The sequence below is a fragment of the Micromonospora sp. U56 genome (assembly GCF_018070095.1).
GTDB lineage: Bacteria > Actinomycetota > Actinomycetes > Mycobacteriales > Micromonosporaceae > Micromonospora > Micromonospora purpureochromogenes.
In genome coordinates this window covers 1-56329 of record NZ_JAGPYL010000019.1, presented here as the reverse complement: position 1 = coordinate 56329, position 56329 = coordinate 1, and the positions used below count along the sequence as shown (strand labels likewise).

The 56329-nt window shown below is 70.7% G+C and carries 47 protein-coding genes and 6 pseudogenes; 25 read left to right on the top strand and 28 right to left on the bottom strand.

The annotated features are described in order from the left end of the window. Nucleotides 1-64: 64 nt before the first annotated feature. Nucleotides 65-346 carry a hypothetical protein gene (locus KBX37_RS09935; protein ID WP_210775599.1) on the bottom strand — a complete coding sequence of 94 codons (282 nt, stop codon included), beginning with the start codon at nt 344-346 and terminating at the stop codon, nt 65-67. After that, nucleotides 340-2508: an MMPL family transporter gene (locus KBX37_RS09930; RefSeq protein WP_210775598.1), complete on the bottom strand. Its 2169-nt coding sequence runs from the start codon at nt 2506-2508 to the stop codon at nt 340-342. Before KBX37_RS09930 ends, KBX37_RS09935 begins: the two co-directional genes overlap by 7 nt. 271 nt (nt 2509-2779) lie before the next feature. Here KBX37_RS09930 and KBX37_RS09925 point away from each other — a divergent pair, with 271 nt between their 5' ends. After that, a complete protein-coding gene (locus tag KBX37_RS09925; RefSeq protein ID WP_210775597.1) occupies nt 2780-3385 on the top strand; it encodes a TetR/AcrR family transcriptional regulator in 606 nt (201 codons plus the stop codon). Between the two features lie 191 nt (nt 3386-3576). Here the strand turns inward: KBX37_RS09925 and KBX37_RS35595 are convergent. From KBX37_RS35595 to KBX37_RS09900, 6 genes and pseudogenes are all read right to left on the bottom strand, one after another. Next, nucleotides 3577-3762: pseudogene (locus tag KBX37_RS35595) on the bottom strand (DUF6596 domain-containing protein); the annotation flags it as partial. Nucleotides 3763-3774: 12 nt separating this feature from the next. Further along, a complete protein-coding gene (locus KBX37_RS09920) occupies nt 3775-5028 on the bottom strand; it encodes an MFS transporter (RefSeq protein ID WP_210775596.1) in 1254 nt (417 codons plus the stop codon). A 240-nt stretch (nt 5029-5268) separates the two neighbouring features. Continuing rightward, nucleotides 5269-5940 carry a class I SAM-dependent methyltransferase gene (locus KBX37_RS09915; protein ID WP_210775595.1) on the bottom strand — a complete coding sequence of 224 codons (672 nt, stop codon included), beginning with the start codon at nt 5938-5940 and terminating at the stop codon, nt 5269-5271. Between the two features lie 287 nt (nt 5941-6227). After that, nucleotides 6228-7613 carry a rhodanese-like domain-containing protein gene (locus KBX37_RS09910; RefSeq protein ID WP_210775594.1) on the bottom strand — a complete coding sequence of 462 codons (1386 nt, stop codon included), beginning with the start codon at nt 7611-7613 and terminating at the stop codon, nt 6228-6230. A 133-nt stretch (nt 7614-7746) separates the two neighbouring features. Next, nucleotides 7747-8100 carry a rhodanese-like domain-containing protein gene (locus tag KBX37_RS09905; RefSeq protein ID WP_210775616.1) on the bottom strand — a complete coding sequence of 118 codons (354 nt, stop codon included), beginning with the start codon at nt 8098-8100 and terminating at the stop codon, nt 7747-7749. A 14-nt stretch (nt 8101-8114) separates the two neighbouring features. Further along, on the bottom strand, nt 8115-8429 hold the full coding sequence (locus KBX37_RS09900) for a rhodanese-like domain-containing protein (RefSeq protein ID WP_210775593.1): 315 nt from the start codon (nt 8427-8429) through the stop codon (nt 8115-8117). A gap of 166 nt (nt 8430-8595) precedes the next feature. Here KBX37_RS09900 and trxA point away from each other — a divergent pair, with 166 nt between their 5' ends. Then, on the top strand, nt 8596-8964 hold the full coding sequence (gene trxA / locus KBX37_RS09895; RefSeq protein ID WP_210775615.1) for a thioredoxin: 369 nt from the start codon (nt 8596-8598) through the stop codon (nt 8962-8964). Between the two features lie 48 nt (nt 8965-9012). On the opposite strand, the gene KBX37_RS09890 is transcribed toward trxA, so the two are convergent. Together KBX37_RS09890 and KBX37_RS09885 are read right to left on the bottom strand one after the other, a co-directional pair. Further along, nucleotides 9013-9405: a DUF302 domain-containing protein gene (locus KBX37_RS09890; protein ID WP_210775592.1), complete on the bottom strand. Its 393-nt coding sequence runs from the start codon at nt 9403-9405 to the stop codon at nt 9013-9015. A gap of 79 nt (nt 9406-9484) precedes the next feature. Beyond that, nucleotides 9485-10687 carry an FAD/NAD(P)-binding oxidoreductase gene (locus KBX37_RS09885; protein WP_210775591.1) on the bottom strand — a complete coding sequence of 401 codons (1203 nt, stop codon included), beginning with the start codon at nt 10685-10687 and terminating at the stop codon, nt 9485-9487. Nucleotides 10688-10842: 155 nt separating this feature from the next. On the opposite strand from KBX37_RS09885, the gene KBX37_RS09880 reads away from it, so the two are divergent. Then, on the top strand, nt 10843-11112 hold the full coding sequence (locus KBX37_RS09880; protein WP_210775590.1) for a metal-sensitive transcriptional regulator: 270 nt from the start codon (nt 10843-10845) through the stop codon (nt 11110-11112). 122 nt (nt 11113-11234) lie between these two features. Further along, on the top strand, nt 11235-12635 hold the full coding sequence (locus tag KBX37_RS09875) for a rhodanese-like domain-containing protein (protein ID WP_210775589.1): 1401 nt from the start codon (nt 11235-11237) through the stop codon (nt 12633-12635). Between the two features lie 75 nt (nt 12636-12710). Here the strand turns inward: KBX37_RS09875 and KBX37_RS35930 are convergent. Together KBX37_RS35930 and KBX37_RS09865 are read right to left on the bottom strand one after the other, a co-directional pair. After that, a pseudogene (locus tag KBX37_RS35930) lies at nt 12711-12890 on the bottom strand (glycogen debranching N-terminal domain-containing protein); the annotation flags it as partial. A gap of 366 nt (nt 12891-13256) precedes the next feature. Then, entirely contained in the window at nt 13257-13556 is a 300-nt protein-coding gene (locus KBX37_RS09865; RefSeq protein ID WP_247657511.1) for a metal-sensitive transcriptional regulator, read from the bottom strand. A gap of 81 nt (nt 13557-13637) precedes the next feature. Here KBX37_RS09865 and KBX37_RS09860 point away from each other — a divergent pair, with 81 nt between their 5' ends. The 3 genes from KBX37_RS09860 to KBX37_RS09850 all read left to right on the top strand — a co-directional run bounded on the left by KBX37_RS09860 (nt 13638) and on the right by KBX37_RS09850 (nt 14890). After that, nucleotides 13638-13961, top strand: a complete 324-nt coding sequence (locus KBX37_RS09860) for a rhodanese-like domain-containing protein (protein ID WP_210775587.1) — start codon at nt 13638-13640, stop codon at nt 13959-13961. A gap of 195 nt (nt 13962-14156) precedes the next feature. Next, a complete protein-coding gene (locus KBX37_RS09855) occupies nt 14157-14549 on the top strand; it encodes a YidH family protein (RefSeq protein ID WP_210775586.1) in 393 nt (130 codons plus the stop codon). Then, the gene (locus KBX37_RS09850; RefSeq protein ID WP_210775585.1) at nt 14546-14890 is read left to right on the top strand and encodes a DUF202 domain-containing protein; all 345 of its coding nucleotides are present in this window, start codon (nt 14546-14548) and stop codon (nt 14888-14890) included. The genes KBX37_RS09855 and KBX37_RS09850 overlap by 4 nt, the downstream gene beginning before the upstream one ends. A gap of 2 nt (nt 14891-14892) precedes the next feature. Here KBX37_RS09850 and KBX37_RS09845 read toward each other — a convergent pair whose 3' ends face one another. Continuing rightward, the gene (locus tag KBX37_RS09845) at nt 14893-15624 is read right to left on the bottom strand and encodes a GntR family transcriptional regulator (RefSeq protein ID WP_307849021.1); all 732 of its coding nucleotides are present in this window, start codon (nt 15622-15624) and stop codon (nt 14893-14895) included. A 251-nt stretch (nt 15625-15875) separates the two neighbouring features. Between KBX37_RS09845 and KBX37_RS09840 the strand changes: the two genes are divergently transcribed. From KBX37_RS09840 to KBX37_RS35925, 5 genes and pseudogenes are all read left to right on the top strand, one after another. Then, complete coding sequence (locus KBX37_RS09840) at nt 15876-17210, top strand: MBL fold metallo-hydrolase (RefSeq protein ID WP_210775584.1); 1335 nt, start codon at nt 15876-15878, stop codon at nt 17208-17210. 78 nt (nt 17211-17288) lie between these two features. Further along, nucleotides 17289-17879, top strand: a complete 591-nt coding sequence (locus tag KBX37_RS09835; protein ID WP_210775583.1) for a rhodanese-like domain-containing protein — start codon at nt 17289-17291, stop codon at nt 17877-17879. Further along, nucleotides 17876-19645 (top strand): SulP family inorganic anion transporter, encoded by a 1770-nt coding sequence (locus tag KBX37_RS09830; protein WP_210775582.1) that lies wholly within the window; start codon nt 17876-17878, stop codon nt 19643-19645. The genes KBX37_RS09835 and KBX37_RS09830 overlap by 4 nt, the downstream gene beginning before the upstream one ends. A gap of 2 nt (nt 19646-19647) precedes the next feature. After that, the gene (locus KBX37_RS34355; protein ID WP_307849020.1) at nt 19648-20076 is read left to right on the top strand and encodes a carbonic anhydrase; all 429 of its coding nucleotides are present in this window, start codon (nt 19648-19650) and stop codon (nt 20074-20076) included. 694 nt (nt 20077-20770) lie between these two features. Further along, nucleotides 20771-20911: pseudogene (locus KBX37_RS35925) on the top strand (MBL fold metallo-hydrolase); the annotation flags it as partial. Nucleotides 20912-20953: 42 nt separating this feature from the next. On the opposite strand, the gene KBX37_RS09820 reads toward KBX37_RS35925, so the two are convergent. Next, on the bottom strand, nt 20954-23194 hold the full coding sequence (locus KBX37_RS09820; protein WP_307849019.1) for a hypothetical protein: 2241 nt from the start codon (nt 23192-23194) through the stop codon (nt 20954-20956). A gap of 355 nt (nt 23195-23549) precedes the next feature. Here KBX37_RS09820 and KBX37_RS09815 point away from each other — a divergent pair, with 355 nt between their 5' ends. The 4 genes from KBX37_RS09815 to fdhF all read left to right on the top strand — a co-directional run bounded on the left by KBX37_RS09815 (nt 23550) and on the right by fdhF (nt 30263). Beyond that, complete coding sequence (locus tag KBX37_RS09815) at nt 23550-23699, top strand: hypothetical protein (RefSeq protein ID WP_210775581.1); 150 nt, start codon at nt 23550-23552, stop codon at nt 23697-23699. 707 nt (nt 23700-24406) lie between these two features. Beyond that, on the top strand, nt 24407-25522 hold the full coding sequence (locus tag KBX37_RS09810) for an FUSC family protein (RefSeq protein ID WP_307849018.1): 1116 nt from the start codon (nt 24407-24409) through the stop codon (nt 25520-25522). 325 nt (nt 25523-25847) lie between these two features. Then, nucleotides 25848-27584: an NAD(P)H-dependent oxidoreductase subunit E gene (locus KBX37_RS09805; protein ID WP_307849017.1), complete on the top strand. Its 1737-nt coding sequence runs from the start codon at nt 25848-25850 to the stop codon at nt 27582-27584. Continuing rightward, nucleotides 27585-30263, top strand: coding sequence for a formate dehydrogenase subunit alpha (gene fdhF / locus KBX37_RS09800; protein WP_210775580.1), 2679 nt, complete (start codon nt 27585-27587; stop codon nt 30261-30263). Nucleotides 30264-30522: 259 nt separating this feature from the next. Here the strand turns inward: fdhF and KBX37_RS09795 are convergent, their stop codons facing one another. Then, complete coding sequence (locus tag KBX37_RS09795) at nt 30523-30882, bottom strand: hypothetical protein (RefSeq protein WP_210775579.1); 360 nt, start codon at nt 30880-30882, stop codon at nt 30523-30525. 891 nt (nt 30883-31773) lie between these two features. Here KBX37_RS09795 and KBX37_RS34350 point away from each other — a divergent pair. Further along, nucleotides 31774-31827: pseudogene (locus tag KBX37_RS34350) on the top strand (hypothetical protein); the annotation flags it as partial. A gap of 372 nt (nt 31828-32199) precedes the next feature. Continuing rightward, the gene (locus KBX37_RS09785) at nt 32200-33246 is read left to right on the top strand and encodes an NAD(P)-dependent alcohol dehydrogenase (protein ID WP_210775578.1); all 1047 of its coding nucleotides are present in this window, start codon (nt 32200-32202) and stop codon (nt 33244-33246) included. A 33-nt stretch (nt 33247-33279) separates the two neighbouring features. Here KBX37_RS09785 and KBX37_RS09780 read toward each other — a convergent pair whose 3' ends face one another. After that, a complete protein-coding gene (locus tag KBX37_RS09780; protein ID WP_374103713.1) occupies nt 33280-34317 on the bottom strand; it encodes a nitroreductase family protein in 1038 nt (345 codons plus the stop codon). A 158-nt stretch (nt 34318-34475) separates the two neighbouring features. Between KBX37_RS09780 and KBX37_RS09775 the strand changes: the two are divergent. Both KBX37_RS09775 and KBX37_RS34345 read left to right on the top strand, forming a co-directional pair. Further along, nucleotides 34476-36376: pseudogene (locus KBX37_RS09775) on the top strand (heavy metal translocating P-type ATPase); the annotation flags it as partial. A 45-nt stretch (nt 36377-36421) separates the two neighbouring features. Further along, nucleotides 36422-36817, top strand: coding sequence for a hemerythrin domain-containing protein (locus tag KBX37_RS34345; RefSeq protein WP_374103714.1), 396 nt, complete (start codon nt 36422-36424; stop codon nt 36815-36817). Nucleotides 36818-37115: 298 nt separating this feature from the next. On the opposite strand, the gene KBX37_RS09770 is transcribed toward KBX37_RS34345, so the two are convergent. The 5 genes from KBX37_RS09770 to KBX37_RS09750 are packed head-to-tail and all read right to left on the bottom strand — an operon-like array spanning nt 37116 to nt 42958. Beyond that, a complete protein-coding gene (locus KBX37_RS09770; protein WP_210775576.1) occupies nt 37116-38663 on the bottom strand; it encodes a bifunctional 3-(3-hydroxy-phenyl)propionate/3-hydroxycinnamic acid hydroxylase in 1548 nt (515 codons plus the stop codon). Continuing rightward, complete coding sequence (locus KBX37_RS09765; protein ID WP_210775575.1) at nt 38660-39016, bottom strand: DoxX family protein; 357 nt, start codon at nt 39014-39016, stop codon at nt 38660-38662. Before KBX37_RS09765 ends, KBX37_RS09770 begins: the two co-directional genes overlap by 4 nt. Further along, on the bottom strand, nt 39013-40893 hold the full coding sequence (locus tag KBX37_RS09760; protein ID WP_210775574.1) for an acyl-CoA synthetase: 1881 nt from the start codon (nt 40891-40893) through the stop codon (nt 39013-39015). The genes KBX37_RS09765 and KBX37_RS09760 overlap by 4 nt, the downstream gene beginning before the upstream one ends. Then, nucleotides 40890-41828, bottom strand: a complete 939-nt coding sequence (locus KBX37_RS09755; RefSeq protein WP_210775573.1) for a fumarylacetoacetate hydrolase family protein — start codon at nt 41826-41828, stop codon at nt 40890-40892. Before KBX37_RS09755 ends, KBX37_RS09760 begins: the two co-directional genes overlap by 4 nt. Continuing rightward, nucleotides 41825-42958: a VOC family protein gene (locus tag KBX37_RS09750; protein ID WP_210775572.1), complete on the bottom strand. Its 1134-nt coding sequence runs from the start codon at nt 42956-42958 to the stop codon at nt 41825-41827. Before KBX37_RS09750 ends, KBX37_RS09755 begins: the two co-directional genes overlap by 4 nt. Before the next feature lie 143 nt (nt 42959-43101). On the opposite strand from KBX37_RS09750, the gene KBX37_RS09745 reads away from it, so the two are divergent. Then, nucleotides 43102-43746 (top strand): TetR/AcrR family transcriptional regulator, encoded by a 645-nt coding sequence (locus KBX37_RS09745; RefSeq protein ID WP_210775571.1) that lies wholly within the window; start codon nt 43102-43104, stop codon nt 43744-43746. 35 nt (nt 43747-43781) lie between these two features. Here the strand turns inward: KBX37_RS09745 and KBX37_RS09740 are convergent, their stop codons facing one another. The 5 genes and pseudogenes from KBX37_RS09740 to KBX37_RS09725 all read right to left on the bottom strand — a co-directional run bounded on the left by KBX37_RS09740 (nt 43782) and on the right by KBX37_RS09725 (nt 47462). Continuing rightward, nucleotides 43782-44294 (bottom strand): DUF402 domain-containing protein, encoded by a 513-nt coding sequence (locus KBX37_RS09740; protein WP_210775570.1) that lies wholly within the window; start codon nt 44292-44294, stop codon nt 43782-43784. Between the two features lie 118 nt (nt 44295-44412). Then, complete coding sequence (locus KBX37_RS09735; protein WP_210775569.1) at nt 44413-44853, bottom strand: VOC family protein; 441 nt, start codon at nt 44851-44853, stop codon at nt 44413-44415. A gap of 153 nt (nt 44854-45006) precedes the next feature. Then, a pseudogene (locus KBX37_RS35920) lies at nt 45007-45246 on the bottom strand (DUF5984 family protein); the annotation flags it as partial. Nucleotides 45247-45255: 9 nt separating this feature from the next. Next, nucleotides 45256-46455, bottom strand: a complete 1200-nt coding sequence (locus KBX37_RS09730) for an SMI1/KNR4 family protein (RefSeq protein ID WP_210775568.1) — start codon at nt 46453-46455, stop codon at nt 45256-45258. A 554-nt stretch (nt 46456-47009) separates the two neighbouring features. Further along, nucleotides 47010-47462, bottom strand: coding sequence for a hypothetical protein (locus tag KBX37_RS09725; RefSeq protein ID WP_210775567.1), 453 nt, complete (start codon nt 47460-47462; stop codon nt 47010-47012). Between the two features lie 386 nt (nt 47463-47848). Between KBX37_RS09725 and KBX37_RS09720 the strand changes: the two genes are divergently transcribed. Beyond that, nucleotides 47849-49177 (top strand): RICIN domain-containing protein, encoded by a 1329-nt coding sequence (locus KBX37_RS09720; protein WP_210775566.1) that lies wholly within the window; start codon nt 47849-47851, stop codon nt 49175-49177. Nucleotides 49178-49235: 58 nt separating this feature from the next. On the opposite strand, the gene glpK (KBX37_RS09715) is transcribed toward KBX37_RS09720, so the two are convergent. After that, nucleotides 49236-50759 (bottom strand): glycerol kinase GlpK, encoded by a 1524-nt coding sequence (gene glpK, locus KBX37_RS09715; protein ID WP_210775565.1) that lies wholly within the window; start codon nt 50757-50759, stop codon nt 49236-49238. A 40-nt stretch (nt 50760-50799) separates the two neighbouring features. Further along, a complete protein-coding gene (locus tag KBX37_RS09710) occupies nt 50800-51567 on the bottom strand; it encodes an IclR family transcriptional regulator (RefSeq protein ID WP_210775564.1) in 768 nt (255 codons plus the stop codon). A gap of 194 nt (nt 51568-51761) precedes the next feature. Here KBX37_RS09710 and KBX37_RS09705 point away from each other — a divergent pair, with 194 nt between their 5' ends. The 3 genes from KBX37_RS09705 to KBX37_RS09695 all read left to right on the top strand — a co-directional run bounded on the left by KBX37_RS09705 (nt 51762) and on the right by KBX37_RS09695 (nt 55963). Next, a complete protein-coding gene (locus KBX37_RS09705; protein ID WP_210775563.1) occupies nt 51762-52595 on the top strand; it encodes an MIP/aquaporin family protein in 834 nt (277 codons plus the stop codon). 46 nt (nt 52596-52641) lie between these two features. After that, on the top strand, nt 52642-54156 hold the full coding sequence (glpK, locus tag KBX37_RS09700; RefSeq protein WP_210775562.1) for a glycerol kinase GlpK: 1515 nt from the start codon (nt 52642-52644) through the stop codon (nt 54154-54156). 82 nt (nt 54157-54238) lie between these two features. Next, nucleotides 54239-55963 carry a glycerol-3-phosphate dehydrogenase/oxidase gene (locus KBX37_RS09695; RefSeq protein ID WP_210775561.1) on the top strand — a complete coding sequence of 575 codons (1725 nt, stop codon included), beginning with the start codon at nt 54239-54241 and terminating at the stop codon, nt 55961-55963. Nucleotides 55964-56329 lie beyond the last annotated feature (366 nt).

Here is a 56329-nt window from a genome sequence, read left to right as displayed (position 1 = left end):
CCGAGCGGGCCCGGCCGCAACGCGGCCGGGCCCGGCAGGGGCTGCGCAGGTCGTGCCGCTGCCGTCAGGAAGTGGAACCCGACCCATCGGTAATGGGAAGAATCGCCGGCTGGCCCGCCCGCTCGTGCGAACCGCGTAACCCGCTCGGGTCGCAGATGACGCGGACCGTGAACGCCCTGTTCTTCACCGCCGAGGGCAGGTGCATCGGAATTCCGGGGACGTCCAGCTCGATGGTGTAGCGACCGTCGACGCGGTACTCGTACCGCACCTCGCGCTCGCCCCCGGCTGGTGAACCACTACCGGTCGCGGGGGACGGCGACCTCGTCGTGCTGACCCGGATCACCACCGGCGTGCACCCTTCTCCGCGACCGACGCCTGCGATGCCGTGGGAGTGACGGCCTCAGGTCCGGGCTCGGCCGGCTCCGCTGCCGAGGACTCCGCAGCACCGGCGGCCCGCCGACGTTTCCGGCCCGGCATCCACCAGGCGGCCCGGCCGAGGATGACGAGCAACGCCGGGGTCAGCACGAGCATGGCGACGAGGGCGTACATCGCGATCGCGGTTGCCAGCCCGAACCCGAACAGGTTAACCGTCCGCTGGTCGTTGAGGACGAAGCTGGCGAAGACGACGACCATCACCGACGCCGCCGCGAGGATCACCCGCGAGGTGGCGCCGATGCCGTTGACGACGGAACGCCGCGCGTCGCCGGTCCGCTTGTACTCCTCGTGCACCCGGCTGAGCAGGAACACCGCATAGTCGGTGGAGAGGCCGAAGAGAACAGCGAAGAGCATCACTGGGGCGAACGACTCGACCGGGCCGGGCTGGGCGCCGATGAGTTCGGCGGGCCACCAGCCCCACTGGAAGACCGCCACCACCGGGCCGTACGCGGCGCCGACGGCGAGCAGGTTCATCACCACCGCGACGAGCGGGACCAGCAGGGAGCGGAACTCGACCAGCAGGACCAGGAAGGCCAGACCGACCACGAGCAGCATGAACCAGATCATCCGCCCGTCGAGCTTGTCGGCCAGGTCGATGCTCGTCGCCGTCGCCCCGCCGACGTGGGTCTCGGCCCCCTCCGCGGCTCCCGGCAGCACGTCGCTGCGCAACCGGTGCACCAGTTGCTCGGTGGACTCGTCGTCCGGCGAGCCGGTGGGCACCACGGTCAACACCGCGGTCCGACCCTGGGGGTCGATGCGCGGCGGCGATACCTGCGCTACGCCGTCGGTCGCCACCACGTCGGCGCGCAGGTCGCCACTGGCCTGCTGGACCTGCTGCGGTGAGGTGCCAGAGGGGTAGCCGACCGTCACCAGCAGCGGGCCCGTCATGCCCGCACCGAAGTCCTCGGCCACCAGGTCGTACGCCTTTCGCTGAGTGGACTCCGTCGGCTGGGAGCCACCGTCGCCGGTGCCGAGCCGCAGGGAGGCCAGCGGGAGAGCGAGCACGACGAGGAGCGCGGCGGCCAGCGGCACCGCCAGCCAACGCCAGCGCTGCACCCCGCGCGCCCAGCGGTGCCAGCCGCCTTCCCGGCCGCCGCCGTGGTCGAAGCGGATCCGCCGGACCCGCAACCGGTCCAGCCTGCTGCCGAAGATCCCGAGCAGGGCGGGCAGCAGTGTCACCGCCGCGAGCAGCGTGGCCGCCACGGTGACGGCGCTGGCCAGCCCGAGAGCGGAGACGAACGGGATGCCGATCAGGTAGAGGCTGAGGATCGCGACGATCACCGTGGCCCCGGCCACGAGGACGGCACGCCCGGCCGTCTTCATCGCCCGCTCGATGGACTCGGCCGGATCGTGGCCCTGGGCGAGCCCTTCCCGGTGGCGGGTGACGACCAGCAGTGCATAGTCGATGCCCACGCCGAGCCCGATCATGGCTGCGACCACCGGACCGGAGGTGCCGATCGTCACCCAGTTGGTGAGCAGTTCGATCACCGCCAGGCCGAGGCCCAGCGCCATCAGTGCCGTGACGATCGGCACCACCATGGCGAAGAGCGACCCGAACGCGACCAGCAGGACGACGACTGCGGCAATGAGCCCGTAGACCTCGCTACCCGAGGGGCCGGACTCCGTCTGCACCGCCGGGCCGCCGTACTCGACCTCCAAACCCATGTCCCGCAGCGGGTCGAACGACGCCTGCGCCTGCTCCACCGCGCCCTCCGGGATGTCCTTGGCGCGTTCGGTGAACCGCACGGTGGCGATCGCGGTGCGGCCGTCGTCGGAGACCAGGCGCTGGCCGGGACCGTACGGGGACTGCGCGGCGGCAACGTCGGGATCCGCGCGCACCTCCGACAGCGTGGCGTCGACCGCGCCCCGGACCTCGGGCGAGGTCACGCCGTCGTCGCTGTGGATGACGACCTGCATGCCGTCCCCCGACATGTCGGGGAACCGCTCCCGCAGCGTGTCGTACGCCGCCTGCGAATCGGTGTTCGAGAGGGTGAGGTCGTTCGTGAACGAACCGCCGTACTGATGGCCGGCTGCCACGGCGCCGAGCAGCAGTACGGCCCAGGTGATCACCACCAGCCATCGGTGTCGTACCGAGAACCGACCGAGTGCAGCAAGCAAGGCTGAACCTCCTGAACGGGACGGGGTGCGGGCACAAGCCCACATCCCCGAGGGGATTGATGTCCGGAACGAGACACGTGTCTAGACAAACGATACACACGTGTTCAAGCAGCAGTCCTGCCCGCCGGGGCCGTGGGGGATCAGGGGATGCGCCTGGCGTAGATTTGTGGTCAGTTGACCGTCACGGCGTGCTCCGGACCGCGCGACCGGCTTGGAGGAGAGCGACATGGCCGTACGCCCACCCGGCTTCGGCCGCGTCGGTGCCGACCTGCGCGAACGGGCCCGCGACCGGCTGCTGGACACCGCGCTGCGGCTGTTCGTCGAACGCGGCTACGTGGGCGTACGGGTGGAGGACATCGCAAAGGCGGCCGGCGTCTCCCGCGCCACCTTCTACAAGCACTTCTCTGAGCGCGAGGAGATCCTCGCCGAACTCTTCGCCCGACTGCTGGGCCGGGAGCCGGTGGCCGCGCCACCGGGGCCGCCCGCCGACGCGCTACCTCGCATCCGAGGTCTCCTCGCCGACGCGGCGACCCGCATGGTGGCCAACGAACAGCTCGCCAGATTCGTCTACACCCTGCCCATCCGGCATGCCAGCCTGCTGGGCCAGGGAGCCCGCCCGCCCGTCCTAGGGGTGGTGGAACGCATGATCGAGGAGGGTGCGGCGGCTCGCGTCGTCCGCACCGACATCCCGCCGGCGCTGATCACCGCACACATCGCGCGGACCTTCGAGGCCGCCATGCGCGACTGGGCTGAGGGTCGGGCGGCGGACGTCGCGTCGCACCTAACGCTCCTGCTCGACCTGGCGTTCCAGGGCGTCGAGGCGGCGCGGTAGCGAAGGCGCGTTCCGTCGGACGGGCACGCCCGACAGAGCCGGCCGGCATCCCCGACGCTGACGCCTGCCCGACCGGCAGGTCCCTCTGGAGGTCCACCGCGGGTCCGCCAGCCGGCTGCTCTAGCGCGCTTCGCGGAGTCGGAATCTCCACTGATAGTGGCTGATGTGGCGTAGCAGCCGATCGCTGCGCTGATGCCGCCGCGGTTCCACCGGGAGCGGTCCTGGTGGCGGAGCAGGACGAGTCGACCAGGGGGTCGAACCGGCCGGCGGTAGGGCCTGTGCAGCCGGATCAACGCCAGCAGTCCGGCGACCTCTGGCTCGCCCGGCCCAGCTGCGCCAAGAGGCTCGCCGTCGGCCTTGTCTTCTGATCCGCACACTGGGCGGTCCGGTCAGCGCCGAGCCGCCTGCGGGTGGGTCTCGTACATCCGCACCCAAGCGAGGAGGCCGGAGGCGGCGGTGAGCGCGGCGACGACCCAGATCGCGGCGCGGATGCCGGCGAGGTCGGCGACGGCTCCGGCGAGCAGGGCGCCGACGGCGAAGCCGCCGTCGCGCCACAGCCGGTAGACGCCGACGGCGCGGGCCCGCCAGGCGGGGTGGGCGACGTCGCCGACCGCGGCGAGCAGGGTGGGGTAGACGGCGGCGGTGCCGGCACCGAGCAGCATCGCAGCGGCGGCCCAGCCGGCGAAGCCGTCGGCGAGAGCGATCCAGGCCAGTGCAACGGCCTGGGCGAGCATCCCGGCGACGATGAACGGTTTACGGCCGTAGCGGTCGGATGCCTGTCCGGTGACGAGCTGCCCGAGCCCCCACACGGCGGGGTAGAGAGCGGCGAGGATGCCGATCCGGGTCAGGGGCAGTCCGGAGGTGGCGAACAGCAGCGGGAACAGGCCCCAGGCGAGGCCGTCGTTGAGGTTGTTGACCATGCCTGCCTGGCTGGCCGAGGAGAGCGCCGGTTCGCGCCAGGATGCCAGCGCGGCGACGCGGCCGGTGGACAGCCCGTAATGATGCTCGGCGTTGCCGGTGGTGTGGGTCGTGGCTTCCAGTCGGGCGTGACCGCGGGTCTCGCGTACGAAGGCCAGGGACAGGCCGAGGCCGAGGCCGGCGTAGGCGAGGGCGAGCAGGAATGGCGCTGGCCGCAGCCCGTGTTCGGCGGCGAGCCATCCGGTGACCAGGGCGGTCGTGGCCACGGCGAGGTAGCCGGCGGCCTCGTTGAGACCCATGGCCAGTCCTCGCCGGGCGGGGCCGGCGAGGTCGATCTTCATGATGACGGTGGTGGACCAGGCTAGGCCCTGGCTGATTCCGAGCAGGACGTTCGCGGCGACGACCCAGCCCCAGGACGGCGCCCAGATGATCATCAGGGGTACGGGGATGCCGGCGAGCCAGCCGGCGATCAGGACCGGTTTGCGGCCGTAGCGGTCGGACAGGGTGCCGGCGAAGAAGTTGGTGACGGCTTTGGTGGCGCCGAAGGCGAGGATGTAGGTCAGCGCCGCGGTGTAGGCGGCGAGGTGGAATTCCTGCTCGGCGAGCAGGGGCAGGACGGTGCGTTCGGAGCCGAGCAGCCCGCCGACGAGGGCGTTGACCGCGACGAGCAGGGTGAACTGCGCGGCGTTGGCCCGCAGACCCAGCCGAAGTACCGAGGTGCTCATACGTCCTCCTGAGCTAGTCGCCACGTCGCCGCCGGCGCCGAGCGCAGCGCCCGTAGGTCCCGCGGCGCGTCGACCGCAAGGGCTCGGCCGTCACCGATGTCGAGCAGGTGGGCGGCTTTGCCTAGCCCGTCGTCGACCGTCGGCATCAGCTGCGCTTCGATACCCCCGCGAACCATGGGGTTGTCCGACGGTGACGGTGGGGTGATCCCTGCATGCCTGTGGAGCAGAGGGAACCCCTGCTCACTGCGGGGCTTCCCGTCGGCGCAGGGTGATCCTCCATAAGCGGCGGGGTAGGCCGCCCTCCTCGAACTCGGTCACATCGAGCAGTGTGCAGCCCAGCGTGAGACGGTCGACCAGGGCGCGGTTGAAGAAGTGGACGATGAAGCCGCCGTTCTCGTACATGTCGTCGCCATGGGCGGTTCCGGCACCGTAGTGGGCGTCGCCCGTGTGCCGGACGGTGTAGACGTGCAGCCCGCCGGGGCGTAGCACACGCGCTACCTCTGCGGTGAGGTGGTCGAGCTCTGGCGTGGTCAGGGCCATGTTGAACAGCATGTGACTGTAGACCGCATCAACGCTGGTGTCCGGCACGGGCAACGTCTGGCGGACGTCGTGCGCCGTGGTCGTCAGCTGTGTCCCGTGACCTGACGCCGTCGCGGCTTGGTCCAGTTCGGCCAGGGCGTCGGAGGCGTAGTCCAGTGCCGTGACATTGAATCCAGCCCGTAGGAGAGCGAGGGTGTCTCGTCCCTGTCCTGCACCGAGTTCGAGCACGTCGGTCAATCCTTCGTGCCTGAAGAGGTCGATCGCGTAGACACCCGACGCGCTGGGATCCGTGCCGTACATCTGCGGGTTGGCCACGAAGGTGCTCTGCCAGTGCTCCAGCTGCCGGTCCAGCAGGTCCTTGCCCCTCGTCATCGGTGTTCCTCTCCTGGGGGCTCTATTCGCCGGGCGTCGGCAGGGTCTGGAAGCGGGCCCGGCCGGGCACTGTGCGGCGGTGGGGTCGGTTGTAACGCCATAAGCGGTATTGCGGGATCCGGAGGCTGGTGAGCCGACGCTGGACGCTGGTTACTTGTCGTCGCGACGAGATCGCTGCGAACAGCGATTTCAGTAAGCGCCCCGGTGGTCGCCACGGGCGACGCAGGGGGCGGGTGACCGCGGGCCCAGCCTGCGGTCACCCGCTGCTGCGATATCCCCCGCTTAGCTCAGGCAGCGGCGGTGTCGAGCATCGTCTGCCAGGCGCCGTAGCCGCCGAGCAGGTCGGAGACGTCCGGCCGGCCGGCGTTGCGGAGCAGGCTCGCCGCGACCGAGGAGCGGTACCCGCCCGCGCAGTGCACGACGACGGGCCGATCGGCTGGCACCTCGTCGAGGCGGCGGGGCAGCTCGGCCAGCGGGATGTGCAGGGAGCCGTCGACGGCGCCCTGCTCACGCTCGCCGACGTTGCGGACGTCGAGCACGACCGGTGCCTTGGGCCGGTCCAGCGCGTCGCGCAGTTCCGTGGCGGTCAGCCGGCTCGCGCGGCTCATGTCCGCGGCCATCTCGAGGAACGCGCCTTCGGGCTCGCGGAGGTAGCCGACGACGTGGTCGAAGCCGATCCGGGCGAGGCGCACGACGATCTCCTCCTCCCGGTCCTGCGGGGCGACCACGAGGACCTTGCGGTCCGGCGCGATCACGCTGCCGGCGGTCTCGGCGAACCGGCCGTCGGCGGGGATGTTGATGGACCCCCGCACGTGGGCCGTGCCGAACTCCTGCGGGTCGCGGGCGTCCACCACGACCGCGCCCTCGGCACGGGCTTCGGCGAACTCCGCGGCGTTGAGCGGCCGCGGCGCCCTGGTGTGGTCGAACAGCTCGCGGGCCTTGCGGTTGAGTACCGCGTCGAAGGCGAAGTAGCCGGGCGCGGAAGGCTGCCCGCCGGTGACCAGGGCGAGGAACTGCTCCTCGCTCATCGGCGCGCAGGCGTAGTTGGTGCGGCGTTGCTCGCCGATGGTGGACTGCCGCTCGGTGGAGAGGTTCTTGCCGCAGGCCGAGCCCGCCCCGTGGGCCGGGAAGACGCGGACCTCGTCGGGCAGGCCCATGAGCTTGCGCTGCACGCTGTCGTAGAGCATTCGGCCCAGTTCGTCGGCGGTGACGCCGAGCGAGGCGAGCAGGTCCGGCCGGCCGACGTCGCCGATGAAGAGGGCGTCGCCGGTCATCACGCCGTACGGCACGGTGTCGTCGGCGTGCCCATATACGAGGATGCTGATGGACTCCGGAGTGTGGCCCGGCGTTTCCATGATCTCCAGGGTTACGTCACCGAGGCTGATCCGCTCGCCGTCGTGGAGCTTGCGGCTCGGGTACTCGGTCTCGGCCCGGTGGCCGTAGCCGATCCACGCGCCGGTGGCCGCCGCGACCTCGAGGTGCCCGGCGAGGAAGTCCGCGTGGAAGTGGGTGTTGATGACGCCCTCGATGGTGAGGCCGTGGGCCCGCGCGTCGGTCAGGTACTCGTCGATGTCCCGGCGGGGGTCGACGAGCACGGCCCGCCCGGTGCTCTCGTCGGCGATCAGGTACGACGCCTGGGACAGGCAGTCCAGGTAGTACTGGGTGAACAGCATGGTGTTGCACTCCTTTGCAGTGATGGCCAGCGATGTAATCACGATAGCTCATACCCCGGGGGGTATCCACCAGGCCGAAGGTCCCGGATCCTCGGGACCTTCGCAGCGGGCTGCGGCCCGCCAGGCGAGGCCCTCAGGTCAGGCGTCCGGGCCGCCCACCCTTGGCCTGGAGTGCCATTCCGGCCTGGCCCCAGGCCCGCATCCCGCCGGTCAGGTTGTAGATCTCGTTGTGGCCGTGGGCGAGCAGCGCGGCTGCCTGCCGCGAGCGCGCCCCCGACCGGCACACGGTGATCACCGGGCGGTCGGCCGGCACCTCCCTGACACGGCCAGCGAGCTGGCCGAGCGGGATGTGCCGGGCCCGGGGCGCGTGGCCGGCGCGCCACTCGGCTGGCTCCCGAACGTCGAGCAGCAGCCCGCCCCCGGCGACCAGCGCCGCCGCCTCCTCCGGCCCGACGGAGGCGTAGGACTTTCGGAAGACCTTCTTCAGCAGTCGCCCGAGCTTCACGCGTTCGCGCCCTTCACGACGGCGCGACCGCTACGCGCCCACGCGCCGGTGCCGCCGGCGACCGACCGGGCGTCGATGCCGCCGCGGGCCAGGAACTGCGCCGCGGCCAGGCTGCGGTTGCCGCTGGCGCAGATGACGTAGACCGGGCGGTTGCGGGGAAGGTCCCCGACCACCGCGGGCAACTGCGCCAGCGGCACCGAGCGGGCACCGGGCACGTGACCCTCGACGTACTCGAACGGTTCCCGGACGTCCACCACCGCAGCACCGTCGGCGTGCGCGGCGGCGAAGTCTGTCAGGTTCACCTCCCGCATCTCATCCTCCGATCCTTATACCCAGGGGGGTATAGGTGACCATAGCGCGCCTGGGTCGATCCGGCATCCGTGTGGCATGGGTGTGAGCGATACGACCAGGGGAAATAAATACCCAGGGGGGTATGTTGACCTGGGCGAGAGCATTCCCGAGATGCGGAGGTTGGACATGGCGAGCGTGGCGCTGACCGGTGCGGACTTCGAGGAGACCGTGACCCGGAACGGGATTGTGCTGGTCGACTTCTGGGCGAGCTGGTGCGGCCCCTGCCGCAGCTTCGCGCCGGTCTTCGAACAGACCAGCGAGAAGCACCAGGACATTGTGTTCGGCAAGGTGGACACCGAGGCGGAGCACAACCTCGCCGCGGCAGCCCAGGTCCGGTCCATCCCGACGCTGATGGCCTTCCGGGACGGCATACTGGTCTTCTCCCAGCCGGGTGCGCTGCCGGCCCGCGCGCTGGAGCAGGTGATCCAGGCGGTTCGTGACCTCGACATGGACGAGGTACGGGCCAAGATCTCCGGGCAGGCCGTCAGCCGCTGACGGAGCGACGGCGCAGGGGGTGCGGGCGAGCGCACCCCCTGCCGCATCTCATCCCGAGAGCGCGTTCAGCGCCGCGCGCAGTCGCCGGGTCGCCTCGTCAGCGACCGCCCGCAGTTCGGCCGCGTCGCTGAGCTGCACCATCACCTGCGGATCGAGCGCCTGCACCAGGGTGGCGTCCGGACCGTCGGCGCGGACCACGACGTTGCACGGCAGGAGCAGGCCGATGTTTCGGTCGGCCTCCATGGCGCGGTGCGCCAGGGGCGGGTTGCAGGCGCCCAGGATGACGTACTCCTCCATGTCGACCCCGAGCTTCTCGCGCAGCGTTGACCGCATGTCGATCTCGGTCAGCACCCCGAAGCCCTGGTCCTTCAGCGTGGCCCGGACCCGTTCGACGGTCGGGGTGAACCCGGCGGGCAGCCGGATGGTCATCGCGTAGCTCATGCTCTGCTCTCCCTCACTTGAGATGGTGCCGGCCGCGAACGACCGGCGTGGGTGATTTGGCAAAGCCGTGCCGGGCCAGTCAGGCACGGCCGCGCAGCATGCCGTGCCAGTACAGCGCCGGAAGCCCGTAGCGCTTGAGCAGCCACATGTCGTAGCGCGGCTTCATCGTGTCGATGAACGGGAAGCTGGGCTTCGGCTTGAGCCGGTAGTCGAACTCGGCCAGCAGCATCCGGTTGTGGGCGGTGACCAGCGGGCAGGAGGTGTAGCCGTCGTAGCGGGCCGGCAGCGGCTTGCTCCGGCGCGCGGCGAGCATGTTGGCCACCACCACCGGCGCCTGCTTGCGAATGGCAGCTCCGGTCTTGGAGGTGGGCAGGCTCGCCACGTCACCGAGCGCGAAGACGTCCGGCCAGCGGGTGCCCTGGAGGGTGTACTGGTCGACCGCCAGGTAGCCGAAAGGGCTGGCGGGATCGGCGAGGGCGCTGTCCTTGAGCCAGTCCGGCGCGCTCTGTGGCGGTACGGCGTGCAGCAGGTCGTAGTCGATCGTCTCCTTGGTGCCGGACTTGTTGTCGAGGATGACCGCGCGCCGGCTGTCGCCGTCGACCTCGACCAGCTGGGACTCGTACCGGACCTCGATGCCGTAGTCCGCGACGATCCTTTCCAGTGCCTTCGCCCAGTCCGGCTGGCTGAATATGGTCGGTGTGGGCAGCACCATGATGATCCGGGTCGTGTCCAGCAGCCCCTGGCGGCGCCACCAGTCTGCGGCCAGGTAGGCGATCTTCTGGGGGGCGCCGCCGCACTTGATCGGCCCGGTTGGCATGGTGAAGATCGCCGTGCCGCCGCGCACCTTCCGGATGAACTCCCAGGTGCGTGGTGCGAGGTCGTACCGGTAGTTGCTCGACACCCCGTTCCGCCCGAGCGATTCGGCCAGGCCGGGCACGGCGTCGAAGTCGAGCTGCAGCCCGGGGGCCATGACGAGCTGGTCGTAGGCGACCGTGTCGCCGCTGGCGAGCGTGACGGTCCGGTTGTCCGGGTCGACGCCAGCCGCCCGGTCCCGGATCCAGGTCACGCCCTTGGCGATGAGCTTGCCTTGCGGCCGTACGGTTTCGCCCGCCTTGACGAGGCCGCTTCCCACCAGGGTCCACAGCGGCTGGTAGTAGTGGTGCTCGGACGGCTCGACCAGGGCGATGTCGGTGACGCCCTGGCGACGTAGCCGCGCGGCCACGCTGATACCGGCGGTGCCACCGCCGACGATGACCACCTGATGATGCCGGACCGTAGTCATGGAACCTCCCAGGTAATAGAACGGCGACCGCCGGGCGTACGGCGCCGAGGGGCGAGGAATGCGCCGGCGACCTTCTGGGTTAATGATACCCGCGGGGGTATCCCACCTGGCAATAATTACCCCCGGGGGTATGATGGAGTGCGAGAGGTGGCGCGATGAATCTTCGACCTGAAATGACCAGTGAGGCCTTGACCCGGCTCAAGCGGGCGCGGGGACAGCTGAACGCGGTCATCGAGATGATGGAAAGTGGTCAGGACTGCCGCGAGGCGCTGACCCAGCTCGCGGCGGCGTCCAAGGCGATCGACCGGGCCGGGTACAAGATCATAGCCTCGGGCATGCGGTACTGCGAGGCCGTGCGCGAGCGCGGCGAGGTGCCGGAGATGTCCGAGGAGGAGCTGGAGAAGCTTTTCCTGGCCCTCGCCTGATCGGGCGACCCGCCCGTGCCGCCCATCGGCGGGGCGGGCGGGTAACCGTTCCAAATTAGCGGGGCAGCATTCTGCCTCCCATATACCCCGCCGGGTATATAGTCTTTGAAGGGAGTACGACAGTGACGCTTGAGGTGTCCGTTATCGCGACGTCGTCCCTCGGCGACCGGAGCTACCTGGCTTCGGACGGCACGGTGGCGATCGTGGTCGACCCGCAGCGCGACATCGACAGGGTCATGTACCTCGCCGGCGAGAAGGGCGTACGGATCACGCACGTGGTCGAGACGCACATCCACAACGACTACGTCTCCGGCGGGCTCGAGCTTGCCCGTGTGACCGGTGCTCACTACCTGGTGGCCGCGGCCGACGAGGTCGGGTTCGACCGGATGCCGGTTTCCGACGGTGACCAGGTTCCGGTCTCGGACTCACTGCGGCTGCGGGTGATCGCGACGCCGGGTCACACCTTCCACCACCTGTCGTACGTCCTCGACGAGTCGACCGAGGGCGGTTGGTGGCCCGCCGGTGTCTTCACCGGCGGCTCGCTGCTCTTCGGCACGACGGGGCGTACCGACCTGCTCGGCAAGGAGCACGCGCACGAACTCGCCCACCACCAGCACGCCTCCGCGAAGCGGCTGGCCGACCTGCTGCCCGACGGGGCCGAGGTGTGGCCGACCCACGGATTCGGCAGCTTCTGTTCGGCCAGCCAGTCGGACGCGCCCGAGTCGACGATCGGCCGTGAGAAGGCGGCCAACCCTGCCCTCAGGCTGGCCGCGGACGAGTTCGTGAGCGAGACCCTCGCCGGCCTCGACGCATACCCGGCGTACTACGCCCACATGGGAGTGGCCAACTTCGCTGGCCCGGCGCCGGTCGACCTGACGCCGGTCACCCGGGCCGACGCCGCCGAACTGCGCGAGCGGATCGCCGACGGGCAGTGGGTCGTCGACCTGCGGCATCGCAAGGCGTACGCCTCATCGCACGTGGCCGGCACGGTCAGCCTGGGCCTGGACGGGCCGATGTCGACCTGGCTGGGTTGGATGATCGACTGGGGTGTGCCAATCACCCTGCTGGCCGAGACGCCGGAGCAGGTCGCCGACGCCCAGCGCGAGCTGGTCCGCATCGGCATTGACCGACCTGCCGCGCAGGCCACCGGCCATCCGGAGAAGTGGGTGACCAAGCCAGAGGAGCTTCGGGAGGTGCGGCTCTCGGACTTCCCGGCGCTGGCCGCGGCGCGCGTGGGCAACACGCCCGCCGGGCTGCCCGCCCCGGATGTGGTCCTCGACGTGCGGATGACCAACGAGTGGCGCACCAGCCACATCGTCGGCGCCCTGCATATTCCGCTGCCCGACCTGCCCAAGCGACTCGCTGACGTACCCGCCGGCGCTGTCTGGGTGCACTGCGGCTCCGGCTACCGGGCTACCGCCGCAGCGTCGCTGCTGGCCAACGCCGGCCGCGAGGTCGTCGTCATCGACGACAAGTTCGACCAGGCCGGTGATGCCGGTCTGGAGATGGCCAGCAGCACCTGACCGATCAGCGTTCCACCGGCCGGTGCCAGCGGGCGCCGGCCGGCCCCCAAACGTGTGATGAACGAGGAAAGCGGCGGAGTAGGAATCGACTGTTCCCGAGGTTAGGACAAGCAGGTCCGCGCCGTTGACCGTGAGTTCCCACCGATTGATGAACCTGGTGTCAGCGTGGACCACCCCACCGATCGCGGCACCCGGACCGGTCGCCCGCCGCGTCTGACAACATGAAAGAACTCCCTGCCAGCGCGGCCACCGCATCCGGGCCAAGCTCTCGAGGTAGGTCCCGGACTGTCGCGCTCCTCGGCACTTGATCCTCCGGCGTGAGGCCGGAAGTCCGATCGCCTGGGGTGGCCCTGCGGTTTGTCCTGGTCACGGCCCGCCTCCACGCGACGACAGGTATTACCGGCTCGTCGCCTCGGTTGTTACCCGCTTGCCGTGTCGAATCACGCGATTTGTGGGCGTGGCGCTTGGGCCAGCAGGCGGAATCAGGCGTGGCCGCCGGGCCGCATCGTCCGAGAATCGGTCGAGCTCATTCGGGCCGAGGCAACCATGTCGGCGTGTGAGCGATACTCGGGGGAGCTGCGTGGGGACTTCCCCACGGTGTGCCGCCGAAGCAGATCGTGGTTACGCGAGCGACAGGAACAGCTTCTCCATCTGGTCGAGATTGGCCTTCTGGTCCTCGCCCGGGGCGCCGCTGACGCACTGCTGCAGCCCGCTGGCGATGATCTTGAAACCGGCTCGGTCCAGTGCTCGCGACACCGCTGCCAGCTGCGTCACCACCTCGGCGCAGTCTCGACCGTCTTCAAGCATGCCGATGACGCCGCGGATCTGGCCTTCGGCACGGCGAAGCCGCTTGATCACGTCACCGACCGCATTTTCGTCGACCTGCACCTGCAGCCCCTCTCTACGCGCGACGTCAACCATACACCCCGCCGGGTATGCGTCGTCGCATGTTAAGATCGCCACGACATATACCCGGGGGGGTAATTGGGGAGGTCATCTATCATGGTCGAAGTTGATCTCGTGACCTTTGCCGCCGCGCATTCCGAAGGCGCGGTGGTGATCGACGTCCGAGAGCCGCACGAGTACATGGCCGGGCACGTGGCCGACGCACGCCTGGTTCCGCTGGGGCACTTGCCGGCATACGCCGCTGAGATTCCCCGCGGTGAGCCGGTGTTTGTGATCTGCTCCAACGGGAACCGCAGTGGCATTGCGAGTGACTACCTGGATCGCCTTGGCGTGAGGGCCTATGCCGTCGCAGGCGGTACCACTGCCTGGCAGCAGGCAGGCCGCCTGCTGGTGACCGGCCCACGCCCGAGAGCCGCCTAACCAGGCAGCAGGCCCAAGGCACGGAAGGTTGAGCCAGTATCTGCGGTGCTTGCGCTTCGACCCGCCGTCTTCAACCTGTTCACAGCCCCCGCAGCCTGGCCCAGGTCGGATAGCCGCTGCGGAGCGGCCAACATCAACATCGAGGAGCAAACATGGCTGCCGCGAGCGCGTGCTGGCGCGGGTTGGGTTGAGCCCATGGCGCTGTTTCGTCCGCGACCGGACCGTCCCGCGCTGCACGAGGTGGGGAAGACGCCGGACTACCGCTTCAGCTTGGCCAACGAGCGTACGTTCCTCGCTTGGGTCCGTACGTCGCTAGCGCTGCTGGCAGGTGGTGTGGCCGTCGTTCAGATCGTGCCGGATTTCGCGTTCGCGGGTGCCCGGCACCTGCTCGGGATCATCCTCATTCTGCTGGCGATCGTCATAGCCGCCACGAGCTACGCCCGGTGGGAACGCCGCGAGCGGGCGATCCGGCTCGGCGAGTCGCTGCCGCCGTCGGTGCTTCCGCGGGTGGTCGGTGTTGGGCTGGCCGTGGTGATGGTGTTGGCGCTGGGCTTCCTGCTATTGGAAGTGGTGCGGGGACAAGGATGAGGCGCCGCCAGCCCGCACATCCACGGGAGGTCGTCGACGCGGGCCTGCAGAGCGAACGCACGTATCTCGCCTGGCAGCGCACGGCCCTGGCCTTTGCGGGAGTCGGCGCGTTGCTTTTCTACAGCGCTGTGTCCCATGGGCCGGCCCTCGCCATCCCCGGCGGGCTCGGACTGCTCGTCGGGACTTTCCTGTTCACCCGGGGGCAACGGCGTTACCGCATGACGGTGGAGTTGGCGCGTTCGGGGCGCATTGCGCTGGACCGCTCGATGGTGGCCGGAGTCGCGACGGCGGCGACACTGCTGGCCGTGGCTTGCCTCGGCGCTCTGCTCGCAACGGCGTGACCTCAGTCGCCGGCAGATCTCCGGCGGGAAGATCCCAGCGGGGAGCCGTCGGCGACCGCCATCTGATACGCGGTGTGGGGTGTCCATTTCGCGACGACGCTGAAGCGGTCACCGCGCACGAGAGTCTCGCGCCACTCGGCCGGGTTACCGGTTACGCGACCGATCCGTTCGATGGCTAGCAGCGCCACGCCTCGGCCCAGGCCGAGCAGGCGGCGTTGATCTGCGGTGGGCGTGACGGCATGGATGCGCTCCTGGCCCTCGGTGATCCGTACGCCGCCGAGGCTGGCGAGTTCGGCGTAGACGCCGGTCGCAGTCAGGTTCGCCTCCAGTAGGGGCCGGGCGAGCGAGGCCAGCAGCCAGGTGCGGTCCAGGGCGAGTGGCTGCTCGTCGGCATACCGCAGCCGCTCGAGGTACACGAACTCAGTGTCAGCGTCGATCCCCAGCCGAGCCGCGACCGTCGAATCCCGGCGCGACTCCCGCGTGAGGACCTCGCTGCGCTGGCGCATGCCGCGCGCCTGCACCTCGCTGAACAGTGAGTACAGCGCACCGAGCGGCTGCTCGATGCGGGCTGTCTGCACGGCGGTGCGGCGCCCGCGTCCGGAGTCCAGAATCCCAACCTGGCGTAGCTGGCGCAGCGCCTCACGGACGGTGTGCCGGCTCACGTCGTATTCGTCGGCCAGCTCGTGCTCGCCGGGGAAGGCGCCACTGAAGGCGCTGGCCTCCAGCCGCCGCACGAGGTCTTCGTGCAGCTGTGCCCAGAGGGGGAGAGGGCTGCTGCGGTCGAGGGGACGCGCCGACTTCGGGTCTGCCACAGGATCCAGTCATTCCGCGTGAGTTGTTCGGTTGACCGGACAAGCCTACCAGTCCTGGGGGTGCCACTCGCGGTCGCCGACGCCCCGGGTTGCAGTTGTCCGTTCATTCGTACATACTCGAAATCGATTACCCCCGGGGGTATGCACCGGGGGCTGAGAGGGGGGACCAAACTATGGATCTCGTGTCATTCCGCACCCCGGGCCTTGGCGACCAGACGTACCTGCTGACCCACGAGGGGCAAGGCATCCTGGTCGACCCGCAGCGCGATATCGACCGGTTCCTGTACGCAGCTGCCGATCGGGACGTCGAGTTGCGGTTCGTGCTGGAAACTCACCTGCACAACGACTACGTCTCCGGAGGTGAGCAGGCGGCGCTGCGTACCGGCGCTGAACTGGTGCTGCCCGCCGCGGCAGCTGCCGCCTACCCACATACCGCGGCGTTCCATCTGGAGGACATCAAGGCCGAGGGCCTGACGATCCGTCCGATCCACACCCCGGGCCACACCCCCGAGCACACCAGCTACCTGGTGCTCATCGACGGGGAGCCGGTTGCCGTGTTCTCCGGCGGCAGTTTGCTGGTCGCCTCGGCCGGCCGGCCGGACCTGCTGGGCCCGGCCCGCGCCCGGACCTTGGCGAAGCTGCAGCACGGCTCGTTGCACCGCCTCGCCGGCCTGCCCCGCGACATCGCCCTGCTTCCGACGCACGGTGAAGGCTCCTTCTGCACCGCCACCGGGGCCGGTCGCTACACCTCCACCATTGGCGAGGAGCTGGATGGCAACCCACTGCTGGCGGTCAGCAACGTGGAGCAGTTCGCCGACCATCTGCTCGCCGCGCCGATGCCGATCCCGGCGTTCTACCAGTACATGGGGCCGGCGAACACGCTGGGCGTACCGCCGATGCCGGCACTGGCCGTGCCCGAGCTCGACCTGACGGACCTGGCCGAACAGCCGGACGGGACGCAGGTGCTCGACTTCCGTCCCCGCACGGCACAGGCCGCCGGCTTCCTGCCCGGCTCGGTCGGGATCGAGTTCGCCAACGACTTCGGCAGCTGGGCCGGCTGGCTCCTGCCGTACCAGGCACCGATCGTCCTCGTGGCCGAGCCCGGCCAGGACATCACCGAGCCGGTCACCCAGCTGGCGCAGATCGGCATCGACACCGTGAGGGGAGTGGTTCGCGACCTCGGCGAGGCCGCAACCGACCAATTTGAACTGGTCGACGTGCCCACGTTTGTCGATCGGCTCGCTGACCCGGCCGCCCAGGTGCTCGACGTGCGGATGCCCAACGAACGTGCGGCCCTGCGGCTGGACGGAGCGGTGGAGCGCTTCCTGCCCGACCTGATCACCGAGGGCGTGCCCGCCGAGATCGACCCCGACCGCCCGGTGCTCGTCGCCTGCGGCAGCGGTCGACGCGCCGCCATCGCCGCCACGCTGCTGGCCCGCGACGGCTACCAGCCCGTCGTGCTGACCGGCGCCGGTGTCGCCGACGTGGTCGCCGCCCGCGCCCACTGACCGTCTCCGCTAGTCCCCGGCGGGGTGGATCCCTCCGCCCGCCGGGCCATCAGCCAACAACTGATCATGGAGTGCTACATGAACGCCAAGAACACATCGTCCGCCATCGACGTCGCCACCGCCCGCGCGCTGCTGGCCAACAACCCCGACACGTTGATCGTCGACGTCCGCACCCCCGGGGAGTTCGAGACTGCCCACGTCGCCGGCTCGATCAACCTGCCGCTGGACCAGGTCGACGCGCACCTGGGGCGGATCGTCAACGACGCCGGCGGCCGGCTGCTGCTGATGTGCCAGTCCGGCAACCGCGCGACTCAGGCCTGCACCAAGCTGGTCAACGCCGGGCTGTCCGGAGCCACCGTGATCACCGGCGGCATGAACGCCTGGATCACCGCGGGCGGTCCGGTCGAGCGCGGCCGTGAACGGTGGAGCCTGGAGCGCCAGGTCCGCCTGATCGCGGGCGGCATCGTCCTGCTGTCGGTCGTGGCCAGCATCTGGCTGCCACCAGCGCGGTTCGTGGCCGGCTTCATCGGGGCCGGTCTGACCTTCGCGGCGCTGACCAACACCTGCGCGATGGGCGCGATGCTGTCCCGACTGCCCTACAACCGCGGGGCAGGCTGCGACGTCAACGCCTCCCTCGCCCGGCTGCGTAATGAAGGGAGGCGCGCATGAGCGCGACCACGTACATCCAGCAGGACCGCTCCGGCCTGGCCCGGGTGCTGCCACTCTTCGGTTGGCTGCGCCGCTATGACCGGGTCACCCTGCGTTACGACCTGATCGCCGGCCTGACCGTGGCGGTCATGCTGGTACCGCAGAGCATGGCCTACGCCGCGCTGGCCGGCATGCCGCCGGTCACCGGCCTGTACGCCTCGATCGTGCCGCTGCTGGTCTACGCACTGCTGGGCACCTCCGGGTCCCTTGCCGTCGGGCCGGTGGCCATCACCGCGCTGATGACCAGCGCGGCACTGGCCCCCCTCGCCGACGGCAACCCGGCCCGGTACGCGGCGCTGGCCGGCCTGCTCGCCCTGTTGGTCGGTGCGATCCAGGCGCTGATGGGCGTGCTGCGCCTCGGTGTGCTGGTCAACTTCATGTCCCACTCGGTGCTATCCGGGTTCACCTCCGCCGCCGCGATCGTCATCGCCGCCAGCCAGATCAAGGACCTGTTCGGACTCAAGGCCGGCCGGGCGGAGACCTTCCCCGAGATCGTCGAATCGGTCTGGCACTCGGCGACCACCGCGCACGGGCTGACGATCCTTGTCTCGCTGGCCAGCGTCGCCGGACTCGTGCTGCTGCGCCGGTACGTGCCGAAACTGCCCGGCGCGCTGCTCATCGTCGCCGGGGTCACCGCGGTCAGCGCCGCGCTGTCCTTCGGCGAGCGCGGCGTGAAGATCCTCACCGACGTCCCCGGCGGGATCCCGGCACCCGCGCTGCCCGCGCTGTCCGCACAGGACATCCAGGCGCTGCTGCCGGCGGCCGTGGCCATCGCACTGGTGGCCTACATGGAGGGCATCGCCGTGGCCAAGGCCCTCGCCGCCAAGTCCCGCCAGCAGGTCAGCCCCAACCAGGAACTGGTGGCGGTCGGAGCGGCCAACGTCTCGGCCGGGCTGTTCCAGGCGTTCCCGGTGGCCGGCGGCTTCTCCCGCAGCGCGGTCAACTTCTCCGCCGGGGCTCGCACCCCGGTGGCCACCGTGTTGACCGCGGTGATGGTGGCGCTCACCGCGCTCGTGCTGACGCCCGCCTTCTACCACCTGCCCAAGGCCGTACTCGCGGCGATCGTCGTGGTAGCCGTACTCGGCCTGGTCGACCGCAAGGGGGCGGTCACCGCGTGGCGGGCCCGCCGGTCCGACGGCGTGACTCTGGCCCTGACGTTTTTGGTCACCCTGGTGTTCGGGGTCGAGCCCGGTCTCGCCGCCGGCGTGGCATTCAGCCTCGGGGTCTTCCTGTGGCGTTCCGCCCGGCCGCACACCGCCGAACTCGGCCGGGTGCCGGGCACCGACACGTACCGCAATGTCGCCCGGTACACCGGCCTGAGCACCGATCCCCGGGTCGCGGTCATCCGAGTGGACGGTCCGCTCTACTTCGCCAACGCCCAACTTCTCGAGGACCGGCTGCTCACACTGGCCGAACAGCGAGAGGGCCTGGAGGCCATCGTGCTCGACGCCAGCGCGATCAGCGACACCGACGCGGACGGTGCCCACGCCCTGGCCGAACTGCGCGAACGCGTCGCCGCGCGCGGCGTGGTCCTCCATCTGGCGACCGTTCGGGGGCCGGTGCGCGACCTGCTCGACCGGGCCGGCGTGTGGCGACCCATCCGCGATGCGGGTCACGTGCACCGTGACATCACCGACGCCCTTGCCGAGACCGGACACAAGGCGTCCATCCCGCGTCAGACGATGTCCGGGCCCGACCGACCGACCGTTTCCCAGGAGGTGCTGTAACCGTGCCTGACCGATTCGCCACCATGTTCACCTGCATCGACGGGCGGATCCAGCGACCCCTGGATGAGTGGGCGCGAAACCACCTCGATGTCGAATACCTCGACACGATCACCGAGCCCGGACCAGAGGCTGTGCTGGCCACGACCGGCGAGCGATGCCTGGACGTTCTCCTGGAGAAGGTACAGATCTCCCAGCGCGCCCACGGCAGCGCCACGCTGGTCATCGCCGGCCACGCCGACTGCGCCGGCAACCCCGTGTCCGCCGACGAGCACCGCAACCAGCTACGTCAGAGCCTGGCCCGACTCGCTGGACGGCTACCCAACACCAGGATCATCGCCGTCCACGCCGATCGTTGCGGCGAGCAATGCTGGGACCCCGAAATCGTCGCCGAGGTGTCTCCACCGTCCACCGACGCGCGGGCAGCGGCGTAGGGCGGGTCCGTCACCTACACGGAGCTGCCCGAGTCCAAGCGGTACGGCCCGCGGCGCCACGACCGGCGTCACCGGAGCGGAACACCCAGGCCGCGAGATGCAACGCCGCCGCCTGGTGGACACGTGGCCATGGCCTGGCCGCTGCGGGGCCGGAAGCCCTCCCGCCAGGCGGCCGTGCCCGTCCGGCGATCAGGAAATGACGGCGGCACCGACCGGCAGAGCCGAGGCCGACCACGGATAACCCGCCTCAGCCGCGGACCGTGGAGTCTGGCCTCGGCCCTGCCGGTGGTGGTGACACCGTGGATCGAAGCGGCGGCCTGGCGTCCCGCCGCCGCACCCCGTCCGGTCGACGCCTGACGCGGTGAACCGACGCGCCCCCGAGCGTTGCCGGCCGATCAGCCGCACATCGCCAGCGGAGCGTCCGGGCGTCGGATGCCAGCCCGGCGGACGGTTCAGGCGAGCCCGCGGGCAGCCCCCTGCGCTTCTCCTGCTCCCACTGGTCCGCACTTGTCCCCCGTCACGACTCCTGCCGGGACAGAGGCAGGGACTGCCGATGACGGTGTGCCCCGCGTCGCATAGGGCCGAGAGGCCTTACCGGGGGAGACGTTGGTTACGGTGGCAGGACAGATACCGGCGGGGGTAAAAGCGAGGAGTCATTTCCATTGGCCACCATCGCTGTAGAACGAGTCAGCATATGCTGTTCACCCAGTACTACCTGGACTGCCTGTCCCAGGCGTCGTACCTGATCGCCGGCGACACCACGAAGCGGGCGGTGCTGGTCGACCCGCGCCGGGACATCGACGAGTACCTCGACGACGCCCAGGCCCGCAGGCTAGCGGGGACGTGCCCGGCCGCGATGGGGTCCGGATCACCCCGGTCACGTTGGTCCGGCATCCACCGGGCCGGAACCATCGCGCCACCCGCTGCGACGGTCGCCGCGCTCACTGGCCTCCCGCCCGCGGAGCCGGTCGGCCAGCTCCCGCACCGCTGCGGCGAAGCGCTCATCCGACTCGCCAGGCCAGTGCCCAACTATCGGCGGCGGGACGCTGTCGCCGGCCGGGATAACCACGTCCCAGGGATCGCGCAGCCGCCGGTCCACCTTCCCGGCCGGGCCGGGCACGGCCGGCCGCTCCCCAAGACAGTGCGCGGAAAAGATCCAGCTGCCGATCGGGTCGGTGTCGCGCCACAGGTTCACCCACCGCCAGCCCAGCCGCTCACCCACCTCGTGCAGCGCCTCCTGGTTTACGTAAGCGGGAAAGAGGCGGGCGTAGAGACGACGCAGTGGCGAGGCGTAGGTGAGCAGGGCGACCCGTCGGCTGACGTGCGGCGGGAGTTGGAGCACGGTCGCGGCGAGCAGCACCGAGCCGTGGCTGTGCCCGGCGAGTAGCACGGGGTGGCCGCTATCGACGAGGTAGGTGATCCGCCGGGCCAGGTCGGTCACTGCCCGGTCCCCGTAGCACGGTGGGGCGAAAGGGTGGGCCGACCGCGGCCAGAAGGTGCCGAGGTCCCACACGACGCCGATGTAGCGGCGGAACCCGGCGGTGCGGTAAGCGAAGATGCCTGCGATCACCAGGCCGAGGACGATTGCCCCGATGAAGTAGCTGCCTATGGCGATATAGGAGTTCACCAAGTCGAGCGGGATTCCCGTGAAGCGCTCCACCACGTCGCCGGGATCGAGCCCGAGCAGGCCGGAGGTACTGGCGGCCAGGCCGAGCGCGGCAAACGGGGCGTACACCACGATGAGCGGCTCTAGCTGCTCGGTGAACCGGGCGCGGGCGATTGCCTTCTGCGCCTGCCGTAGCCGGGATACGGCCTCGGGCGGTGCCTGCGGAAAGTCGCGCGCCACGATCGCCGCGGCCGCCCGGAACCGACTCCGGCGGGAGATCAGTGCCACCAGTGCAGCGACGGCGAGTGCAGCGACCACCGCTAGGAAGAAGCCGAAGGTCGCCCACTCGTACGTCAGCGGCGGGCTGGTGGCCTGCCGCTCCTCCGCGGGCGCGTTGCGGTTCAACAGGTCGGACACCCGGTAGAGCAGTTCCGCGGAGAAGGCGACCGCCGTCACGGTCGCGACGGTGGCGATCACCGGTGCGCCCAGCCCGCGCACCGGCCCATCAATGCGCTTGCCGCCGCGTCGGCGGAGTACGGTGGCGGTACCGAGCGCAAGCAGCAACGCCGTCAGGCCGGCGAGTAGCCAAGCCACCGTCGCCCCGTACCCGGGGAGGCCCACGGTGGTCGGCCAAGGGTGCTGGCTGGTGAGCACGTGGACGAGCACGACGACGGTCAGCCCGCAGGCGAACGCCCGCAGCGCCCACGTTGTGCCGTCGATCCGCCTGTCGGGTGCCGGCCGGTCGATCAGCGGGTGCGCGCAAAGCAGGGCCAGGCCGGCGAGCAGCACCCCGGCGGTGGCCAGCCCCAGAGCGACGGTGACTAGCGAGGCGCGTGGGGCGGCCCGCGCGATGAGGAGGACGCCGTCCAGGGTCGCGAAGGAAGCGGCCACATGGATCGAGCGCAGTCGGCCTACCACTGGGGCGTCGTCCCGCTGTTCGACCACGGCGAGCCTGAGGGTGGAGGTTGCGCCGACCGGGTTGTGGAACGCCTCGAACGAAAAGCCCGGACGGGTGGCGAGCCACCAGACAAGGCCGATGGCGGCGATCGGGACGAGCGCGGACACCGCCAGCCGCAGCCCGGGCGGCCGGCCGCCGAGCCAAGACAGCCAGGCCCGCCCGGCCAGGCAGTGCGGCGACGCCAAGCACTTCCAGGCAACCAGGTCCACCGCCACCCCGACGAGGGTGAGCACGTAGAGCACGGTCAGGGTGAGCGCCAGCACCCGGCACAGCGCCCTTATCCCTGCACCCGAGCCGAAGCTGGCCGGACGCATCCAGATCGCCACGTTGCAGAGCATGAACGGCAACAGGAACACCAGGGACAAGGTCCGCACCGCCGTGCCGGATGGCAGGTCGCTCCAGCGGTACGCCTCCAGGCTCGCCCCGCCCGCCTCGGTGCTATCGGGGTAGCCAGGTCGCGGCCGGTAAAAACCCGCACGGCGGTCACCAGCCACTTGCTGGACGTGCGGTCGTTTCAGCACTTGGGCAGCGCCTGCGCCGGACACGCCGTGCACCCGCAACTCCACGACGTCGGGTGCCGCCGCCGCAGATGAGGGCACCGGTGCCTCCGACATCGCGCCCTCCGAGGTGGTCCCGGCGGTGCACCCGGCCGACCGGCCGTCGCCCACCAATGGCGGGCGACGGCTACCCGGCCTGCGACAAATCATTCCTGGTCCTAGCAGCCCCGGTGCCGCATGCCGGCGGCCCGGCCGATGACCGTGGTGTGGCCGGCCACCAGCCGGCCGTCTGCGGAGCGAGGACCGGCGCAAAGGCGCGTTCATGTTGAGCTGTGGAGTATCCGGAGGCAGATAACCGCGAAGGCCAGGCTCACGGGCCAGCGAGAAGCACCCGGACGTCGTCTTCGGCCAGGTGGACACCGAGGCCGAGGCGGAGCTGACCGCCGAGGCTCAGATCCTGTCCATCCCGACGCTGATGGCCTTCGCAGGACGGTTTCTGGTCTTCTCTCAGCCGGGCGCGCCGTCGGCATGGGCACTTGAGCATGATCCAGGCCGTCCGTGACCTCGACATGGACGAGGTGTGGGCGAAGATCCCCGGAGGCCCCGTCCGGGGCCCGGTCCTGCTCCGTAGGCCGCCAGCCGCTGACCGATGAGCGACGGCGCAGGGCGTGCGCGGATTTCCCGCACCCCCTGCCGTGTCTCAGCCGGAGAGCGCGTCCATTGCCGCACACAGCCGCCGGGTCGCCTCGTCCGCGACCGAGCGCAGCTCAGGTGCCTCGCTCAGCTGGACCATTACCTGCGGATCGAGCGCCTGCTGGACCGCTCAGCCATGGCTCTGCGCTCATCCACCCCGTAGAGATGGCCGACGATAAATTCAACCCGGAAGGCCCGGTTGACTGCATGGGCTCCGGTACCAGATCCATTCCGTTTATGCCGGGACCAGAGGGCCGGGATCCAGGAGAATGGAGCCGTGGCCTCGGACCAGGGAGCACTCCAGCGCCTGCGGGAGGCGCTCGTGCGAGTTCATGAGCGTGCCGTAGTGCACGACGATGACGGCCTCCACATAGCGGCCCACGACATTAGCCAGGCAGTCTGTGAGCTGGGACATCCGTGCCCCGAGGGGCCGGAATTCCGCGCCTGCCCCGTATGCGAGTCCCAGCCGGGCCAGCGCTGCATCAGCGTGCCCGGCCACGTCTTGCAGGACCACTACCACCCCGAGCGGTGTTCGCAGACGTGATCCACGCCTCCATTGCTCGTCGGAGGTGAGACGTGCGTAGCCGGGATCCGGGTGGGCGGCCGGAGATGGTGCGGCGAGAAAGCCGGGAGGCGTACGAGCGGCTTCGCACCTATTTCATCATTGCGGTCCAGGCAGGTGCGGCGGCCGGTCTGTCCTGGTTCATTGCGGACGACGTGCTGCACAACTCGCAGGCGTTGTTCGCACCCGCCGCCGCGATCGGCACGATCGCGGCAGCCCTTGGCAATCGGATCAGGCGAGCGGCGGAACTCATCGCCGGGGTGATCGTGGGGGTGTTGGCCGGACAGTTGATCATCGAAGTCATCGGGACGGGACCTATACAAACCGCCCTGATCGTGGCATTCGCGATCTCGTCGGTAGCCGTGATTCGTGGGGGTGGCGCCGTCATGGTGCACGCCGGAAGTACCGCCCTGCTGCTGGGAACGCTGGCTGCGGAACAATCACACCTGGCCGTGGCGCGGACCGTCAACGGGTTGATTGGAGGGGTGACGGCCATCGCCGTGGCGCTGCTGATCTTGCCGGCCAACCCCGTGCGCGTCGTACATCGCGCTGCCGGTCCGACGCTGGATATCTTCGCCCGTGATCTCACGGCTGTCGCTCAGGCGTTGAAGCAGCGTGACCTTCAGCGGGCCGAGGGCGCCTTGCAGGACTTGGTCGCGGCAGAGAAGGAAAGAAACAAGACGATCGAGATGGTCGCTGCGGCGGGGGAGATCGCGGTCCTCTCACCCTGGCGGTGGCGACGATTGAAGGTCCTGCGCCGGTACCAGCATGCCTCCGAGCACCTCCAATTCGCCTATTCGAACAGCCGGGAGGTGGCGCACTGGGTCGTATCGACGGTACGGCTGCGAGAGCCGATACCGGCCAGCCTTCCCGCGTCGATCGAGCACTTGGGCCAGGCGGTGAGGCTGCTGCATCGCGATTTCCTCGCCGGCCGAGAGCCCGACGCTTCACGGGCGCGGGCGCAACAGGCCATCGACGAAGTCAACGAAGGCTGCGCCGACGATGTCGAGTTCTGCGGGAAGGTCCTCGTTTCGCGACTGCGCCTTGCCATCAGCGAAGTGCTTCAAGCCTCCGGAACGCCAAAGGCAGAGGCGAATCAGCAGGCGGGGTTGGCGGCCGACGCAAGCTGAGCGAACACTTGCCTTTGTGATACCTGACGGCCCGGGGCGTGCCCGTTGAGTGGCCCTGCTTCGTCGGGAAACTACGCGAACCGGTACGTCCGCAGTAGCGAGCCAGCAGCTCAAGTGCGAGCCCACGTACCTCCTGGCTGTCGGCAGCGAGGGGTCGCGGGCTCGACACCTGAAGCGCCCACGACCAGGCAAACCGGCCCGGACCCGAGCGATCCGCCCGAGTCGCTGTGCACCTGTCCCGCCTGCAAGTTGAACGTTCGGCCGCAAGGCGGACCGATGCATACGTACCTTTTGGAAGGGGCGGTGTTACACGGGGGTAGGTGGCGTGGCCGAGGTGCGGGACGCGTTCGTCGAGTTGCAGGAGCGCCTCGGTAGGCCGGGAACACGAATGCTGGACCGGCTTCGGCAGGCGCAGGACGAGGATGGCCGGGTCGACGCGGAGGACCTGGAGCGGGCCGCTGGCGAGTTCGGCTGGCCGGTGGCGGCCGTGACGGGGGCGGCCTCGTACTACGCCGACTTCGCCGAGGGGCGCCGCGGTCGGCGTCATGTCCGCGTTTGCGAGGGAACCTCGTGCTTCGTGAGCACGCAGGGCCAGCATGTCGGACATCTCGAGCGGATGCTCGGCGTTCGTCTGGGTGAGTGCACCCCGGACGGGTCGGTGTCGCTGCAGGGCGTGCGGTGTCTCGGGCATTGCTACGACTCGCCGGCGGTTCTCGACGGGGAGCAACCGGGTAGTGGTGAGCTGCTCGGTGGGTTGTTCGGCGACCCGCGCGCTGCCGAGCGGCGGACGAGGCCTGGCTGGGCCGAGCCGTTGAAGATGCGGGCTGCCCGGATACCGTACGAGAGCGCGGTGGATCGTCCGGTGGTGCTGGCCGGATTGGTCGGCGATGAGGGCCCGTGGGAGGTGTGGCCGGGGGTCGTCGCTTCCGGGTCACCCGATCAGGTGCTGGCTGAGGTCTCCGCGTCGGGTCTGCGGGGGCGGGGTGGTGCCGGGTTCCCGGTGGCGAAGAAGTGGTCCGCGACCGCGAGGGAGCCCGCACCGCGGTATGTGGTGGCCAACGGCGACGAGGGCGATCCTGGCTCGTTCTGTGATCGACTGCTCATGGAGAGCGATCCGCACCGGATCCTGGAGGGCTTGGCGCTGGCGGGCCTCGCGGTGGGGGCGCGGCACGGTCTGATCCTCGTCCGGTCGGAGTACCCGGCGGCAGCCGAGAGGTTGCGCGCCGCGGTGGTGGTGGCGCGGGAGAACGGTCACCTGGGCAAGGGGATACACGGCTCAGACGTCGACTTCGACGTGGAGATTGTGCGGGGTGCCGGCTCGTATGTCGCCGGGGAAGAGACGGCATTGCTGCACGCCGTCGCCGGATTGCGGGCCGCCGTGCGGGCTCGCCCCCCTTACCCCACCAGCCACGGCTACCTCGGGCAGCCGACTGCCGTCAACAACGTGGAGACCCTGACGGCCGTACCGTGGATCGTCCGGCACGGCGGGGCGGCCTACGCCCGCCTCGGGCACCCGGACGAGCCCGGCACCAAGCTGGTCTGCCTCAGCCAGCTCTTCCGCCGCCCAGGCGTTTACGAGGTCGAGTACGGCGTGCCACTGCGCCACCTGGTCGAGAATCTCGGCGGCGGGCTGCGCGAGCCGCACACGCTGCGGGCGGTGCAGGTCGGCGGCCCGCTCGGCGGGTTCCTCACCCCGGATCAGCTGGATCTTCCGCTGCTGTCCCGGCCGCTCGCCCAGGCTGGTGTCGCGTTGGGACACGGCAGTCTGGTCGCGGTCGACTCGGCGATGCCTGCCGCCGCGATCCTGCGGCACGCGTGGGCGTTCGGGGCCGCGGAGAGCTGCGGGGCCTGTACGCCCTGCCGGGTGGGCGCCCGCCGCGGGGTCGAACTCGCCGAGCGCGTCGGGGAACCCGGTCAGGCCGAGGCGGCACTGGCCGCCCACGAACCGCTGCTTGAGGTGCTGACCGTGGCGAGCCTGTGCGCCTTCGGGCGCGGGGTGTCCTGCGCGGTCCGCAGCCTGCTGCGCGTCTACTCCGACGAGCTGCGCCGGACGGGCGAGTAGATGCAGCTGTCCGTCAACGACGTCAGTGCCGAGGTAGCCGACGGGGCCAGCGTGCTGGACGCCGTCAAGGCGGCCGGGGTGTTGGTGCCGACCCTCTGCTACGACGAGCGGCTCACCCCACAGGGGTCCTGCCGGGTCTGCCTGGTCGGCGTGACAGGACGGGCTGTGCCGGCCTGCACGACACCCGCCAGCGAGGGCATGGTGGTCCACACCGACGACCCGGCTGCTCGAAGCTCCGCTCAGCTCGCGCTCGAACTGCTCATCTCCCAGCTGCCCGCCAGGGCTCTCGACGTTCCCGCCGACCGCAGCGAACTGGTCCGTACCTGCGAGTACTTCGGCGTGACCGGGAGCCGGTTCGACGGGGCCACCCGAACGCGCGGCGTCGACCACTCCCACCCGTATGTGAAACTCGATCGGGACCTGTGCATCGCCTGCAACCGCTGCGTGCGGATGTGCGCGGAGGTCCAGGGCACCTTCGCACTCTCCCTGACCGGGCGCGGGTTCGACACTGTGGTCGCGGCCGGCACCGGCGGCGACTGGGTGTCCTCACCGTGCGTGGCCTGCGGCGGCTGCGTCGACACCTGCCCGAGCGGCGCCCTGTCCGAACCAGGGCTGCTCGAACCTCGCCCGATCAGCCGGACGACTACCACCACCTGCGGATACTGCGGGGTGGGATGCACCCTGCAGGTGCACGTACGCGACAACGAGGTCGCCGCCATCACCCCCATGCACGGCGCTCCCGTGAACCGTGGGCACGCCTGTATCAAGGGTCGCTTCGCGCATGCCTTCACCCGGTCCCGGGACCGGCTGACCACGCCCCTGATGCGTCGTGCCGGCCGGAACTCGCCACTGGAGCCCGCGTCCTGGGAGGAGGCGCTCACCGTCGTGGCGACCCGGCTCGCTGCGACCCGAGACCGGCACGGGCCGGAAGCGATCGGGATGATCTCGTCGGCCCGGGCCACCAACGAGGAGAACTATCTCGCCCAGAAGTTCGCCCGCGTCGTCCTCGGTACCAACAACGTCGACAACTGCTCCCGGCTCTGTCACGCCCCGTCGGCGGTCGGGCTGACCGCCTCGTTCGGTTACGCCGGTGGCACCAACTCGGTGGACGACCTCGACAGCACCGACTGCATCCTGATCGCGGGGGCGAACCCGACCGAGGCCCATCCGGTCATCGGGGCTCGGATCAAGCAACTGGTGCTGCGCGGCGCCCGGCTCGTCGTCATCGACCCGCGCCGGATCGACCTCGCCGAGATGGCCGACGTACACGTGCAGGCCAAACCCGGGTCGAACGTCGCCGTCTTCAACGGCCTCGCCCGGATCCTGCTCGACGAGGGCTATGCGGACCAGGAGTTCCTCCGCACGCGGGCCAGCGGGCTGGCGGAACTGACCGACCTGCTGCGCGACTACCCGGTGGACCACGCGGCCCGGGTTGCCGGGGTCCAGCCCGAAACACTCTCCATGGCAGCCCGCCTGTACGGGACCGCGCGACGCCCGGCGATCGTCTACGGGCTCGGCATCACCGAGCACGCCCACGGCACCGACGGGGTACGCACGCTGGCAAACCTGGCCATCCTGAAAGGTGCGGTCGGCACACCAGGCTGCTGCGGCGTGCTGTCGATGCGCGGGCAGAACAACGTCCAAGGCGCGTCGGACATGGGCGCCCTGCCGGACATGCTGCCCGGCTACCAGCGCGTCGCCGACGCCGACGTACGTGCCCGGTTCGGCGAGTCCTGGGGCGTGGCCGTGCGCGACCGGCCAGGGCTGCGCATCCTGGAGATGTTCGAGGCGGCCATTGCCGGCCGGGTGCGAGCCATGTACGTCATCGGGGAGGACATCGCGCAGACCGACCCCGACAGCGGAAACGTGCGCAAGGCCCTCGCTGCCTGCGACCTGGTCGTCAGCCACGATCTGTTTCTCTCCCGCACGGCCCAGCTCGCCGACGTGGTGTTCCCGGCGGTGTCCTTCCTCGAGAAGGACGGAACGTTCGTCAACTTCGATCGGCGGGTCCAGCGGGTCCGCCCGGCACTGACGCCACCCGGCCAGGCCAAGCCCGACTTCGACATCCTGCAACTACTTGCCCGGACGATGGGCGCCGAGCTCGGTTGCCCCACCCCGGCCGACGCCCTGGCCGAGTGCGCCACGCTGACTCCGACGTTCGCCGGCATCTCCCATGCCCGGCTTGACCGGGACGGGCCGCTGCACTGGCCGTGCCGCGCGGAGAACCAGCCCGGTGAAGGCCGTCTCTACCTGGACTCCTTCGCCACCCACGACGGGCGGGCCGCCCTGGCCGCGCGACCGTACCTGCCGCCGGGCGAACAGCCCGATGCCGCTTTCCCGTACGTTCTGATCACGGGTCGCCGGCTGGTGCACTACAACAGCGGCTCGATGAGCCGCCGCACCCCCAACATCGAGCTTTGCGCGCGGGAGGTGCTCGACCTCCACCCGGACGACGGTGCCCGGCTGCGGATCGCCGACGGAAACCTCGTCGAGGTGACCAGTCGCCGCGCAGCCGTGACCTTCTCCGTCCACCTGACCGACACGGTCGCCCCCGGTCAGCTGTTCACCGCCTTCAACTTTCCCGACACGCCCACGAACGACCTCACGTCCGACGTCGCGGAAACGGTCACGGGATGCCCCGAATACAAGGTGACGGCCGTATCGCTGCGTCCCGTCTGACTTGGCAGCCGGGTCGGAGGCGGCACGTTGCGCAGCACCGCCGGTCGCAACCCAGCAGGCGGTGTCGGCCGGCCCGCGGGTGGTGTTGTGTCGTTCCGGCTCGGTCGACTCGGAGCGCTTCCTGTGATTGTCTATTCCCACCAATGCTTGAAGAATCCGTCCCAGGACATGCTTGACGGTTGACCTTGGCTCCGAGAAGGCGTCGGGGTCGGCCACGATGCGGGGCGTGTCTAGCCGGTGGACACCGTAGGCCGCGGCGTCATGGACAGCGGTCGCCCTCCAGCACGAGCTGTGCCTCGTAGTCCGCGTCTGCGGACGGCTTTCCGAGCGACCTGATCGGCACATCGAAGCCTCGAGCCTCCCCGGTGCCGGGTGCCCGCACGTTGACGTAGAGCGTCTCGGTGTTCTCCCCTACCTGGACCACGCCGTCCTGATCACCGGCGCGCAACGTGACCCACCGGGTCGTGCTCTCACGCACGCTGTCCGCTTGGATCTCGACGTCGGCACCGCAGCGGTTGGCCGCGCCCACGCTGATGGCCTTCTGGCATCCGCCGAGGTTCAGCCCGATCGCCATAAACGCCAGGGCCGCGATCAACCGGTGCCGCGAGGAAGGCACCATGGCCAGCCTCGTGGTCGCACGGACTGTTGGTAGTTGGGACTGTGCGACCATCACTGGCCTCTCTGACGAGGAGACGACGCCAAAACCGCCCGATACCGCTGCCCCACGATCGACAACTTCACCAGCGACCGATCCCGGCTTCCCACAGCGCGATGCCCGCAATCATGACGCGGTGCACTTGCAGGCGGCGAGGAGGCCGCCGCGGCGTCGCGCGCGGCAGGGGCTTCGGTGATGTCACTGTGGTGGCGACGTTCATCAGGGCCGCAGGGCCCCGTGTGGGCCGATGAAGGCCGTGCGGCCCTACCGGCGGGCATCGTCGGAGCTGGACCATGAACTCGTCCGAGGAGGAGTCATGCGAAAACTCGTGAAGGGCCTGGCCGGCGGCGCCGCGCTGCTGGCAGCGCTCGCCTACAGCCCACCTGCCCGCCGGTGGTACCTCCGCCATGGCGCGACATCGGAGGAAGGTTCCCGGACGATGCCGGGAGACGAACTGCTGGCCGAGGCGGTCCTGGTGTCGACGCGGTCGATCACGATCGATGCGCCGCCGGCCGGGGTTTGGCCGTGGCTGGTACAGCCGCAACCGGATCAAAGTGCCGGGAACTTCACTCGCGCGCCGGGTGACTTACCGTGCCGTGATGGAGCCGGGCAGACTCGTGATGGAACGCAAGATGCTGGTCGAAATCCGGGACCGGGCCGAGTCCTGCGTCGCGGTGCGTGAACCGCTCTCCGCCTGACCGACGTGAAGACCAGGCAGGGCAGCTCCATCCGGCTATTTTCGGACTATTCGGCCCAGGGTGAGCCAGGGCGCTTCGGCGGCAGGGCACAGGCCTCTGGCCCGTTGGGCCGTTCGACACGACGGTGCGCAACCGGGCGTCGCGGTACCACCTCGTGATGGACGCGATCAACAACAGCAGACGCCTGCCGCGCGACGCCGCCAACCTGAGGGCCTGGTGCCAGAGCCAGCTCGAGCGGCATGAGGCGTACGTGGTGGAGCACTCGAGGACATGCCCGAGGTGCGGGACTGGTCGCTCGGTGACTGGGCGGCGCAGGGCTGACACCTCCACTCGACCCAGCGCGGCCGGTGACCCCATGACAGGAGCCTCTGTCGTTCGGTGCCGGCCGCGCCGGTGTCTCGTCCGTTCCTTCCGGGCGGGTTCTCGGCGTCCGCCCACGCGGCGAGGCGGTGGGTCAGGCGCGGACCGGGACCCGCTGCAGGCGGATCTGCCGGACGTCCCGGGCGAGTGGACCCGGTTCGCGGGCAGACCAGTCGATGTCCCGATAGGTTTGGTCCCTCAGGAGACCTGTGAGGAGACGCCGATGCGGGCCCTGCGGTTGCTCGACTGGAAGACGGAGCCGGTGCTGGTGGAGGTCGATGAGCCGATCCCCGGCCCGGGGCAGGTGGTGGTGCGCATCGGGGGCGCCGGCGCCTGTCACTCCGATCTGCACCTGATGCACGACTTCGAGGCCGGCGCCGTGCCCTGGAACCCGCCGTTCACGCTCGGGCACGAGAACGCCGGCTGGGTCCACGCTCTCGGCCAAGGGGTCACCGGGCTGGACATCGGTCAGCCGGTCGCTGTCTACGGCCCGTGGGGCTGCGGCACCTGCGCCCGATGCCAGTTGGGGATCGACCCGTACTGCGAGAACGTCGCCGCGGCGCCGGTGCCCGGCGGGGGCGGCGGTCTCGGCTTGGACGGCGGGATGGCCGAGTACATGCTGGTGCCCGACGCCCGGCACGTCGTCGCGCTGCCGGAAGGTTTGGACCCGGTGCTGGCGGCGCCGCTGACCGACGCAGGCCTGACCCCGTATCACGCCGTCCGGCGGTCCTGGGGCAAACTGCCGCCCGGCAGCACCGCCGTCGTGATCGGCGTCGGCGGGCTCGGCCATGTCGGCATTCAGATCCTCAAGGCGACCACGGCTGCGCGGGTCATCGCCGTCGACACCCGGGAGGCGGCGCTACGGCTGGCCGAGGAGTGCGGCGCCGACCTCACCCTGCCCTCCGGGCCGGACAGCGCTGAGGAGATCCGCCGGGCCACCGGCGGCCGGGGCGCCGACGTCATCCTGGACTTCGTCGGCGCCGACCCCACCCTGGCGCTCGGCGCGGCTGCCGCGCGCACCGTCGGGGATCTCACCATCGTCGGCATGGGCGGGGGAACCCTGCCGGTCGGCTTCTTCGCCGTGCCGTACGAGCTGAGTATTCAGACCACCTACTGGGGCAGCCGGCCGGAGCTGGAAGAGGTGCTCGATCTCGGCGCAAGGGGTCTCGTGAGGCCGAAGGCCAGCACGTATTCGCTCGACGACGCGCTCACCGCGTATCACAAGATGCGCGACGGCACGCTGGAGGGCCGGGCCGTCATCGTGCCGTGATCACCGACCCGGCCGGTGCCGCACGCCACGTCATCAGGCGCCCGGACCGGCCACGGCGGAGGTGTCGACGGTCTGCGGGGTGTCGAGCCGGGGAGTGTGCGGCGGCTCGGCGTGTGCCGGGTCGGCGATACCGAGCCGCATCGTGAGGTACGGGAAGCCGAGCCCGGACAGCAGCTGGCGCAGCGCCTGCCGGGTGCCGCCCACCTCCACCACCCCGCTGAGCGGGACCAGGGACACCCCGAGCCGGGTGGCGGTCAGCCAGACCGCCGACAAGCCTTCGCCGGCCCGCAGCCAGCTGTCAGGCTCGTCCTCGCTGCCCCAGAGCACACCGTAGACGGCGGCGCGGTCGTGTCCCGGGCCGATCGGCAGGGTGCCCGCACGACCGAAGTCCCGGGCCGGGACGGTGGTCCGCGGCGCCTCCTCGGGCAGCACCTCCGGCGGCAGCCCGGTGCCGGTGCCGGACCGGCTGGTCCAGTAGGCCAGCTCCTCGCGCAGCTGCGGGTCCTCCGCCTCGACCGTCGCGGCGTGCTGGGCGGCGCTGGCCAGCTGGAGCTTCTGATCGTCGTCGAGCACCTGGAGGTTCACGCCCTCCCGGGTCGCCGCGTCGGCGATCTCGCGCAGTGCCTCGACCGACACCGGCTCGTCGCTGACCGGCCGCCGGTCGCTGTGCCGGACCCGCATGCACTGCACGAGGTGCACCGCGTCCGGATCGACCCCGCCGTGGTGGAAGCCGGTGAGCCGGGCGAGCAGGTCGGGCTGGGCGGGATCGGGCAGCCGCTCCACCACCGGCGGCCAACCTTCCGCGGCCAGCGCCATCCGGGCGTGGTGCAGCGCGGCGCCGCAGCTGATGGTCAGCAGCCGGCCCTCCGGGTCCATGGCAGCGAGCTGGCGGTCCCGCACCATGCGCAGCTCGAGGCTGTCGGGCAGGACCGTCCAGCGCCACGGCTGGCTGTTGTGCACCGAGGGAGCATGGCCGGCGATCCCGGCGGCCTCCGCGAGGGCGGTGGTCAGGGGGCGGTCCCCGGCCGGCGTCTCGTGGCTCATCGTCACGACCTTTCCGTGTCTCCCCATCCTGCCCCACAGTGGCGGTGGCCGAGTGGGCTTGCCGTTCCATCCTCGGCGATCGTGGGACGCCTCGCACCGACCGCAGGTCACGCGGGGCCGCGGGAACCGTCCCGGATTACGCCGGTTGCCCGGTCCGGCGGTCCGCTCGTTGAGACGATCCGCAGGTGAGAGCCGAGCCCCGCGAGTGCCTGCCGGAGCGGCCGGTGCCGCGGCGCCGGGTGGACTGGCGGCAGTGGGCCCCGTTGACCCTGCTGACCCTGGCAGTGCTGGTCGGCGGCGGGTTGTGGTTCGCCGGGCTGCCGGGCGCGGCGCAGCTGGTCTGGGCGGCGGTGACCCTGGTGGCGCTGGTGCCGGCCGTCTGGTCGACGCTGCGGCAGCTGTGGCGCCGGCAGTTCGGGGTCGACGTGGTCGCCGTGCTGGCGCTGGTCGGCACGCTGCTGGTCCGCGAGTACCTGGCCGGTGCGGTGATCGCGGTGATGGTCGCCACCGGGCAGGCGCTGGAGGACTACGCCCAGCGCCGGGCCAGCCGTGACCTGCGTGCGCTGCTGGAACGCGCGCCCCGGCAGGCCCGGCGGCGTACCCCGGACGGCGGGATCGAGGTGGTGCCGCTGGACCGGGTGGTGGTGGGGGACCGGCTGGTGGTCGGCCCCGGCGACGTGGTGCCGGTGGACGGGACCGTCGAGGAGGCCGCCACGCTGGACGAGTCGGTGGTCACCGGCGAGTCGCAGCTGGTCACCCGCGGCGCCAGCGAGCAGGTGGTCAGCGGGGTGGTCAACGCCGGCGCCGGGTTCGGGCTGCGGGCCGGCAGGAGCGCGGCGGAGAGCACGTACGCCGGGATCGTCCGGCTGGCCGAGGAGGCCACCGCGCGCAAGGCCCCGATGGTCCGGCTGGCCGACCGGTACGCCGCCGCGTTCGTGCCGTTCACCCTGCTGCTGGCCGGGCTCGCCTGGCTGCTCACCGGCCAGTTTCTCCGGGCGGTGGCGGTGCTGGTGGTGGCCACCCCCTGCCCGCTGCTGCTGGCCACCCCGATCGCGATCGTCTCCGGGCTGTCCCGGGTGGCCCGGCGCGGTGTGCTGGTCCGCGACGGCGGGTCGCTGGAGCTGCTGGGCCGGGCCCGGACCCTGCTGATGGACAAGACCGGCACGCTCACCGCCGGCCGTCCCCGGGCCGCCGAGACGGTGGTCGCGCCCGGCGGCGACCGGGATGAGGTGCTGCGGCTGGCCGCCTCTGTCGAGCAGCTCTCTCCGCACGTGCTGGCCGCCGCCCTGGTCCGGCAGGCCCGTGAGCGAGGGCTGCCGCTGGCTGAGCCGAGCGACGTCACCGAGGAGCCGGGACGCGGGGTGACCGGCCGGGTGGACGGCCGCCTGGTCCGGGTCGGCCAGCTCGCCGGTGAGCCGCCGGAGTGGGCGCACCGGGTACGCGAGCGCGCCGAACTGGCCGGCCGCTCCACCGTCTGGGTCAGCGACGACCGCGGCCCGCTCGGGGCGATCCTGCTGGAGGACCCGGTACGCCCCGACGCCCGGCGCACCGTGCGGCGCCTGCGGGAGGCCGGGCTGCGCCGGCTGGTCATGGTCACCGGCGACCGACCGCGTACCGCCCGGCAGGTGGCGCAGATCGTGGGCGTGGACGACGTGATCGCCCAGTGCTCGCCGCAGGAGAAGGTGGCCCGGGTCCGGGAGGAGTCCGGCCGGGCGGTCACCGTGATGGTCGGCGACGGCGTCAACGACGCGCCGGCCCTGGCCGAGGCGCACGTCGGCGTGGCGATGGGCGCCACCGGGGCGACCGCCTCCGCCGACGTGGCCGACGCGGTGCTCACCGTGGACCGGCTGGACCGGCTCGCCGACGCCGTCGAGATCGCCCGGTACGCCCGCCGCATAGCGGTGCAGAGCGCCACCGTCGGCATGGGCCTGGCCGTCGTCGCGATGGTGGTCGCCGCCGCTGGCGCGGGCTGCCCCCGGTCGCCGGCGCGTTCCTCCAGGAGGGCATCGACGTGCTGGTGATTCTCAACGCGCTGCGCGCCCTCGGGGGCGGCCTGCGCCGCCGGGACGTCCCGGCGGAGACTCGGGAACTGCTCGACCGGTACGCCGGCGAACACGCCGGGGTACGGGACGTGCTGGACCGGCTGCGGGACACCGCCGACCTGGTGGCGACCCGCCCGGATGCGCCGGAGTGTCTACCGGCGCTGCGCGGGGTGCACCGCCGGCTGGTCGACGAGGTGCTGCCGCACGAGGCGGCCGAGGAACGGCAGCTCTACCCGGCACTGGCCGGCCCGCTCGGCAGCGAAGAGGCGACCTCGGCGATGAGCCGGACGCACGTGGAGATCAGCCGGCTGGTGGACCGGATCGAAGGTCACCTGGCCCAGGACCGGGACGGTCGGCTGCGTCGCGACGAGGTGCCCGACCTGCTGGCCGCGCTGTACGGGCTGGACGCCGTACTCCGGCTGCATCTGGCACAGCAGGAGGAGGACTTCTTCTCCCTCAATCCGGCCGACGGCGACGGGCGTTAGCCGCCACCATCTTCTCCCCACACCCCGGGACGACCGACCGGCCTGGAGCCTGGTTCGTTCCGGATGCATCCCGTTGACCATCTGATGTCGCGGCCGGTTGATGCAGTTCGCCCCTGGCTCTGCCCCGCACACCGCTGGCTCGCTCGTCCGGTCACCGTCCGACTCGCTCTCAGCTCGCGAAGCCGCTTGCCGCCAGGGCGTCGCCTGCTGCCCGCCGACCTACCTCGATCATCTCGACTGCACGATGGAACTCGTGCGACCCGGTTGGAGGCGGTTGGCGCCATCGGCAGCGGGTCCATCAGGCCGCCGTCGGCGAGGAGCCGGCCGTTGGCCATGACTGTCCGCCAACCGACCCCACAGCATCGATGGTGTGGGGGAGTAGCCGGCGGCTGGCACTGAGAACGGCGCCGTCGGGGCGGACGACGGCCACGCGGACACCCCCTGCCGCCAACCATCGATGCAGATCGCTGCCCGGTCGGGCAGTGACGAGAACGGCGCCGCGCCTTTCGATGTCGGCTCGTTGTGCGGCGGACAGCTCGGTGGACGTGACGATCGAGAACCGGCCTGCGGCCACGTCGTCGAAACGGCGGTCGCCGTCGATGACCGCGTTCGGGCACAGCCCGCCGGCGAGGCTGCGGCGCAGCCGCGGCCGCACCACCAGGTCGGAGCGGTGCAGCGGGGGTGTCCGGCTGTCCGTGGCCAGGTCCGTGAGGCCGGGTACGAGGTGCAGCCGCGGCGCCACGGCGCGGCGGATGATGTTGCCCAGCTCGCCGCCGGCCGTCATCGCGGTGCCGATCAGCCTCGCCAGCTTGATCATGGCCCGCGCGTGGTGCCTGCGTTCGATCTCGTACGTGTCGAGCACGGTCTCGGGCAGGGTCCCGCCGAGCACGCCGGCGAGTTTCCAGGCGAGGTTCATCGCATCGCGCAGCCCGGCACACATGCCCTGGCCGATGAACGGTGGGGTGAGGTGGGCGGCGTCGCCGAGCAGGAACACCCGCCGGTCGCGCCATCGGTCGGCGACCTGCGCGCGGAAGGTGTACTCGGCGACGCGGATGATCTCCAGCTCCGCGACGGGGATGTCCCCGGTCCACCGTGAGATCAACGGATGCAGCCGGGCCATGTCGCGGTAGTCGTCGGCAATCTCGCCGGGCGTCAGCTGGAACTCCCAGCGGTACCGAGTCTTCCCGACGCGCATGTAGGTGCCGGCGCGGGCCGGGTCGGAGAGTTGGTGCACGCCCTCCCACTGGCCGAGGTCGGCCTCCGTCGCCACGTCGATGACGAGCCAGCGTTGGGTGAAGCCCAGGTCCTGCATGGCGGCGCCGATCGCGGCCCTGGACAGGCTGTTTGCACCGTCGCAGGCCAGGACGTACGCCGCCCGGACCGACTCGTGCTCTCCCGTGGCGGTGTCGGTGACGTCGACCCGTACCCCGCTGACGTCCTGGCTCAGCGCGGTGACCTCGGCGTTGCCCCGGAACGTGACGGTGCCGTGCCGCTTCAGATTCCGGCGGAGGATCGTCTCCAGTTCCGGTTGATCGAACATGCTCCCCGGGGGGTAGCCGTGCCGGCCGGGCCCCGTGTCCCGCCGGAACTCGGCCAGCACCCGCATGTTCCGGTCGAGGAGGCGCAGACCCCGGTGCGGCCGGGAGATCGCGGCGAACTCGTCCCGGAGCCCGAGCCGCGCCAGGATGCGGTGGACCTCGTCGTCGAGGGCGACGGCCCGGGGCTGGGGATAGATCGACTCCCAGCGCTCGAGGACCAGGCACTCGACGCCGTACTGGGCGAGCAGCGTCGCGGCGGTGAGCCCGGTGGGGCCCGCGCCGACGATCACCACGGGAACGGTCCTCATTGGGCCGATACGAGGTGGAGGGCGAGGTAGACGGCGACGAGGAGTCCGCAGACGACGGCCGGGGCGTACTTCTGCGGGCCGTCTCCCTTGCGCAGGTGGACGACGAGGGCTCCGGCGAGCAGGAGCAGCAGCCCGGCGCCGGCGAGGGCGCCGATCAGCGGCTCGGTCAGGCCGATGAGCAGCCCGACCGCCCCGGCGACCTCGAGCACGCCGAGGCGGCGATAGGCGGCGACGGAGAAACCGGCCTCGGTGGCCAGCTCACGCGTGCGCGGCAAGGCGAGGATCTTGGCCGTGCCCAGGGCGAGGAAGACCAGCGCGAGGAGCACCGCGAGGATGGAAGCAGCGAGGGTCATGACACAACCACCAATCGCCATTCGATGGCATAACGGCCCAGAATCGCCTTGACGGCATCCTCGGCGGAGGTAGAAATCTTGACGGTGGCCACGATGGAGCTGCCCTCGATCGTGGCCTCGATGTCGTGCACGCCGGCGACCTCGTCGAGGGCCGCGCGGAGTTCCCGGTGGGCGGCGTCCGCCCGCAGCCCGAGCTTGTAGAGCTTGCCGACGGCGGTGACGGGCAGCTCGTCGAGGACCGTGACAGTCCTGGGCACGGCGGCCCGGTCGGGCACCCGCTCGCGCGCCCACGCGCCCAGTTCCTCCTCCGTGACCGTGGCGCCGGATGCGAGGGTGACGTAGGCGACGGGTACCTCGCCGGCGTGGACGTCGGGGCGTCCGACCGCGCTGGCCGCGGTGACCTGCGGGTGGGTCAGGAGCGCGTCCTCGATGGTGGCGGGGTCGATGTTGTGTCCGCCGCGGATGACGAGGTCCTTGGCGCGGCCCGCGAGATAGACGAAACCCTCCTCGTCGACGCGCGCGAGGTCGCCGGTGTCCAACCAGCCGTCGACCAGCTTGCCGAGTCCGTCCAGGACGTGGCCGTGCTCGTCGCGGTCGGTGACGTAGCCGGGAAAGACGGTCGGGCCGCTGATCGCCAGAATGCCCTTCTCGCCGACGGGCAGCTCGTCCCACGTCCCGTCCACGGCGACCACCCGCATCCGCTGGTAAGGCAGGCGCTGCCCGACCGAGCCCGGCCGCGGCACGTCGGGAAAGGTCCGCGCACTGGCGCAGGTCGCCTCGGTCAGCCCGTAGCCCTCGACCAGCGTGATCCCGGTGTTGGCCCGGAAGTTGTCCCGGACCGCGGCGGGCAGGGGCGAGGCCCCCACCATCGGAAACCGCAGGCTGCTGATGTCGGCGTCCACCGGGGACTGTGCCAGCACGGCGTACACCGTGGGCACCGCGCTCATGGCGGCAATCCGGTAGTGCTCGACGATCTTCCAGAACGCGCCGAAGAGCGCGGGCTCGCGGTAGCCGAGCGGGCCGGCCCACACGACGGTCTGCCCCTTGAACAGCGGTGCGAGCAGCGTGACCACGAGTGCGTTGACGTGGAACAGCGGGAGGGCCGCGAGGACCACGGTCTCCTGGTCGAAGAGGTTGCCGGCGGCCAGCATCCAGGCGTCGGTGACCTCGTTGGCGTGCGTGTGCGCGGCAAGTTTCGGGGTGCCGGTGGTGCCGCCGGTGTGGAACATCGCGGCCAGGTCTGCGGATCGGGGCAGCTCGCCGGTGAAGGCGGATGGATCCATGGCCGCGGCAAGCTCGCCGAGATAGCTGATGCGTACGCCGTCGACGACGGGAAGCGGCTCGGGCGCGCCCGTCGCCCCGGTGGGCCGGAGCACCAGGATCGCGTCGAGCAGGCCGTCGCGGGCGAGCGCCTGGGCCGTGTCCCACACGTCCGGCGCGAGCTCGGGCCCGGCCGTGACCAGCACCCGGGCGCCGGAGCGCCGAAGGAGTTCGGCGAGGTGCTGCCGCGACAAGCTGCCGGCCAGGGGTGCGGCGAGACCGGCGAGCTGCGCGGCCAGCGTCGCGGTGATCAGTTCGGCGCAGTTGGGGGACATCAGGGCGACCGCGCCACCCCGCCGCACCCCGAGGTCGTGCAGGAGGTTCGCGTACCGGTGGACGTCGGCCAGGAGCTCGGCGAAGGTACGGCGCAGCGGCTCACGCCAGCGGGCGGCGTCCGGCAGGACGGTGACCGCCGTACGGTCCGGCCAGCGCGTGGCCGCTCGCGCGAGCAACGCGTACGTCGATTCCGGCAGGCCCCGCGCCTCGAGCGGAACGGCCTCGATCGCGGCGAGGTCGGTGGGCGTGGCGTAGTCCGGCCACAGCAGGGGCCCGGTCATCGGGCGTACCTCACGACCGTGCGCTGGCGACCCAGATCGATCGCGCCGTCGTCGGTGGCGACGGTGGCCTCGACGACGTCGCCGTCCTTGAGGTACCTGGGGTTGCGAGCCTGGCCCTTGAAGAACATCTTCCACTTCACCGCGGGCGGCAGCAGCGAGGCGACGAACGCGAGCGGCTTCGGCGGTGCGCTCAGGGCCGTCCCGACGGGCGTGCCGGTCAGCAGCAGGTCCCCGGGGTCGACCCGCTGGAAGCGGGTCAGCGTCTGCAGCGCCCTGGCCGGGCGGTAGATCATGTCGGCGACGGTCATGTCCTGCCGGAGCTCGCCGTTGACCCACAGCTTCAGCCGGAGGTCGGTGAACCGCTTGAGTTCGTCGGCGTCGAGCAGCACCAGCGCGGGGCCGACCGGGGTGAAGGTCGGGTAGGACTTGGCCTCGTAGAACTGCGTCTTGGGCAACTGGACGTCACGTGCCGAGATGTCGTTGGTGACCACCAGGCCCGCGACGTACTCGGCCAGGTTGTCGTCGGTGACGGTCGTGCCGACCGGCAGTTCGCGGCCGAAGACCAGCCCGATCTCCACCTCGTAGTCCAGCAGCCGCACATGGGCGGGACGGACCACGTCGGCGAACGGCCCGGTGATCGAGCCGGAGGTCTTGCGGAAGAAGGTCAGCGGGACGGTTGCCGGATCTCCGCCGGTGTCCTTGACGTGTGAGGCGAAATTCGTCATCTGGGCGACGACGCGGCAGGGCGCCGTCACCGGGGAGACCAGCGCAAGGTCGTCCACCGGAACGGTGTCGCCGCTCGTCGCGGCCGCGACGAGCGCCGGCCGGTCGGCCAGCAGTTCGCTGGTGGTGGTGGCGCTGGTGTGCACCTTGGCGGCGCCGGTGGCGGTGAGCATCCACCAGGCGTCGGCGGTGCGCAGGACAGCGGTGCTCATGAGGTGAACGCTTTCGTCAGGCCGCGCAGGCGGTGGAGGTCGAATTCGTTGTCCTCGCGCAGGGCGCCGATGACTGCGCGCAGCTCGCGAAGCGATTCCCGGCCGGGTCTCATGCCGAGAAAGTCCTTGGTGGCGGGCGGACCCCACTGGGCGAGCCCGGAGGCGCTCATCGGGGCCCAGCCGGGCTCGAGCGTGCAGTCGAACAGGTCGCCATCGGTGAAGTGCTCGACCAGGAAGTCGTCCGGGTCGCGCCAGTAGTCGAAGATCTGGCTGCCCTGGATGTGCCGGCCGATCCCCCAGGACCGCTGGTAGCCCCGATCGAGCAGGTGCTTCCCGCCGGCGGCGAGGGAGTCGAGGTCGGGGACCTGGTAGGCCGAGTGCACGTACCGGTTGGCCGGGCCGAGGGTCATCGCGAGCGTGTGATGGTCGGTGGGCGTACCGCCGCGGTCGCAGCGGATGAAGCTCATGACCGGGCCGCGCTCGCGCTGTCCCTGGTGGTAGAGGAAGTCGCTGACGATCAGGCCCAGGTGCTCCAGGTACCAGTTGAGCGTCTGCAGGTACCGGGTCGTCTGGAGCACGACGTGACCGAGGCGCTGCACCTTGGCCGGCTCCCGCGGCGGTCGCTGGGTGGCGTTCACCCGCGCCACGTTGTGCCCGACGTTGAACGTCAGGGGCACCTGCGTGGGCAGCGCGGGAAGTTCGTGCGTGTCCGCGACCACGCGCACCCGCACCCCGCTCGGGTCGACCAGATCCACCGTCACCCCGCCCAGGCTCTCCGGCAGCGGGGCGATCGTCGTGCCGGTCGCATCCGCGAGCCGCAGCACGTCCCCCGGCTCGGCGGCCCGGAAGGCGGGGCCGATGAACCGTGACCGGGGACCCCGGCGGATGAGCACGCAGGGCGAACCCGGGTCCGTGCCCCGCAGGTGCAGCTCGTCGGCGGTACGCGACGACGTCGTGAAGCCGAAGGCGCGGGCGAACAACTCAGCCCGCTCGAGATCGGGCTTCTCGAACTCCAGCCAGGCCAGGTCGTGCACCTTGACGAGCGGGTTGCGCGCCCGCCCTGGGTGCTCGCCCGGCAGCGCACCCTGCTCGCTGTGCAGACCCGTGTGCGGGTCGGGCCGCTCGATCATGTCCCGCTCCCTCCAAGGCGCTGACGAAATCGTCACTTACGAGTGTAGCGTCAGTCAAGAGCGGATGACGATTTCGTCATGCCTGAGGGTCGCCGGGGTTAAGGTAGGCGCAGACCGACCGTGGGAGAGGTGAACAAGTAGGCATGGTGCAACAGGCCAGACATGCCCCCAACCGTCTGGAACGGCGGAAGGCGCACACCCGATCGGCGCTCGTTCGCGCGGCCCAGACCTTCATCGCGGCTGGCAAGCAGAACGTCCCGATCCTCGAGCTCACCCAGGCCGCGGACGTCGGGATGGGGTCGTTCTACAACCACTTCGACAGCCGCGAGCAGCTCTACCAGGCCGCGGTGGAGGATGCCCTAGAGCGCTACGGCGCCCTGCTCGACGAGCTGACCGTGGGCCTGGACGACCCGGCCCATGTCTTCGCGCAGAGCTTCCGACTGACCGGACGTCTCCACCGCCGCAGTCCCGAGCTGAGCAAGGTGCTGCTCAGCAACGGCCTGGCCCTGGCTGGGTCGGACAGGGGACTCGCGCCGCGAGCCCGGCGCGACATCGAAGACGGCATCCGTGCCGGCCGGTTCGGCGTGCACGACCCCGAGTTGGCCACGGTGATCATTGCCGGCGCCGCACTGTGCCTCGGGCAACTGCTGCACGACCATCCCGAGCGCGACGACGCCGCCGCCACCGACCAGGTCACCGAGGACGTGCTGCGCATGCTCGGCCTACCGCCCGACGAGGCCCACGAGATCTGCCGACGCCCGCTGCCCGACCTCGACGGCCGTCTCTGACCGACGTCGTCCAACTGAGAGAGCCTCGACCGGCCTCACGTCCAAAGAAAGAGCAGCTGCCATCCGCGCTCCTGCCAGGGCTCGTCCCGGCGCCGGAGTGCCTCGGCCCGGCTCTCGGCCGTGGACCGTGCGAGCTCGGCGTCATCCGCGCTCATCCAGCCGTCGCGGCAGGCCTGTTCGTATTCGTCCCAGTCCTCGATCTCGACACGCGAATCCCGCTCGTGGAGCACTGGGTCCAGTTCGAGATCGATATACCGCCAGCCTGCCTCGGTGCGCTCCGGCGGGAGGCACACGTCGATCTCAAGCCGACGATCAGTAGGGTCGCCCACCCACCACGCCACCCAGGGGCGGCCCGCCGTGAGCAGGACCACGACGGGTACCGGAAGAGTGCCACTGTCATGCGGAGCACCCCATGGTGAACCAGCCGGGCCTCGCAGCCAGGTCCCGTCACGGTCCTGGAGGACCGGCTCGAGATCGAACCAGAAGATGCCTCCGGGGCGCTTGATCTTGGATACACGTATGCCCCGGCCGTGCTGAACCTCGCCCATTGGAGCAACGCTAGGGCCGAACGGAGCAGGCCGTGACCTGGCGCACCATGGTTGTTCGGCATGTCCCGGGGGAGGGCGCCACCGATCACACTGGCTGCACGGTCCCCTTCGGCGGCCTTCAGCTGAGCTGTTCGGCCAGTCCGACGATGATGCCCTCGGGGCCGCGGACGTAACAGAGCCGATAGCTGTCCTCGTACTGCGCCAGCTCGCCGACGAGTTCGGCGCCGTGGGCGCGCAGGCGGGCAACGACGTCCTCAATGTCGTCGACGGCGAACATGATGCGACGAATGCCCAGCGTGTTCGCGGGTGCATCCTGCGGCTCGCTGACGATCGCCTTCGGCGTGTGGAACCTCGCCAGCTCGATCCGGCCGTGGCCGTCCGGGGTCCGCAGCATTGCGATGTCCTGTCGGACGTCGTCGATGCCGATGACACGCTCCACCCAACGTCCCTCGATCGGCGCCTTTCCCTCCAGCTCCATGCCAAGTTCGACGAAGAACGAAATGGCAGCGTCAAGGTCGTCGACAACGATGAGGACGTTGTCCATTCGCTGGATCGTCATGCTGGGTCTCCCTGGTGTGGTACGGCCACGGTGGCCGCATCCGCCCCGGAGACGGAGCCGCCAGGCCGTTCTCGACATCCTTTGCAACATCTTCATCGGGAACCCTCTTGACGCGGCCGCGACCTGGCCGCTGCATCTGCCGCCGACTCGCTGCGGCATCGCCGTCATCAGCTCTCGGTCGAGCGCGTGGACAGCCTCAACGTATGCAGCAGTCGGGAGGCGGACCCGGACAGTCGGGCCGGCGACGAAACCGATCTCGCCGTTGGCCTCGTGCAGCCAGTCCACGGTGATCCCGTCGCTGTCGCCGCGGACGGTGCGCCAGAACCGCAGACTCGGAGCATTGCGCAGGCAAGCTCGACCTCCATCTTGCGGTGCAGGTCGTCCGCCGGCCATTACCGTTGATCACACCCCGGGGTCGAGTTGGTGTTCGAGGATGGTCTGGCTGATCGGGGGGCGGTCCCAGAGGGCGAGGAGTTCGTTGGCGATGGCCACGATCGGGAGTGGGTGTCGGTTGCCGGGCGCCTCGATGGCCGCCGCCGACAGGCTGCGCGGGACGGCGCCGGCATCGAGGAGAACGTGCCACTCCTCCGGTCCGAGTTCCAGATACTCCAGTCCGCTCAGCTTGGCGATCTCCAGCGGGTCGGCGAGCGTGCCGGGGTAGGCGGTGAGCGTCCGCAGGCGGGGCAGCCCGGTGACGGGACTGAGGCTGAACGGCTCACCGTCCCAGACGCCGATGCTCAGGACCTCCAGCCTGGGATGGGCGGCGGCCTGGACGCTTGTCAGGCTTCGGATGTTGACCCTGGCCACGGCCGGTGGCTGGTCCTCGCGGTGGCTGGCGTGCCAGTTGCTGCGCCGTTGCATCACCAGGTCGGTGAGGGAGTCGGCGAGCAGGCTGGCGCCGATGTTCTGCTCGTGGTCGAGCATGATGATCTGCCCCACGTGTCCGCGCGGGCCCGGTGTCAGGTCGACTGCGATCCGGTCGCCGCCGCCGTTGTCGCCGAAGGCGATCCAGCCGGGCGAGCCGACCGCCCCCTGCACCGCGGCGTCGGGTGGGGTGACGACCGCCTCCGTTGCCGCGAACCGCCACGGGCACGGGCGGGATGGCGCATCGACGATGCACACCTCGTCGAGCGGAGAGAGTTCGCAGCCGACCGCACGTGCGACGCGCTCCGCTGCCGCGTAGTCGTCACCCCAGTCCTGCCACCGCCCCCGCGTCACCCGGTAGAGCGCCTTGAGCTCGTCGGGCAGCGCAACGCCGAGGCGCGCTTCCGCAGCAGCGATCTCCGCCTCAGTGGCGCCGGTGGCGCCGGGGATCCGGTCGCGGAGCGTCCGCTCCACTAACGCCGGATCCACCGACGGGGCCGGCACCGCCCCGGGCACCGGATGGGGAGAGCGGCGCCAGGGTTCCGGGACGGCGCCCTCGACCAGGAGGAGCGAACCCGGGTACGGCCCGATGCCGGCCTCTACGGCCGGGCCGAGAGTGAGCAGGTGGAGCACGGTTCGCCCGGTCGCCGACATCTCCACCACGAACGAGATGCTGTCGAGACCGACGTCGGCCAGCGCGCTCTGCACCCGCTCCACCGCGTCGACCTCGTCCTGCATGTCCTCGACCTGGAGGGCTCGACCCGGCGGCGGGAACCGCGGCGGCAGCGGCAGACTCCACGCACGGTGGCCGATCTGTCCCGCCAGGTATCCGCCGGGGACGGCGAGGCCCTCCGCGTTACCCGCCCGCAAGAGCCTCAGCAGCGGCTCCCAAGTAGCGAAATCATGGATTGAGGGCAACGGTGGCCTCCAGCCGCTCAGGGATCGTGGTGAAGGTGGGTATCACGGAACCACCACCCCTATGGGCGGCTCTCTGTGGGCCACGCGCACCGGCCCTGCACCGCCTGCTGGTCGGGGGCGCCTGCGACGCCGACATCATCATGGTGCTGCTGGTCCCCCGAGCCACGCGCCTACGAATTAACCTTTCTCGATGTGCTGGGCGTGGCCCTGGCCGTTCCGCCCAACTCATTGGGGATCGATTGGCGGACGGTCCCCGCGGGTCCAGGTTCCAGCCGTTGAAGCCTCAACTGACGGGAAACGGTAGTGGCGGGCGTCCGGGGTCCGGCGGGTGCGGTCCTCCGCCGGAGACGCCCGCCGGGCATGCCGGCTGGTCCTTAAGCCGCTAGGACGGTGCCGGCCAGGACCAGGTACGCCAAGCAGACGCCCAGCGTCGCCAGAAGCATCAGGGCCGCCTTCGCCCCGGTCGATTGATCATTGCGGGCGATCGAGTGGTTGATGGCGAAGCCGACTCCGCCGAAGAGACCGCCGATCAGCCCGCCTGCGATCACGAGGAGAAACGGGAGAAAAATCAGGATCTGGAGCACGGCCGGCGTCTCCGGCCCGGTCCGGTGTTTCACCCCGTCGATCTCGATGACCGGGTACGGGTCGAGGAGGTTGCTCTTCACCTTGGCGCGGACCGTCCCGCCGCCCACCGCAGGCAGGTCGAACACGTTCCGGCGGCCGGTCTCCGCGATACCGCCCACCAGGACCCGCGGACTGCCCAGCGCCTTCACCTCGACCGCCACTGGCCCGTCGACTCTGTCTATCACTATCGGTTCGGTTTGCATGGGCGAGGACAGTAGACGGTGGGCGGACCCGCCGCTGCCCCGCGATGGAGCCGATCTGTCCTGCCGTGGCAGTTCGGCGCGGGGCCGAGCCGCACGTCCGGGACGGGAGCGGGGCGGGGCGGGGTCAGCCGCAGCCGCAGAGAGTCCTCAGAGGACAGCCGTGGGCTACCTCACGATGCCCGTGGACCGGGGTGCCGCTTGGCAGGATCGGGCCATCGGCCCTCGGTCCCGCCTGGCGGTTCCGGGCACAGCGAGGCGATCCGGGCGGAGTTGACATCCGAACTCCCTCTTTCGGGCGACCTTCTACATGGATATGCTCCGATGCCCCGATGTCTCACGCCGCCCACCGGTGCCGGGGGTTCGGTGGCGGGCCGGGTGGAGGGCGCATGCGCAGGGCACTGGCGGGTCTGCTGGTGGGAGTCGTCGGTGCCGTCGGGCTGAACGCGGTGCCCGGGGTGGCCTCGGCGGCGTCGGACGACCCGCACATCGCCGGGCCGTTGACGATCCAGAGCGTACCGAACGGGCGCATGGTCGACGTCGACGGCGGCGAGATGCGGGACGGCCGGAAGATCCAGGAGTGGACGTACAACGGCTCCGGTGCCCAGCAGTGGCGCCTGCGCCGGGCCGGCAGCCAGCACCAGATCGAAGCCGTCACCGACCCGGCGTTCTGCCTCGGCCGGGAGCACGACGGCGACCTGGCTCGGATCGTCCTGCGCCGCTGTGCCGACGGGCTGACCGACTGGGCCTTCCAGGCGCTGGGCGGCCAGCGCTACCGGATCACGAACCCGGCCGGGGATCTGCACCTGCACTTGTGGAACGAGGTGCCGACGAACGGGCGGGAACTGGTGGTGAGCGTCAATGGTGAGACCGGCGCGCAGTGGTACCTCACCGACCTGGCGGTGCCGCGCCGCGCGATGCCCGCCGATCCCCGCCTGGACCAGCTGAGCTTCCTCGTGGCGCACAACGCGATGGCCAACAGCGACGAGGGGTTCTGGGGGCGCTTTCCGAACCAGTCGTACCGGCTGCGCGACCAGCTCCACCACGGCATCCGAGGGCTGCAACTGGACGTGCACGCCTACCGCGGCGACGTGCGGATGTGTCACGGGACGTGCTGGGGCAACGAGCGGACGCTGAGCGACGGACTGCGGGATGTGGTGGGCTTCCTCGACCGCAACCGGGATGCGGTGGTCACCCTCTTCCTCGAGGACTACACGAGCGTGGACGAGCTGCGCTCGGCCGTCGAGCGGGTGCCCGGCCTGCCGGACCTGCTCCTTCGTCCGGACCGGTCCGGCGTCCGCGACCACGGTTGGCCGCGCCTGTCCGACCTGGTGTCGAGCAACCGCCGGCTGCTCATCTTCTCCCAGCGTCCGGGGCGGGACGGCTTCGGCGTGATGTACGACCGGGACTGGACCGCCGAGAACTACTGGTCCCTGGAGGGTGGCGGCGCGCTGGGCTGCTACAGCCGGTGGGACGAGGTCCCGCTGCCGAAGGAGGAACCGGGATTTCGGCGGTTGCACGTGATGAACCACTACCGCGACATCCCGACCGAGTGGGCGGCCACCGCCGACAACGGCGCGAAGCTGTCGGACCGGGTGCGGCGCGTCTGTGGCCCATCGGCGCGACGCAAGCCCAACTACGTCGCGGTGGACTTCTACCAGAAGCCCGAGGGTGGAGCGACCTGGGACCTGATCCGGGAACTCAACACGTACTGGTGAGCAACGAGGCTCGGAAGCGTGCGATCGAGCCCCAGGTGGAGATCTGCGCCGTGGCGGGTCAGCCGTTGCCGGTTCGGGCCCCGGGCTTGATCCAGTCGAAGGTGCGCTCGACCGCGCGCTGCCAGTTGTCCCGCTCCTCGCTTCGGACGGCGTCGTCCATCTGGGGCACCCACCGGGAGGCGAGGTGCCAGTTGCTGCGCAGTCCCTCCAGGTCGGGCCAGTAGCCGACCGCCAGCCCGGCGGCGTACGCGGCGCCGAGGGAGACCGTCTCGGCGACCATCGGGCGCACCACCGGCACCGCGAGCACGTCGGCGACGAACTGCATCAGCAGGTTGTTGGCGGTCATCCCGCCGTCCACCCGCAGCGCCGTCAGCGCCAGGCCGGAGTCGGCGTTCATCGCGTCGACCACCTCGCGGGTCTGCCAGCCGGTGGCCTCCAGCACCGCGCGGGCCAGGTGCCCCTTGGTGATGTACGACGTGAGCCCGACGATGAGCCCGCGCGCCTCGCTGCGCCAGTGCGGCGCGAACAGCCCGGAGAAGGCCGGCACGATGTAGCAGCCCCCGTTGTCGTCCACGGTGCGGGCGAGGGTCTCGATCTCCGGCGCGGTACTGATCAGCTCCAGCCGGTCGCGGAACCACTGCACCAGGGAGCCGGTGATCGCGATGGAGCCTTCGAGGGCGTAGACCGCCGGCTGGCCGCCGATCTGGTACCCGACGGTGGTGAGCAGCCCGTGGCTGGAGTGCACCGGTTCCGTGCCGGTGTTGAGCAGCAGGAAGCTGCCCGTGCCGTAGGTGCACTTGGCGTCGCCCGGCGCGAAACAGGTCTGGCCGAACAGGGCGGCCTGCTGGTCGCCGAGCGCCGCCGCGATCCGCACGCCGGGCAGGACGGCGGTCGCGGTGCCGTACACCTCGGACGAGGAGCGGATCTCGGGCAGCATGGCGGCCGGGATGTCGAAGAAGGCCAGCAGGTCCGGGTGCCAGGCGAGCGTGCGCAGGTCCATCAGCATGGTCCGGCTGGCGTTGGTCACGTCGGTCAGGTGCAGACCGCCGTCGGGGCCGCCGGTGAGGTTCCAGATCAACCAGCTCTCCATCGTCCCGAAGAGCACCTCGCCGCGGTCGGCGCGCTCGTACAGGCCGGGCGTGTGGTCGAGCAGCCAGCGCAGCTTCGGGCCGGAGAAGTACGTGGTCAGGGGCAGCCCGCAGCGCTGCCGGACGTCCTCGGCGCCGGGCGCCTGGGCCAGCGTCTCCACCAGCGCGTCGGTGCGGGTGTCCTGCCAGATGATCGCCGGCGCCACCGGGACGCCGGTGCGCCGGTCCCACACGACCGTGCTCTCCCGCTGGTTGGCGATGCCGATCGCGGCGACCTGGCCGGCGACGATGCCGGCCTCGGCGAGGGCCCTCGGCACCACCTTGCCAACGTTGCGCCAGATCTCCAGCGCGTCGTGTTCCACCCAGCCGGGCCGGGGGAAGTGCTGCTGGTGCTCCCGCTGCGCCACCGAGACGAGGTTGCCCCGGCGGTCGAACACGATGCAGCGGGTCGAGGTGGTGCCCTGGTCGATGGAGACGACGTAACTTTCAGTCATTTCTCGTCCTCTCTGGCCTGGCGGGGAGCAGGTGGACGGATCACCAGCGTGCGGCGCCGAGATCCCGGGACACCGCGCGGGCGGCGTCGCGGACGTACGCGACGAGCGTCGGGCGGGGTTGGCCCTGCCCGTCGCAGACGCGGTCGACCGGGCCGGAGAGCCCGATCGCGCCCACGACGAGGCCGCCGTAGCCGCGGATGGGTGCGGCGATACCGGCCTCGCCGAGGGTCATCTCCTCGATCTCGGCGCCCCAGCCGTTGTCCCGGATCTTGGTCAGGGCCTGGCGGAGGGTCCGGGCGGTGACCACGGTGCGCCGGGTGTACGGCTCAGGTTCGCCCTGCATGACGGTGTTGGCGGCGCCGACGTCGTAGGCGAGCAGGACCTTGCCGAGCGCGGTGGCGTGCGGGGGCAGTAGGGAGCCGACGTCGAGGGTCTGGAGGGTGTCGTCGGGTCGGAAGACGTGGTGGACCACCAGCACCTTGCCGTCCAGCAGGGTGCCGATGCGGACGGCCTCGCCGCTGCGCGCGGCCAGCGGGTCGGCCCAGTTGATCGAGCGTGAGCGCAGTTCGTTGACATCGAGGTAGCTGGTGCCCAGGTGCAGTAGCGCCGCCCCGAGCTGGTACTTGCCGGAGGTCTTGTCCTGCTCCACGAAGCCGACGTCCTGCAGGGTGCGGACGATGCCGTGCGCGGTGCCTTTGGGCAGGTCGAGGGACCGGGCGATCTCCCCGATGCCGAGCCGCCCGGAGCTGGCGGCGAGCAGGCGGAGGATCGCCGCGGCCCGCGCGATGGACTGCACCTGACCCGGCATGGGCCGGAATGCTAATGGCATTTCGGCGGTCGCAACAGTGTTCGACATTGTCGACCGGGGTTCGTTGACCCGGCCTCGAGGATTTCCTACGGTTCACCGCACGGTCACGTCCGACGCCTCGGCGTAACCGACCGGCCCTCCGCTTCCCCCCGAACGGAGCAAGCCGTCACCCCCCACCACCTCTGGAGGCACCCATGGCGCAACGATTGAAAGTCCCCGGGCTCGTCGGCGAGTTGGCCGCCGAGTTCGCCGGCACCGCGATCCTCATTCTGTTCGGCGTGGGCGTGGTCGCCCAGGTGGCCGCGGCGGGGACCGGAGAGTTCGACAGCATCGCCTGGGCCTGGGGCCTCGGCGTCACGCTCGGCGTGTACGTGGCGGGCCGGATCAGCGGCGCGCACCTCAACCCCGCGGTCACCCTCGCCCTGGCGGTCTTCAAGGGCTTCTCCTGGCGCAAGGTGATGCCGTACGCGCTGGCCCAGACCGCCGGCGCGTTCGTCGCGGCCCTGATCATCCGCTGGAACTACAGCGAGGTGCTGTCCCGGTTCGACCCGGGCCTGACCAGCAAGAGCCAGGGCGTCTTCTCCACCCTGCCGGGCGCCGGTGTGACCGAGTGGGGCGCGCTGCGCGACCAGATCATCGGCACGGCCATCCTGCTGTTCCTCGTCCTGGCGGTCACCGACGCGCGCAACTCGCTGCCCGCTGGCAACCTCGCCCCGCTGATCGTCGGCCTGATCGTGGTGGCGATCGGCATGGCCTTCGCCGTCAACGCCGGCTACGCCATCAACCCCGCCCGCGACTTCGGCCCCCGCCTCGCCTCGTTCCTGACCGGTTACGAAACGGCCTTCCAGGACACCAGCGGATATCCGTACTTCTGGGTGCCCATCGTCGGGCCGCTCGTCGGTGGCGTCATCGGCGCCGGCCTCTACGAGTTGATCATCGGCCGCTTCCTGCCCAGCGAGGACGAGCTGGAGCCGGGCGCCCTGGCCACCGAGAAGGCCCCGGCCGAGGACGATCTCGCCCGCATCTGACATCGCCGACCCGCATCCCCACAAGGAACCAGAAGGAGACCCCCGAATGGCTGACTTCGTCGGCGCGGTAGACCAGGGCACCACCAGCACCCGATTCATGATCTTCGACCACGGCGGTAACGAGGTCGGCCGCCACCAGCTCGAGCACCAGCAGATCCTGCCGCAGGCCGGCTGGGTGGAGCACAACCCGCTCGAGATCTGGGAGCGGACCCAGACGGTCATCCAGACCGCGATGAACGAGCGCGGCCTGACCGCCTCCGACCTGGCCGCGCTCGGCATCACCAACCAGCGCGAGACCACGGTCGTGTGGAACCGCCGCACCGGCCGGCCCTACTACAACGCCATCGTGTGGCAGGACACCCGTACCGACCGGATCGCCTCGGCCCTGGAGCGCGAGGGCAAGGGCGACGTCATCCGGCGCAAGGCCGGCCTTCCGCCGGCGACGTACTTCTCGGGCGGGAAGATCCAGTGGATCCTCGAGAACGTCGACGGGGTCCGCGAGGCCGCCGAGCGCGGCGAGGCACTCTTCGGCAACACCGACACGTGGTTGCTGTGGAACCTCACCGGCGGCACGGAGGGCGGGGTGCACGTCACCGACCCCACCAACGCCAGCCGCACGATGCTGATGAACCTGGAGACGCTGGACTGGGACGACGAGCTGCTGTCGTTCTTCGACATCCCCAGGGCCATGCTGCCGCAGATTCGGCCGTCGTCCGACCCGCGCTCGTACGGCAGCACCGTGAACGGCCCGTTCAACGGCCCGGTCCCGCTCACCGGCGACCTGGGCGACCAGCAGGCTGCCACGGTCGGGCAGGTCTGCTTCGCCCCGGGCGAGGCGAAGAACACCTACGGCACGGGAAACTTCATGCTCCTCAACACGGGCACGGAGATCGTACGGTCGGAGGCGGGGCTGCTCACCACGGTGTGCTACCAGTTCGGTGACGACGCCCCGGTGTACGCGCTCGAAGGCTCGATCGCGGTCACCGGCTCGGCCGTGCAGTGGCTGCGCGACCAGCTCAAGATCATCAGTAGCGCCGGGCAGAGCGAGATCCTGGCCCGCCAGGTGGCGGACAACGGCGGGGTGTACTTCGTGCCCGCGTTCTCCGGCCTGTTCGCCCCGTACTGGCGCTCCGACGCCCGCGGCGCGATCGTCGGCCTCTCCCGGTTCAACACCGACGCCCACATCGCCCGGGCCACCCTCGAGTCCATCTGTTACCAGAGCCGGGACGTGGCCGAGGCCATGGAGCAGGACTCCGGGGTGCACCTCGAGGTCCTGAAGGTCGACGGCGGCGTCACCGTCAACGACCTGTGCATGCAGCTGCAGGCGGACATCCTCGGCGTGCCGGTCAGCCGGCCGGTGGTGGCCGAGACCACCGCGCTCGGCGCCGCGTATGCCGCCGGCCTCGCCGTCGGCTTCTGGAAGAACACCGACGAGCTGCGCGAGAACTGGAACGAGAGCCACCGCTGGCAGCCCACCTGGTCGCCGGAGCAGCGCGAGACCGGCTACGCGCGGTGGAAGAAGGCGGTCCAGCGCACCCTCGACTGGGTCGACGTCGACTGACCGCCGGCCCCACCCCTCAAGGATCCGGGCGGCCGGCGCCCGTCGCCGGCCGCCCCCACCCCTCCCAGGAGAGAGAAGACGGATGCACTCCGCGACACTGTCACCGGCCGCCCGTGAGCGGTCCCTGGCCGCCCTCAGCAGCGGTCAGGAACTGGACGTCCTGGTGATCGGCGGCGGCGTCACCGGCGCCGGCTGCGCTCTCGACGCCGTCACCCGCGGCCTGTCGGTCGGGCTCATCGAGGCGCGCGACTGGGCCAGCGGCACGTCGAGCCGGTCCAGCAAGCTCATCCACGGTGGCCTGCGCTACCTCGAGATGCTGGACTTCGGGCTGGTCCGCGAGGCCCTGCGCGAGCGGGGTCTGCTCCTGCAGCGGCTCGCGCCGCACCTGGTCCGCCCGGTGCCGTTCCTCTACCCGCTGCGTCACCGGGGCTGGGAACGCCTGTACGCCGGCGCCGGCGTACTGCTCTACGACGCGATGAGCCTCTCCGGCACCCATGCGCGCGGCGTGCCGGCCCACCGGCACCTGAGCCGCCGTGGGGCGCTGCGCGCCTGCCCGTCGCTGCGGCCGGAGGCGCTGGTCGGCGCCCTGCAGTACCACGACGCGCAGGTCGACGACGCCCGGCTGGTGACCTGCCTCGTCCGCACCGCCGCCGGGCACGGGGCGCACCCGCTGTCGCGGGCTCGCGTCGTGGGCCTGCTGCGCGAGGGCGCCCGGGTCACCGGCGCGCGGGTGCACGACCTGGAAACCGACCGGGTGTTCGAGGTGCGCGCCCGGCAGGTCATCAACGCCACCGGGGTGTGGACCGACGACACCCAGGCCCTCGTCGGCGAGCGGGGCCAGTTCCAGGTGCGCGCCTCCAAGGGCATCCACCTGGTGGTCCCGCGCGACCGGATCCGGTCCAGCACCGGTCTGATCCTGCGTACCGAGTCCAGCGTCCTGTTCGTGATCCCGTGGGGCCGGCACTGGCTGATCGGCACCACCGACACCGACTGGGACCTGGACAAGGCGCATCCGGCGGCGACCAGCCGGGACATCGACTATCTGTTGGAGCACGTCAACGCGGTGCTGGCCACCCCGCTGACCCGCGACGACGTCGAGGGCGTGTACGCCGGCCTGCGCCCGCTGTTGTCCGGGGAGTCCGAGGCGACCGCCAAGCTGTCGCGGGAGCACACCGTGGCCAGCCCGGCGCCCGGGCTCGTGGTGGTGGCCGGCGGCAAGTACACGACGTACCGGGTGATGGCGCGCGACGCGGTCGACGAGGCGGTGCGCGGCTTCGGCGCTGCGGTACCCGCCTCCTGCACCGACCGGGTGCCGCTGCTCGGCGCCGAGGGTTACGTCGCCCGGTGGAACCAGCGGCGCCGGCTGGCGCAGCAGTTCGGCATGCACACCGAGCGCGTGGAGCACCTGCTGCGGCGCTACGGCGCCGCCGTCGACGAGGTTCTGGCGCTGCTGCGGGAGGATCCCACGCTCGGTGAGCCGCTCGACGGCGCGGAGGACTACCTGCGAGTGGAGGTCGTCTACGCGGCGTCCGCCGAGGGCGCGCTGCACCTGGAGGACGTGCTCACCCGGCGCACCCACATCTCGATCGAGACCTTCGACCGTGGCCTGCTGGCCGCTCGGCCTGCGGCGACACTGATGGCGCCGGTCCTTGGCTGGGACGACGAGCGGGTCGACCGGGAGGTGGCGCACTACGTCGCGCGCGTCCGGGCCGAGCGGGCCGCGCACGAGCAGCCCGACGACGCGGGGGCCGACGCCGTCCGGCTGGGCACGCCCGACGTGGTGCCGGTGGCGGCCATGGCAGCCTGAGCGGGCTCCGGCGGGTCAGCTGGTCTTGCGTGGTGGCCTCTTCGGCGGCCCCGAAGAGGCCACCAAGCAGCTAGACCTGAGGTGGGCCGTACGTCTTGCCGATCGTCGTCTGCAGTGGGGCAGTGGTTCGCGCTCTGGGTGCAGCCGATGCGTGTGCCTGGCGACCTGACGCGCCATTGGGTGGCTCCCGGACTGGTCGCCATGGCCGCCGACTACGGCGAGAGTGGTATCTGGCTGAGCCCTGGGTGTCAGGGTTGGGTGAGTCCAGTGGTTCAGAGCAAGTAGCCCTCCCGGGGCGAGGATGGATCTTCCTTCGATGACGATTCCCAGCACAGATATGTCCGTCAGGCACGATGGGGTCATGGC

What these genes read in the sequence shown, in the direction of transcription:
- KBX37_RS09925 (WP_210775597.1), top strand. Translation starts at nt 2,780, where the DNA reads ATGGCCGTACGCCCACCCGGCTTCGGCCGCGTCGGTGCCGACCTGCGC.
- KBX37_RS09920 (WP_210775596.1), bottom strand. Translation starts at nt 5,028, where the DNA reads ATGAGCACCTCGGTACTTCGGCTGGGTCTGCGGGCCAACGCCGCGCAG.
- KBX37_RS09915 (WP_210775595.1), bottom strand. Translation starts at nt 5,940, where the DNA reads ATGACGAGGGGCAAGGACCTGCTGGACCGGCAGCTGGAGCACTGGCAG.
- KBX37_RS09910 (WP_210775594.1), bottom strand. Translation starts at nt 7,613, where the DNA reads ATGCTGTTCACCCAGTACTACCTGGACTGCCTGTCCCAGGCGTCGTAC.
- KBX37_RS09900 (WP_210775593.1), bottom strand. Translation starts at nt 8,429, where the DNA reads ATGCGGGAGGTGAACCTGACAGACTTCGCCGCCGCGCACGCCGACGGT.
- trxA (WP_210775615.1), top strand. Translation starts at nt 8,596, where the DNA reads ATGGCGAGCGTGGCGCTGACCGGTGCGGACTTCGAGGAGACCGTGACC.
- KBX37_RS09890 (WP_210775592.1), bottom strand. Translation starts at nt 9,405, where the DNA reads ATGAGCTACGCGATGACCATCCGGCTGCCCGCCGGGTTCACCCCGACC.
- KBX37_RS09885 (WP_210775591.1), bottom strand. Translation starts at nt 10,687, where the DNA reads ATGACTACGGTCCGGCATCATCAGGTGGTCATCGTCGGCGGTGGCACC.
- KBX37_RS09880 (WP_210775590.1), top strand. Translation starts at nt 10,843, where the DNA reads ATGAATCTTCGACCTGAAATGACCAGTGAGGCCTTGACCCGGCTCAAG.
- KBX37_RS09865 (WP_247657511.1), bottom strand. Translation starts at nt 13,556, where the DNA reads ATGGTTGACGTCGCGCGTAGAGAGGGGCTGCAGGTGCAGGTCGACGAA.
- KBX37_RS09860 (WP_210775587.1), top strand. Translation starts at nt 13,638, where the DNA reads ATGGTCGAAGTTGATCTCGTGACCTTTGCCGCCGCGCATTCCGAAGGC.
- KBX37_RS09855 (WP_210775586.1), top strand. Translation starts at nt 14,157, where the DNA reads ATGGCGCTGTTTCGTCCGCGACCGGACCGTCCCGCGCTGCACGAGGTG.
- KBX37_RS09850 (WP_210775585.1), top strand. Translation starts at nt 14,546, where the DNA reads ATGAGGCGCCGCCAGCCCGCACATCCACGGGAGGTCGTCGACGCGGGC.
- KBX37_RS09840 (WP_210775584.1), top strand. Translation starts at nt 15,876, where the DNA reads ATGGATCTCGTGTCATTCCGCACCCCGGGCCTTGGCGACCAGACGTAC.
- KBX37_RS09835 (WP_210775583.1), top strand. Translation starts at nt 17,289, where the DNA reads ATGAACGCCAAGAACACATCGTCCGCCATCGACGTCGCCACCGCCCGC.
- KBX37_RS09830 (WP_210775582.1), top strand. Translation starts at nt 17,876, where the DNA reads ATGAGCGCGACCACGTACATCCAGCAGGACCGCTCCGGCCTGGCCCGG.
- fdhF (WP_210775580.1), top strand. Translation starts at nt 27,585, where the DNA reads ATGCAGCTGTCCGTCAACGACGTCAGTGCCGAGGTAGCCGACGGGGCC.
- KBX37_RS09795 (WP_210775579.1), bottom strand. Translation starts at nt 30,882, where the DNA reads ATGGTGCCTTCCTCGCGGCACCGGTTGATCGCGGCCCTGGCGTTTATG.
- KBX37_RS09785 (WP_210775578.1), top strand. Translation starts at nt 32,200, where the DNA reads ATGCGGGCCCTGCGGTTGCTCGACTGGAAGACGGAGCCGGTGCTGGTG.
- KBX37_RS09780 (WP_374103713.1), bottom strand. Translation starts at nt 34,317, where the DNA reads ATGGGGAGACACGGAAAGGTCGTGACGATGAGCCACGAGACGCCGGCC.
- KBX37_RS09770 (WP_210775576.1), bottom strand. Translation starts at nt 38,663, where the DNA reads ATGAGGACCGTTCCCGTGGTGATCGTCGGCGCGGGCCCCACCGGGCTC.
- KBX37_RS09765 (WP_210775575.1), bottom strand. Translation starts at nt 39,016, where the DNA reads ATGACCCTCGCTGCTTCCATCCTCGCGGTGCTCCTCGCGCTGGTCTTC.
- KBX37_RS09760 (WP_210775574.1), bottom strand. Translation starts at nt 40,893, where the DNA reads ATGACCGGGCCCCTGCTGTGGCCGGACTACGCCACGCCCACCGACCTC.
- KBX37_RS09755 (WP_210775573.1), bottom strand. Translation starts at nt 41,828, where the DNA reads ATGAGCACCGCTGTCCTGCGCACCGCCGACGCCTGGTGGATGCTCACC.
- KBX37_RS09750 (WP_210775572.1), bottom strand. Translation starts at nt 42,958, where the DNA reads ATGATCGAGCGGCCCGACCCGCACACGGGTCTGCACAGCGAGCAGGGT.
- KBX37_RS09745 (WP_210775571.1), top strand. Translation starts at nt 43,102, where the DNA reads ATGGTGCAACAGGCCAGACATGCCCCCAACCGTCTGGAACGGCGGAAG.
- KBX37_RS09740 (WP_210775570.1), bottom strand. Translation starts at nt 44,294, where the DNA reads ATGGGCGAGGTTCAGCACGGCCGGGGCATACGTGTATCCAAGATCAAG.
- KBX37_RS09735 (WP_210775569.1), bottom strand. Translation starts at nt 44,853, where the DNA reads ATGACGATCCAGCGAATGGACAACGTCCTCATCGTTGTCGACGACCTT.
- KBX37_RS09730 (WP_210775568.1), bottom strand. Translation starts at nt 46,455, where the DNA reads ATGCAGGACGAGGTCGACGCGGTGGAGCGGGTGCAGAGCGCGCTGGCC.
- KBX37_RS09725 (WP_210775567.1), bottom strand. Translation starts at nt 47,462, where the DNA reads ATGCAAACCGAACCGATAGTGATAGACAGAGTCGACGGGCCAGTGGCG.
- KBX37_RS09720 (WP_210775566.1), top strand. Translation starts at nt 47,849, where the DNA reads ATGCGCAGGGCACTGGCGGGTCTGCTGGTGGGAGTCGTCGGTGCCGTC.
- glpK (WP_210775565.1), bottom strand. Translation starts at nt 50,759, where the DNA reads ATGACTGAAAGTTACGTCGTCTCCATCGACCAGGGCACCACCTCGACC.
- KBX37_RS09710 (WP_210775564.1), bottom strand. Translation starts at nt 51,567, where the DNA reads ATGCCGGGTCAGGTGCAGTCCATCGCGCGGGCCGCGGCGATCCTCCGC.
- KBX37_RS09705 (WP_210775563.1), top strand. Translation starts at nt 51,762, where the DNA reads ATGGCGCAACGATTGAAAGTCCCCGGGCTCGTCGGCGAGTTGGCCGCC.
- glpK (WP_210775562.1), top strand. Translation starts at nt 52,642, where the DNA reads ATGGCTGACTTCGTCGGCGCGGTAGACCAGGGCACCACCAGCACCCGA.
- KBX37_RS09695 (WP_210775561.1), top strand. Translation starts at nt 54,239, where the DNA reads ATGCACTCCGCGACACTGTCACCGGCCGCCCGTGAGCGGTCCCTGGCC.